At 39.4% G+C, this 57,671-nt stretch carries 52 protein-coding genes, 1 pseudogene and 1 riboswitch (1 of these 54 running past the window's edge); of the genes and pseudogenes, 22 read left to right on the forward strand and 31 right to left on the reverse strand.

Annotated features, from left to right (window positions below; genetic code table 11):
- The 8 genes and pseudogenes from ACNAV8_RS07015 to tssB all read right to left on the reverse strand — a co-directional run.
- Positions 1-203, reverse strand: a pseudogene (locus ACNAV8_RS07015) (IS1595 family transposase); the annotation flags it as partial.
- Positions 204-224: 21 nt separating this feature from the next.
- The gene (gene vgrG, locus ACNAV8_RS07020) at positions 225-533 is read right to left on the reverse strand and encodes a type VI secretion system tip protein VgrG (protein WP_415777478.1); all 309 of its coding nucleotides are present in this window, start codon (positions 531-533) and stop codon (positions 225-227) included.
- A 701-nt stretch (positions 534-1,234) separates the two neighbouring features.
- Positions 1,235-1,468 (reverse strand): hypothetical protein, encoded by a 234-nt coding sequence (locus ACNAV8_RS07025; protein ID WP_415777444.1) that lies wholly within the window; start codon positions 1,466-1,468, stop codon positions 1,235-1,237.
- 313 nt (positions 1,469-1,781) lie between these two features.
- Positions 1,782-1,928, reverse strand: coding sequence for a hypothetical protein (locus ACNAV8_RS07030; RefSeq protein ID WP_415777445.1), 147 nt, complete (start codon positions 1,926-1,928; stop codon positions 1,782-1,784).
- A complete protein-coding gene (tssF, locus tag ACNAV8_RS07035; RefSeq protein WP_415777446.1) occupies positions 1,925-3,409 on the reverse strand; it encodes a type VI secretion system baseplate subunit TssF in 1,485 nt (494 codons plus the stop codon). The genes ACNAV8_RS07030 and tssF overlap by 4 nt, the downstream gene beginning before the upstream one ends.
- A gap of 9 nt (positions 3,410-3,418) precedes the next feature.
- The gene (tssE, locus tag ACNAV8_RS07040; RefSeq protein WP_250350007.1) at positions 3,419-3,868 is read right to left on the reverse strand and encodes a type VI secretion system baseplate subunit TssE; all 450 of its coding nucleotides are present in this window, start codon (positions 3,866-3,868) and stop codon (positions 3,419-3,421) included.
- Between the two features lie 4 nt (positions 3,869-3,872).
- Entirely contained in the window at positions 3,873-5,354 is a 1,482-nt protein-coding gene (tssC, locus tag ACNAV8_RS07045) for a type VI secretion system contractile sheath large subunit (protein ID WP_250350008.1), read from the reverse strand.
- A gap of 25 nt (positions 5,355-5,379) precedes the next feature.
- The gene (gene tssB / locus ACNAV8_RS07050; RefSeq protein ID WP_245872592.1) at positions 5,380-5,802 is read right to left on the reverse strand and encodes a type VI secretion system contractile sheath small subunit; all 423 of its coding nucleotides are present in this window, start codon (positions 5,800-5,802) and stop codon (positions 5,380-5,382) included.
- Between the two features lie 25 nt (positions 5,803-5,827).
- On the opposite strand from tssB, the gene ACNAV8_RS07055 reads away from it, so the two are divergent.
- The 4 genes from ACNAV8_RS07055 to ACNAV8_RS07070 all read left to right on the forward strand — a co-directional run bounded on the left by ACNAV8_RS07055 (position 5,828) and on the right by ACNAV8_RS07070 (position 9,624).
- Positions 5,828-6,268 carry an Hcp family type VI secretion system effector gene (locus ACNAV8_RS07055; protein WP_425427464.1) on the forward strand — a complete coding sequence of 147 codons (441 nt, stop codon included), beginning with the start codon at positions 5,828-5,830 and terminating at the stop codon, positions 6,266-6,268.
- A 644-nt stretch (positions 6,269-6,912) separates the two neighbouring features.
- On the forward strand, positions 6,913-7,224 hold the full coding sequence (locus tag ACNAV8_RS07060) for a helix-turn-helix domain-containing protein (protein ID WP_103855533.1): 312 nt from the start codon (positions 6,913-6,915) through the stop codon (positions 7,222-7,224).
- A 66-nt stretch (positions 7,225-7,290) separates the two neighbouring features.
- A complete protein-coding gene (locus tag ACNAV8_RS07065) occupies positions 7,291-8,190 on the forward strand; it encodes a tyrosine-type recombinase/integrase (RefSeq protein WP_103855534.1) in 900 nt (299 codons plus the stop codon).
- A gap of 270 nt (positions 8,191-8,460) precedes the next feature.
- Positions 8,461-9,624, forward strand: coding sequence for a 3-phenylpropionate MFS transporter (locus ACNAV8_RS07070; protein ID WP_415777447.1), 1,164 nt, complete (start codon positions 8,461-8,463; stop codon positions 9,622-9,624).
- A 54-nt stretch (positions 9,625-9,678) separates the two neighbouring features.
- Here ACNAV8_RS07070 and ACNAV8_RS07075 read toward each other — a convergent pair whose 3' ends face one another.
- The 14 genes from ACNAV8_RS07075 to ACNAV8_RS07140 all read right to left on the reverse strand — a co-directional run bounded on the left by ACNAV8_RS07075 (position 9,679) and on the right by ACNAV8_RS07140 (position 29,165).
- The gene (locus tag ACNAV8_RS07075) at positions 9,679-10,431 is read right to left on the reverse strand and encodes an SDR family oxidoreductase (RefSeq protein WP_103855535.1); all 753 of its coding nucleotides are present in this window, start codon (positions 10,429-10,431) and stop codon (positions 9,679-9,681) included.
- 17 nt (positions 10,432-10,448) lie between these two features.
- A complete protein-coding gene (mtgA, locus tag ACNAV8_RS07080) occupies positions 10,449-11,168 on the reverse strand; it encodes a monofunctional biosynthetic peptidoglycan transglycosylase (RefSeq protein ID WP_103855536.1) in 720 nt (239 codons plus the stop codon).
- On the reverse strand, positions 11,152-11,454 hold the full coding sequence (gene trpR / locus ACNAV8_RS07085) for a trp operon repressor (RefSeq protein WP_103852641.1): 303 nt from the start codon (positions 11,452-11,454) through the stop codon (positions 11,152-11,154). The genes mtgA and trpR overlap by 17 nt, the downstream gene beginning before the upstream one ends.
- 49 nt (positions 11,455-11,503) lie before the next feature.
- Complete coding sequence (locus ACNAV8_RS07090; RefSeq protein ID WP_415777448.1) at positions 11,504-13,705, reverse strand: transglycosylase SLT domain-containing protein; 2,202 nt, start codon at positions 13,703-13,705, stop codon at positions 11,504-11,506.
- Between the two features lie 189 nt (positions 13,706-13,894).
- Complete coding sequence (gene secF / locus ACNAV8_RS07095) at positions 13,895-14,863, reverse strand: protein translocase subunit SecF (RefSeq protein WP_103852639.1); 969 nt, start codon at positions 14,861-14,863, stop codon at positions 13,895-13,897.
- A 10-nt stretch (positions 14,864-14,873) separates the two neighbouring features.
- Positions 14,874-16,724 carry a protein translocase subunit SecD gene (secD, locus tag ACNAV8_RS07100; RefSeq protein ID WP_103855539.1) on the reverse strand — a complete coding sequence of 617 codons (1,851 nt, stop codon included), beginning with the start codon at positions 16,722-16,724 and terminating at the stop codon, positions 14,874-14,876.
- Between the two features lie 34 nt (positions 16,725-16,758).
- Positions 16,759-17,058 (reverse strand): preprotein translocase subunit YajC, encoded by a 300-nt coding sequence (yajC, locus tag ACNAV8_RS07105; RefSeq protein ID WP_103852637.1) that lies wholly within the window; start codon positions 17,056-17,058, stop codon positions 16,759-16,761.
- A gap of 201 nt (positions 17,059-17,259) precedes the next feature.
- On the reverse strand, positions 17,260-17,772 hold the full coding sequence (locus ACNAV8_RS07110; protein WP_415777449.1) for a hemerythrin domain-containing protein: 513 nt from the start codon (positions 17,770-17,772) through the stop codon (positions 17,260-17,262).
- Positions 17,765-18,967, reverse strand: coding sequence for a tRNA guanosine(34) transglycosylase Tgt (tgt, locus tag ACNAV8_RS07115; RefSeq protein ID WP_103855553.1), 1,203 nt, complete (start codon positions 18,965-18,967; stop codon positions 17,765-17,767). The genes ACNAV8_RS07110 and tgt overlap by 8 nt, the downstream gene beginning before the upstream one ends.
- Positions 18,968-19,026: 59 nt before the next feature.
- Complete coding sequence (queA, locus tag ACNAV8_RS07120) at positions 19,027-20,118, reverse strand: tRNA preQ1(34) S-adenosylmethionine ribosyltransferase-isomerase QueA (RefSeq protein WP_103855540.1); 1,092 nt, start codon at positions 20,116-20,118, stop codon at positions 19,027-19,029.
- Between the two features lie 143 nt (positions 20,119-20,261).
- Entirely contained in the window at positions 20,262-21,761 is a 1,500-nt protein-coding gene (gene putP / locus ACNAV8_RS07125; protein WP_415777450.1) for a sodium/proline symporter PutP, read from the reverse strand.
- Positions 21,762-21,778: 17 nt separating this feature from the next.
- Positions 21,779-25,219 (reverse strand): bifunctional proline dehydrogenase/L-glutamate gamma-semialdehyde dehydrogenase PutA, encoded by a 3,441-nt coding sequence (putA, locus tag ACNAV8_RS07130; protein ID WP_415777451.1) that lies wholly within the window; start codon positions 25,217-25,219, stop codon positions 21,779-21,781.
- A 383-nt stretch (positions 25,220-25,602) separates the two neighbouring features.
- Entirely contained in the window at positions 25,603-26,979 is a 1,377-nt protein-coding gene (trhP, locus tag ACNAV8_RS07135) for a prephenate-dependent tRNA uridine(34) hydroxylase TrhP (RefSeq protein WP_415777452.1), read from the reverse strand.
- A 155-nt stretch (positions 26,980-27,134) separates the two neighbouring features.
- Positions 27,135-29,165, reverse strand: coding sequence for a hypothetical protein (locus tag ACNAV8_RS07140; protein ID WP_415777453.1), 2,031 nt, complete (start codon positions 29,163-29,165; stop codon positions 27,135-27,137).
- Between the two features lie 188 nt (positions 29,166-29,353).
- Here ACNAV8_RS07140 and metF point away from each other — a divergent pair, with 188 nt between their 5' ends.
- From metF to ACNAV8_RS07170, 6 genes are all read left to right on the forward strand, one after another.
- Positions 29,354-30,235 (forward strand): methylenetetrahydrofolate reductase, encoded by an 882-nt coding sequence (metF, locus tag ACNAV8_RS07145; RefSeq protein WP_103855547.1) that lies wholly within the window; start codon positions 29,354-29,356, stop codon positions 30,233-30,235.
- 149 nt (positions 30,236-30,384) lie between these two features.
- Positions 30,385-31,761: a YdgA family protein gene (locus ACNAV8_RS07150; protein ID WP_181022036.1), complete on the forward strand. Its 1,377-nt coding sequence runs from the start codon at positions 30,385-30,387 to the stop codon at positions 31,759-31,761.
- A 179-nt stretch (positions 31,762-31,940) separates the two neighbouring features.
- The gene (gene pxpB, locus ACNAV8_RS07155; RefSeq protein WP_103855549.1) at positions 31,941-32,591 is read left to right on the forward strand and encodes a 5-oxoprolinase subunit PxpB; all 651 of its coding nucleotides are present in this window, start codon (positions 31,941-31,943) and stop codon (positions 32,589-32,591) included.
- Positions 32,588-33,520 carry a 5-oxoprolinase subunit C family protein gene (locus ACNAV8_RS07160; RefSeq protein ID WP_103855550.1) on the forward strand — a complete coding sequence of 311 codons (933 nt, stop codon included), beginning with the start codon at positions 32,588-32,590 and terminating at the stop codon, positions 33,518-33,520. Before pxpB ends, ACNAV8_RS07160 begins: the two co-directional genes overlap by 4 nt.
- Entirely contained in the window at positions 33,507-34,247 is a 741-nt protein-coding gene (gene pxpA / locus ACNAV8_RS07165; RefSeq protein ID WP_103855551.1) for a 5-oxoprolinase subunit PxpA, read from the forward strand. The genes ACNAV8_RS07160 and pxpA overlap by 14 nt, the downstream gene beginning before the upstream one ends.
- A gap of 42 nt (positions 34,248-34,289) precedes the next feature.
- Positions 34,290-35,474: an NRAMP family divalent metal transporter gene (locus ACNAV8_RS07170; protein ID WP_415777454.1), complete on the forward strand. Its 1,185-nt coding sequence runs from the start codon at positions 34,290-34,292 to the stop codon at positions 35,472-35,474.
- Positions 35,475-35,575: 101 nt separating this feature from the next.
- On the opposite strand, the gene ACNAV8_RS07175 is transcribed toward ACNAV8_RS07170, so the two are convergent.
- Entirely contained in the window at positions 35,576-36,322 is a 747-nt protein-coding gene (locus tag ACNAV8_RS07175) for a YdcF family protein (protein WP_415777479.1), read from the reverse strand.
- A 150-nt stretch (positions 36,323-36,472) separates the two neighbouring features.
- On the opposite strand from ACNAV8_RS07175, the gene ACNAV8_RS07180 reads away from it, so the two are divergent.
- From ACNAV8_RS07180 to ACNAV8_RS07210, 7 genes are read left to right on the forward strand one after another with little or no spacing between them, the layout of a single operon-like run.
- Entirely contained in the window at positions 36,473-37,465 is a 993-nt protein-coding gene (locus ACNAV8_RS07180) for a polysaccharide pyruvyl transferase family protein (RefSeq protein WP_415777455.1), read from the forward strand.
- Entirely contained in the window at positions 37,455-38,636 is a 1,182-nt protein-coding gene (locus tag ACNAV8_RS07185; protein WP_415777456.1) for a lipopolysaccharide biosynthesis protein, read from the forward strand. The genes ACNAV8_RS07180 and ACNAV8_RS07185 overlap by 11 nt, the downstream gene beginning before the upstream one ends.
- A 15-nt stretch (positions 38,637-38,651) precedes the next feature.
- A complete protein-coding gene (locus ACNAV8_RS07190; protein ID WP_415777457.1) occupies positions 38,652-39,425 on the forward strand; it encodes a glycosyltransferase family 25 protein in 774 nt (257 codons plus the stop codon).
- Entirely contained in the window at positions 39,425-40,612 is a 1,188-nt protein-coding gene (locus tag ACNAV8_RS07195) for a hypothetical protein (RefSeq protein ID WP_415777458.1), read from the forward strand. Before ACNAV8_RS07190 ends, ACNAV8_RS07195 begins: the two co-directional genes overlap by 1 nt.
- Positions 40,605-41,489 (forward strand): glycosyltransferase family 2 protein, encoded by an 885-nt coding sequence (locus tag ACNAV8_RS07200; RefSeq protein ID WP_103855489.1) that lies wholly within the window; start codon positions 40,605-40,607, stop codon positions 41,487-41,489. The genes ACNAV8_RS07195 and ACNAV8_RS07200 overlap by 8 nt, the downstream gene beginning before the upstream one ends.
- Positions 41,489-42,292 carry a glycosyltransferase family 2 protein gene (locus ACNAV8_RS07205; RefSeq protein ID WP_415777459.1) on the forward strand — a complete coding sequence of 268 codons (804 nt, stop codon included), beginning with the start codon at positions 41,489-41,491 and terminating at the stop codon, positions 42,290-42,292. Before ACNAV8_RS07200 ends, ACNAV8_RS07205 begins: the two co-directional genes overlap by 1 nt.
- 26 nt (positions 42,293-42,318) lie before the next feature.
- A complete protein-coding gene (locus ACNAV8_RS07210) occupies positions 42,319-43,410 on the forward strand; it encodes a lytic murein transglycosylase (protein WP_415777460.1) in 1,092 nt (363 codons plus the stop codon).
- 44 nt (positions 43,411-43,454) lie between these two features.
- Here ACNAV8_RS07210 and ACNAV8_RS07215 read toward each other — a convergent pair whose 3' ends face one another.
- From ACNAV8_RS07215 to xthA, 3 genes are all read right to left on the reverse strand, one after another.
- Positions 43,455-44,333: a ferritin-like domain-containing protein gene (locus ACNAV8_RS07215; RefSeq protein ID WP_415777462.1), complete on the reverse strand. Its 879-nt coding sequence runs from the start codon at positions 44,331-44,333 to the stop codon at positions 43,455-43,457.
- A gap of 8 nt (positions 44,334-44,341) precedes the next feature.
- On the reverse strand, positions 44,342-45,205 hold the full coding sequence (tesB, locus tag ACNAV8_RS07220) for an acyl-CoA thioesterase II (RefSeq protein ID WP_415777463.1): 864 nt from the start codon (positions 45,203-45,205) through the stop codon (positions 44,342-44,344).
- Between the two features lie 173 nt (positions 45,206-45,378).
- Entirely contained in the window at positions 45,379-46,182 is an 804-nt protein-coding gene (gene xthA, locus ACNAV8_RS07225) for an exodeoxyribonuclease III (RefSeq protein ID WP_103855830.1), read from the reverse strand.
- 273 nt (positions 46,183-46,455) lie between these two features.
- Here xthA and ACNAV8_RS07230 point away from each other — a divergent pair, with 273 nt between their 5' ends.
- Positions 46,456-47,580 (forward strand): NapC/NirT family cytochrome c, encoded by a 1,125-nt coding sequence (locus tag ACNAV8_RS07230; protein WP_103855829.1) that lies wholly within the window; start codon positions 46,456-46,458, stop codon positions 47,578-47,580.
- 34 nt (positions 47,581-47,614) lie between these two features.
- Positions 47,615-47,747, forward strand: a riboswitch (molybdenum cofactor riboswitch).
- 81 nt (positions 47,748-47,828) lie between these two features.
- Complete coding sequence (gene torA, locus ACNAV8_RS07235) at positions 47,829-50,300, forward strand: trimethylamine-N-oxide reductase TorA (protein WP_103855828.1); 2,472 nt, start codon at positions 47,829-47,831, stop codon at positions 50,298-50,300.
- A gap of 171 nt (positions 50,301-50,471) precedes the next feature.
- On the opposite strand, the gene ACNAV8_RS07240 is transcribed toward torA, so the two are convergent.
- Together ACNAV8_RS07240 and ACNAV8_RS07245 are read right to left on the reverse strand one after the other, a co-directional pair.
- Entirely contained in the window at positions 50,472-50,747 is a 276-nt protein-coding gene (locus ACNAV8_RS07240; protein WP_415777464.1) for a YcgL domain-containing protein, read from the reverse strand.
- 8 nt (positions 50,748-50,755) lie between these two features.
- The gene (locus ACNAV8_RS07245; RefSeq protein ID WP_103852597.1) at positions 50,756-51,364 is read right to left on the reverse strand and encodes a DedA family protein; all 609 of its coding nucleotides are present in this window, start codon (positions 51,362-51,364) and stop codon (positions 50,756-50,758) included.
- 232 nt (positions 51,365-51,596) lie between these two features.
- Here ACNAV8_RS07245 and rplY point away from each other — a divergent pair, with 232 nt between their 5' ends.
- Positions 51,597-51,884, forward strand: a complete 288-nt coding sequence (rplY, locus tag ACNAV8_RS07250; RefSeq protein WP_103852596.1) for a 50S ribosomal protein L25 — start codon at positions 51,597-51,599, stop codon at positions 51,882-51,884.
- Positions 51,885-51,938: 54 nt separating this feature from the next.
- Here rplY and ACNAV8_RS07255 read toward each other — a convergent pair whose 3' ends face one another.
- From ACNAV8_RS07255 to ACNAV8_RS07265, 3 genes are all read right to left on the reverse strand, one after another.
- Positions 51,939-54,116: a TonB-dependent receptor gene (locus ACNAV8_RS07255; protein WP_415777465.1), complete on the reverse strand. Its 2,178-nt coding sequence runs from the start codon at positions 54,114-54,116 to the stop codon at positions 51,939-51,941.
- A gap of 127 nt (positions 54,117-54,243) precedes the next feature.
- Positions 54,244-55,290 (reverse strand): Gfo/Idh/MocA family oxidoreductase, encoded by a 1,047-nt coding sequence (locus ACNAV8_RS07260; protein WP_103855647.1) that lies wholly within the window; start codon positions 55,288-55,290, stop codon positions 54,244-54,246.
- A gap of 9 nt (positions 55,291-55,299) precedes the next feature.
- The gene (locus ACNAV8_RS07265; RefSeq protein ID WP_415777466.1) at positions 55,300-56,694 is read right to left on the reverse strand and encodes an MATE family efflux transporter; all 1,395 of its coding nucleotides are present in this window, start codon (positions 56,692-56,694) and stop codon (positions 55,300-55,302) included.
- Between the two features lie 80 nt (positions 56,695-56,774).
- Between ACNAV8_RS07265 and ACNAV8_RS07270 the strand changes: the two genes are divergently transcribed.
- Positions 56,775-57,389 carry a riboflavin synthase subunit alpha gene (locus ACNAV8_RS07270; RefSeq protein WP_103855648.1) on the forward strand — a complete coding sequence of 205 codons (615 nt, stop codon included), beginning with the start codon at positions 56,775-56,777 and terminating at the stop codon, positions 57,387-57,389.
- A gap of 129 nt (positions 57,390-57,518) precedes the next feature.
- Positions 57,519-57,671 carry the 5' end (the start) of an AEC family transporter gene (locus ACNAV8_RS07275; RefSeq protein WP_103855650.1) on the forward strand. Its footprint extends 807 nt past the window's final position, so the window shows 153 of its 960 coding nt (coding positions 1-153); its start codon is at positions 57,519-57,521; its stop codon lies off the right edge, out of view.

A 57,671-nucleotide genomic window follows, 5' to 3' on the forward strand; every position in this document is an offset into this window, starting at 1 on the left:
TCAATTTCCCCCTCAAAAATCTCGTTAACTTCAAGGGATAAATGATAGCCAATCACAAGCCTGATTTTATGGTAGAACAAAGCGGCTGTATTCGGTTGAATATCTAGCAAATTTGCTGCCGTTCTTGCAGTAACTTCTGCGATAAAAAACTCCAGCAGTTTTTTCTGTATAGATTTCTTTAATTTACAATATGTTATCTTCATTTTTGTAGTATAGCATTGTTGCTAATCTACTACAGCCCCTAACTCATTATTTGTCGCATCATCAAACATCAAGCTGTTATACCCTTCGCCTTTATAGGTCTTGGATTTGATATGCATTTGTGTACGGCTAACCGGTAAATTGCCCAGTGGAACTTGCAGTTCGTTATACACTCGCCCAATAATCAGCGGTTGGTCTGGGTCGCCTTCAAGAAAACTCACCACTACTTCTTGTCCAACACGCGGAATCGCAAGCATTCCCCAATCTTGCCCTGCCCAAGGTTGGGCAACCCTCACCCAGCACGAGCTTCTTTTGATAAAAAAACTTCCCAGCTATCTTTTTTACCTTAGAAATATAAGAGAATACCATTATTAAACTAATTGCGAATATGATATAATTTACTATGAATCTCCAAGGAAATAATAAACAAATAAGAAAATAAATATTTTTAATAATAATTAAGAATAAATTTCCAAGAATACTTGCTAATATTAATATACTAGGGTTTTTAACCTCAGATGCCATACCATCAATTGAATATCTAAATATTACTGATAAGCCTATTCAACATACTAAGGAAATTATAAAAATCAATGTCAAACAAGTTTTTCTCATTAACTAAACCCACTCACTGATCTATACCATTCTTTAACTGGGTAATACCTATATCCTCTTATATTAAGGATACAAGCTTCTATAGTTTTAGTATATTATTTTACAATTTTATTCTTATTTAAAATCAGTTAATCAAGATATTCCTCTATTTGGCTAAACTCAAAAAATTTAGTTTCTGATTTCTTTAATGTATCACATACTATAGTATTGCAATTTAAAGATAACAATTTATATTCGCCTATTATTCTTCTGTTTATAGATAAAATTTTCTCAGTTCCTCGGGTAGGCATTTCATCACTTGAATGCAAAATAGAATCAAATCCCTAAATAACCTCCATAAATAAAATACGATAATATGTATAAAATAAAGTTTACGATTTATTTCATAAACTATTTATCAACTTTCTTATATCTAGCTTTATTCCTTTGGAAGCCCATCCACAAACCTATGTAAATCTAGATTTCCGCTATTAATATAGTCTAGCATATTTTCTCTTATGGTCTCTTCATCTGTATATTCAGGAGAATTGATATCTTCATCTATATAGTTAATATCTTTAGATATAAAGTCTAAGTATTGTTTTTTTATGTTAGGTGATGAATATAATTTTAAACATGCGTTAATGTCATTGTGGAAATATTTATCCAGCATAACTCCTTTTTTCGGGAAGGCGGATTTTTTTCAATGATGATATATTGATCCAATAATTTATTGCTTTTAATTAACCTAGGAAAAGGATAAAGATTATTATAAAGATGTATATATTCATTAGTGAATAATGAGTTATTTTTCATTTTTATTCTTACATCAAGACAATGTAGTGTCCCTAGATATTTGAATTGTTCCAGAGCCAACTTATCATTAGAAAGTTTTTCTTTTACTTGAGTGAGTAGGTTAGCCGCATTACTATTATTTATAATAAAAAATAAAAGTGTTAATAAAAGTTTTTTCCTTGTTTGGTACATTATTTTAACTCCCAAAAATAAATTTCTTTAGCAAGAGGCTGTCCAGCCTGATTTAATATATAATGATGGTTTCCAATAGCATTACCATTATGCCATAGAGTAACATGTCCTGAAGCTTGCCAAGCAATAGGATCAATTGGAATCATCGCATAAATTCCTCTTTTAATGCCTCAATTTCGAGTAACGATAAGTAGTTTAGTGAAGAATTGGAAATTAATTTCCAAGCGAGTGTTCCATCTAGTAATGGATGCAGTGGCATAGATGGACGAGTGATATTTTTAAATTCAACAATTGCTGGGTTTGTTTCTGTGCCAATGCAAATATCACCAACTTTTAAGTTGGTTGGTATTTCACGGTTAGTGCAAGTCACATTGATCGAGATGGATTCGGTTTTTCCTAAACTTATTACCTCATCGCCTCTTACAAAAGAAATATAATGATCAAATCCTTTTTCAAATAAGGCATCTTTAGCCCTTACTTTATAATAAAGTTCGGTTCGTCCTTTAGCATATTCAATTTGATGCTCAAAGCTTTCAAAAGGTAAGTAATGACGTGTGGAAGAATGACTAGGCCCTCTAGCTTTATTGTTCGTATTTTCAACATAGCTTGATACTTGATCTACTGAGAATATTTCATACCATTCAGGATGAGAATGACTTCCTTTTAGCAAATATTCATCTTTATCTCCATCGAATCTGAGCGGTTCACAACTATGCTTAAATAAATTTATTGCAGGTGTGCAATGTAGTCTAAAAGTTGATTTTCTAATTTGAACATCTGAAGACAATGGTTCAGAGAAATAGAGGTTTAATATAAATTGATTTGATTCATCAAGAGTATTTGGTAGTGGAGCGATACCATTTACGTCAAAGAACATGAAGCTTTCGGGAAAGCAGAAATATTCTTGTAAGATCCGATAACCACTGTAAGCATTTTTAGGGTAAGGTAAGAGAGCGTCTTCTTTATTAAATCCTGCAGGTGAAAAATTAAACTCAGGTAATGTTATTTTCTGGTCGTTGACAACAATCTCTGCACCTGTCAAGTAATAGCTAAACCATAGATATAGTTGCTGATTAGTGTAATCATCTGCCCCTAGATAAAAACGCAACTTATTTAAATCTAGTTCAGAGAATTTTAGTGGCGATTCACTAGAAAATACTAAGCTAATAATAGCTTGCTCGTTACTATTTAATACACTTGCATCTGAAAGAGAGAAGGGATTGAGCCAAACATCACGGCAAGTCTGAAATTGACATTGTAGTTTTTTGTCGGAGTTACCAGATGTTATAGGACGGCTTAATAACGTGGTACCTTTATTTACGACATCAAAACCTTTTGCGACTTTAGGGTTGGGAAAAAATTCAACGATAGTCATACTTGGTGTTGGGCGCAGATAATTTGGCCAGAGCATATTAATTAAACTATGAGTGAACTCTGGAAATTGATCTTCAATTTTAGCTCTTAAACTACCAGATAAAAAGGCAAAGCCTTCTAGTAATCGTTCAACATCGGGATCGGCACTTTTTTCAGATAAAAAATTAGCCAAATGAGGCTTTTCATTAGCAATTTTTTTACCTAATTCACGCAGATAATCTAATTCTTGTCTAAAATATTTTTCAAGAGACATAATCACATCTTAAGTAATGTTGCTCATATCTAGATAATAACGATGATCGTTATCTAGGTGTAAATTAAAGGCAATGTCTTTGGTGTAGTCTTCAAAGGATACTGTTGCCGTGACGTAAAAAAATAGGGTTAGAGGTTGCTCTTCATTAGGAAATGGTGTCACATTTACCGCGATGATTCGAGGCTCAAAATTCAAAATGCATTCTTGAATGATTTGGGATATTTTTTGATAGATATCTCCTGTATTACTCGTGGCATCATTTAAGTCCATAATACCTAATTGGACCGCACTTTGTGATGTGCCTGGATGGGTATTAAGGATATTGTTAAGATTATGTTTTATTGACTCGATAAAAGTTTTGAGACCAGAATGGGAGAGAGGAGAAGGATTTACCTCCTTCCCCTGTATACGCTCAAATAAGCTAGCTGTACTATCTCGTTGCCAACTTAATAATGCCATTTTTCTATTCCTTGTCTAGACGACCAACAAGCGATAGTTCAAAGTTAGATCCCATATATTTAAAGTGTGGTCTTAATTTGATGGAAGACAAGAACCAACCTGGATCTCCCTCTACATCTGATACAGAAATAGATGCCGCTCTGAATGGACGACGACTACGAACATCTGCAGGTGGGTTTTCTTGATCAGCGACATATTGCTTGAGCCATTTATTTAACTCGGTTTGTAAATCAGTTGCTTCTTTCCAGCTACCAATTTGCTCACGTTGTAACACTTTTAAGAAATGAGCTACTCGAGTGATCATAAATGTATATGGTAATTGAGTACCTAATTTGTAGTTGGTTTCTGCTATTTTACCCTCTTTTGTATTTGGGAAAATTTTTGGTTTTTGAACAGAATTAGCAGAAAAGAATGCAGCATTATCACTACCTTTACGCATAGTTAATGCGATAAATCCTTCTTCCGCTAATTCAAATTCTCTTCTATCTGTAATAAGCACTTCTGTTGGGATCTTTGACTGAATTTGTCCCATCGCTTCATAAATATGAACTGGTAAATCATAGACCGCACCGCCACTTTGTGGGCCAATAATATTTGCACACCAACGATATTTAGCAAAACTATCCGTCAAGCAAGAAGCTAGTAAAAATGCGCTATTACCCCATAGATAGTGTTCGTGGTCTTTACTTACATCCTCTTCATAGCCAAAAGTTTTTACCGGATTGTCTGACACAGAGTAAGGTAAACGAACTAAGAAACGAGAGGCAGTTAATCCTAAACTACGAGAGTCTTCAGATTCTCGTAATGAACGCCACTTAGCATACATTGGTCCTTCAAACACTGATTTTAGATCTTTAATTGCAGGTAATTCAGTATAACTTTGAATACCAAAGAAAGCGGGGGATACGGAAGATATAAATGGGGCGTGAGCCATAGAACCTACAGCGCTCACATATTGCAAGAGTTTCATATCTGGGGATTTAGGGGTAAATTCATAGTTCCCAATCACGGCACCAATAGGTTCTCCACCAAATTGACCATAGCCAGAAGAATAAACGTGTTTATAAAAACCAGATTGAACAATTTCAGGTGCAAATTCGAAGTCATCGAGTAATTCTTCTTTTGTTGCATGAAAAACGTTAATCTTAATATTTTCTCTAAAGTCTGTTTTATCAACTAATAATTTTAATGAGCGCCAAGATGATTCTAAATTACGAAATTCATTGTGATGTAGAATCTCATCTACTTGGGCGCTTAATTTCCGATCAATCTCATTGATCATTTTATCTATTAATAACTTGTTTACTGGCTCTTCTTTAGAGCCTGTTTCTAAAATGTTACTAATAAAAGCAGCGACACCTTGTTTAGCAATATCATAGCCTTCACTATCTTCAGAAAGCCTTGTTTGAGCCATGATTTCATCAAGTAATGAGCCCGAGGTAGTGGTATTTTGTTCGATTTGTTCTGTTTGGATTTTATCAGCCATATCTAAAGTCCTCTGGTATGATCAACTATTTTTTATCCACTAAATTTAATTCTGCAAGTAATTGAGCTCGGGATTGCTCATCTTCGAGTAGTTCTGCGATTCTAGCTCGAAAAGCCGGAACATTCCCAAGTGGTCCTTTGACGGCAGTTAATGCTTCTCTTAATTCAAGCAATTTACGTAATTCTGGAACGGATTTAACAATGTTATCTGGAGAGAAGTCATTAAGAGATTTGATGTCTAATTGCACATTAATTTCATCATCTGGTGATGCGTTATCGGATAATTTGTTTGCAACATTAATATTCAAACCAATTTCCATTTCTTCCATAACTGAAGAAAAATTGTTTTTATCAATAGAAATCATTGATCGCTCTTCTATAGATGAGTCTTCTGCTTTTCCCTTCATATCACCAACAACTAAGAGATTTAATGGTAATTCAACTATCACAGCTGGTGCGTTTACGGCTGATTCTGTGGGAAATATTTTTGTTGAAGGTCATGAAGATCAAATGTTGGTTCAGCAGGTTAAACACCAAGTGACCGTACCAACGGATCCACAATCAGGTCAACCATCAGGTCAACGTGCACATAAACCATTAATTTTAACGGTAGCCCTAAATAAAGCAGTTCCATTACTTTATAATGCGTTAGCTTCAGGAGAAATGCTACCGAAAGTAGAATTAAAATGGTATCGCACATCAGTTGAAGGCAAACAAGAGCATTACTTCACAACTACATTAGAAGATGCAACTATTGTTAATATGGATCTTTTAATGCCACATGCACAGGATCCTTCTCAAAAAGAGTTTACTCAATTACTTGATGTCTTTTTAGCTTACCGAAAAATCACTTGGGAGCATACTGTAGCAGGTACATCAGGTTCAGATGACTGGCGTACACCAATTGAAGCTTAATTAACTAGATTAGCTACGAGTATGGTGTGTCAAGCACACCATACTTTATTATAGCTACTATATTAAAGGTCCATCACCTAACTTAATTTAAATACTCAATGTTTGGGATTGAGTATAAGGATGGCTTTTATCGACCTTTGCATGATTTTATGCCACACGATAATCTAAAGTTTTCTGTTCAGCTTCTTTTATTAAGGCCTCATTCAATTATTTAATTCGAGTGGGAAGTCTCTTTCTTTTATAATTCTATTTGATCTTAAAGTTCCTGCGTCAATATTGATTTTTTCTTTGTCATTGATTATTCTTACTTTTAAGCTGTAAAAGATAAGAAAATGTAGCAGAGATGAATAGATTAAATCTTTTTCAAATGCTATATAATATTACGAATATCTATTTACTATTTTTTTTCTTGTTTGCTTTGTCTTTTATAATACATGGTTCCTGAAATATCAAATAATGTATATAGGTGTTATTTATAACTAATTGGAATCCTACCTATAGCCATGTAATGAGTTACTCCCTTAAAGATCGAGTATGCTCTCGCATTTATTATCTGAAAAAATGAAATAAAAATTGATTGCTTAGTATATTTTGGATAGATATATTACGAGCTAGTCAACGTTTTATCTAGAATAGGGATGTATATGTATATTGGTCATCGTTTAAAAGAAGAAAGACAGAGAATGGGGTTAACTCAAAGAGCATTTGCAAAATTAGGAGGTGTTAGATCACAAGCTCAGTTCAAATATGAGCATAATCGAATTATGCCTAGAGCCGACTATTTAATGAAGCTAGGATTAGAGGGTGTTGATATTAATTATATACTTTTTGGTGAGAGGGGGGTTATAGCAATAAATAAAGAAGAGAAGTGTTTGCTGGATTTATTACGAAACTCAAAGGATATAAGAGATTTTATCCTGCATGGAGTAAATTATTTTAAATCGATAGAAATTTAGTATATTAGAAATTTTTTAATTAGAATATTAAAGGAACCTTAATTATGGCGGTAGGTAATATTACATTTGAAGAGTTATTACAAAATTTTTTTATATAAGTATCTCCGAGGAGATACAATTAAGAGTTATCAGAAAGCTATTAGACTCTTACAGAGAAATTGCAATGTTATGTATCCAAATGAAATCTCTAGTTTATTGCTTTTAGATTGGAGAAGAACCGCGGTTGGGAGTAATATTAAACCAATCACATGGAATAGCTATTTGCGCCACATCAAAGCAATCTATAAATTTGGAATTGAACAAAATTTATTAGATTATCAAGATAATCCTTGTAATAAATTATTTTTAAGAGAGGGAAAAGCTAAGCGGAAAATTTTGTCTAGTACAGAACTAGCAAAGTTAGATTTTTTTCTGCAAGGTGCACATAATTTGCCAGGTATCTTGAATCCTGTATGGTTTGTTGAAACGTTAATAAAGACATTCAGATATACAGCAATTCGCCGAGCTCAATTAATAAAATTAAAGGTTGGTGATATAGATTTAGTGAGTAGAATTATTCATATATCTCCCGAAATAAATAAAAATCATCATTCACACACAATTCCTATTTCAGATAAGTTGTTTCCTTATCTTCAGAACCTTATCCTTGAATTAAAGCGAGCAAATCAAACTAATGATTGTCAGTTATTTAACTTTAATCTCTTTTGCCCTTTGTCCAGGAATAGAGCTAAAAATACCAGTGAACATCAAATAAGCCATATATTTAAAGTTATATCTCGTTCTGTTGGGTTCAATGTATCTCCACATAGATTTAGGCACACAGTTGCAACAAATTTAATGAAGAATCCTAATAATCTTTACGTAGCCAAGCAGTTATTGGGGCACAGGGATATTAAGGTAACACTAACTTACATAGAAGACGATGTGGAAATGATTAGAGACACTGTAAATTCAGCATTATTATAAAAAGTTAATGTCCAGCCTTTACAAGCCTTGGAATTTGTGTAAGATCAAGTTATCTATTTAGCAATAGATCTTGTGGTAGTATTGGCTGGATCTTCCACTTGAAGAGCTATTAGAGTTAATGGGCTATACAAGGGATTTTACATCTCTTGACTTTCGAGTCATGGCGGCTCAAGTCTGTTCTCGGCACCATCTAAAAATAGAAATAAATCAATAAGATAGTCGCTAAGAGCGGCTTTTTTATATCTGAAAATCAAAGTTGGGACTTTCCCTATGTTGAAACTCACCCCTTTTCAATGGTCATCATTTAATTTTTTCGGTTTTTACTGTGCTTATGGTGTCATTGTGCCGTTTTTACCGATTTGGTTAGCACAGTATGGCTATGATGTGGAATTAATTGGCACATTGATTTCCCTTAGTTATTTATGTCGTTTTGCCGGTGCTATTTTTTTCACTAAAAATATTAGGCATCTTAATCAGTTGATTCCATTAAGTCGCATTCTAACTTGGTTAAGTGTGTTGGTGCTGATAGCGGTGAATTGGGCAGTGCAATCATTGTGGTGGCTTATTCCTATTTTAGTGCTGTTTCATATGTTGAATGGCGGAATTATGCCTGTTTGCGATACCATTGCTACGAGTTGGCATCAGCAGTTAGGAATGGATTATGGCAAAAGCCGTTTATTTGGTTCATTAGCTTTTATTGTTGGCTCAATTACTGCAGGCTATTTGCTTGGTTGGTTAGGAAAAAGTGCAATTATCGGCATTATTATTGGTTATTTAGTTTTTTGGGGGCTGGGGATTAGTTTAAATCCTACACAAAGATTTAATCAGCAGGAAAAACAAGAGGCTGCGGTAACAGCAAGTTATCGTGAATTATTGCGAAATCCAACGACAATCAGAATGATTATTGCCACCGCCCTTATTCAGGGTTCACACGCGGCTTGTTATGCGTATGGCACGATTTATTGGTCTGCAAACGGTCTTAGCACTTCACAAATTAGTTGGCTGTGGAGTTTGGGTGTGGTTGCTGAAGTGGTATTTTTCTTCTTTTCTAAACATTTCTTTAGAACTTGGCAAATACATTATTTGACCTTGTTTTCAGCATTAGCTGCGATCATTCGCTGGACAACTATTGCTTACACAACAGATTTTACGCTGCTAATCTTCGTCCAAATGTTACACGCATTCACTTATGCAATGGGGCATTTTGCGATGATTCGTTATATCACTTCTCAGCCAAGCGAAACGATTCCAAAATTACAAGGGCTATATTTTGCAAGCTCTAGCTGTATTATGATGGCGCTTTTCACCTTTATTTCGGGATTGGTTTACCCAACTTCCGCACAAATGAGTTTTGTGCTGATGGCGATTTTTGTTCTACCTGCAATCTTCCTTGTACCGAAGAAATTTTCAAACCACCTAGAGGTGATTGAATAAAAAATAAGGCGATTTTCCATCGCCTTTAAAAATTCCTAAAATTTTCACCGCACTTTAGTTTTTATCTCTCACCACATTCAACGCCGAGAAACTTTGTGCTACGGGCATTATTTCAATGCTGTTGATATTAACGTGGGCGGGTTGTTGGTAGATCCATAGCACGGTGTTGGCGATGTCTATTGGCTCAATAGGGTGTACGTTGGCATAGACGCTGGCCGCTTTTCTGTCATCGCCTTTAAAACGTACATTAGAAAATTCAGTGCCGCCGCATAACCCTGGTTCTACATTGGTTACACGCACCTTAGTCCCAGCTAGATCAGCGCGTAAATTCAAGCTAAATTGTTCCACAAACGCCTTGGTTGCGCCGTAAACGTTGCCACCTGGGTAAGGATATGTGCCTGCGATTGAGCCTAAATTGATAATATGCCCTTGTTGGCGTTCCACCATTTGCGGTAGCACTTTGCGGGTGATATAGGTTAAGCCCACAATGTTGGTGTTGATCATTGTTAGCCAATCGTCAAAATTGGCTTGATGTGCAGGCTCTAAACCTAGCGCTAAACCTGCGTTATTCACGAGCAAATCAATTTGTTGGAATGCTTCAGGAAGTTTGGAAAGTGCGCGATCAATTTCGCTTAAATTATTCATATCCATTTGTAATGGAAAGAAATTTTCGCCTAACTCTGCTTGCAACTTTTCCAGTTTTTCTAAACGGCGAGCCGCGCCAATCACTTTGTATCCTGCTTTAATAAACACTTCGCACATTGCTTTACCAAAGCCTGCCGATGCGCCTGTAATTAAAATCGCCATAATTCCCCCTATCTAGTTTAGTTTAGTTGAGTTAAATATCCCTTACCTAAGGCATTCATTTGTCGCATAATCCAACGTTGTTTTTTCTGCACAAACGCGCTGGGTTTATTTGCTTTAAATATGATTGGATTAGGCAGCACCGCAGCTAATAACGCCGCTTCTTGCTGATTAAGCTGTTTCGCCGATTTTTTAAAATAGGCTTGGCTAGCGGCTTCAACGCCAAAAATGCCATTACCAAATTCAGCAATGTTTAAATAGACTTCTAAAATCCGTTTTTTTGACCAAAGCAGTTCTACCATTAAGGTGGTCGGTAATTCAATGCCCTTGCGTAGCCAGCTTTGTCCGTGCCATAGGTATAAATTTTTTATGGTTTGCTGTGAGATAGTCGAGCCGCCCCGCACTTTTGTCGATTTTTTATTGTATTTCAATGCCTTATCGATAGCGTCCCAATCAATCCCGTGATGCTGAGCAAATTTTTGATCTTCGGCGGCGATAACGGCTAATTGCATTTGCCACGAAATTTTATCCAAGCTCACCCATTGATATTTAATGGGGTAACTTTCACCGTTTAAAAGATGACTCACTTTCTGCTGTGCCATATAGGAAGAAAATGGCACAGGCACAACACGAAATAGCAAAGTTATGCCTAAAAAAGCCGCGAACGCATAGAAAGAATAACGCAAGATTCTTTGTTTAATGCGCTGCAACCATTTTGGCTTTTTATTCTTTCTGCCCATCAAGCTGTTCTTTTACCCATTGCATAAACTCAGGTGGCATTGTTTTGATCATATTTGATCCCCTTGTAATGGTTGCCGCGCTGGTGTTCAGATTTTGTTGAATTTCGCGTTGTGAGCAACGCTTATCTAATAACTGTGCTACAATTTGTAAACGCAAGCCCACCGCATCTCGTTCATCTGCGGTGAGTAGCAGCGTGAGTAATTCTTGTTCTTTATTTTGTGCAAACGCAGTGCGTAAAATCTCGATAAATGCCTGCCATTGATCCATATTTTTGCTCACATACATAGCTTTCTCCTAGGATTAAAACGTTTCACTGTGCTATTAAACTACTTCACTAGTATAATCTATTCTGTTCGGCTTGGGTAAATTTTTCTGCCTTTTCTCCTTGCAACAGTTGGTAATAATAATCGTACGCTAGCACATTTTGCACATATCCACGGGTTTCATAAAAGGGAATGGTGGCGATAAATTCTGCCATTGTGAGCTTGCCATTGGATTTTGCCAGCCAGCTATCAACACGCCGTGCGCCTGCGTTGTAAGCCGCAGCAATTAAAATGCGATTATTGCCATATTTTTCTGCAAGCTGATTAAGATGGGTTGTGCCAAGCATAATATTATCAATAGGATCAAACAGTTGGCTCTCTTTTTTATAAGGGAGTTGATCTTGCTCTGCGGTGAGTTTCGCCGTGCTTGGCAACAGTTGCATCAATCCACGTGCATTAGCAGAAGAAGTTACATTTGCGCGCCACGCACTTTCTTGTCGAGCGATTGCCATAGCAAAAGTGCGGTGAATTTTTGCGTTATTTTTGTTATTGATGAACAAATCAAACCACGTTTGGTAAGCGTTAGGTAAACGTAAGGCGATATAATCCCACGCTTTCGCCTGAATCGTGGCTTCCACTTGTAAATCAGCCCACTGATTTTGCTCGGCATATTGGGCTAAGGCAAGTTTGCCCGCAAAATCCGAGCTATCTAACAATGCTCGCCATTCACGCTGAATATTGGCACGATCATTGAGCGTCTGTAACTCATTAATGCGTGCAAATTGCTGAGCATAGCGCTGTAAAGGTTGTTCATTTGACGAGAAAGTTTTCATCGTTGGCTGATAATCCCCCCCCAAACGCTGTGCTGCAAGCATAGGGTAAAATCCCCGTGCATTTTGCTGCATTTGCTGCCAAATCTGTGTGGCTTGCGCAGTTTTGCCTTGCTGAAATAACACTTCACCTTGCCAATATCGCCATTCATCTTTCTGTTTACCTTGTTCCGAAAGCAAATTTAACCAAGGTTGAATATCCGCTTTTTCACGCAATGCCACACGAATGCGGCGTTCAGTTTGTTTATCTTCTTTTAAGGTTTTCAGGGTTACATCACGCCATTGCTGAATAGACGGATTTTCGCTATCAAAAAGCTGGCTCAGCAAGGCAGATTGCCAGCCTTGGGTTTGCGCGGGCGATAAGTTAAAGCGAGCCGCCCATTGTTGTAATTGGGAAAAAGGCACACTGACATTGAGTTGATTTTCCGTAATGGTTTTAATAAAGCGAGGCATTACGGCAAGCAAAATCTGTTTATTTTCATCATTGGCAGGCAAATTTTCTATATAAAAAGTGTTGCTTGGAGAAAGCAATAAACGTGGTGATTTCAATAAGTTAGCCAGATTGGTAAGCCAAGTTTTTAATTCGGCATCTCGCGTAAGCGCTGCCAATTCGCTAATTAAGGCACGATTATTTTTTTCTACGGCAAGCAAGGCACGCTGTTTAATTAAATCTTCCGTAATCACGCTGTGATCGTAGGCTTGCTGGAAAATAGCTTGGCATTGCGTGGGTGAGCTGTTTCCTGTGAGCCATAACTCTTTGGTTTTTATCGAAAGTGCGGTGTTTTTTTCTATAATTTTGTCCGCTGTCGCTTCAGGTTCTGTTTGCGATGAAGGTTGTTTTTCTTGCTGTTGTGCTGTCATCACAATGCAAGAGGCGGTGTTATCTTTGGGTAAATCGTTCACATTGGCTAAAATCCCCTGCCAATTTTGTGTATCGTATTGTTGTTGCAACCAATAATTAGGCAAATTCTTGAGCGGAAAATCAGGATATTTCTTTACAAAATCAATAACTTCATCAAAAGATAAGGCGGCTTTTTTCGCGGTTAGAAATTGATGTTCCGCATAAGGTAAGAGCGGATAATCTTGCAGCTGAACCAATAATGCTTTGGCGATACCTAATGTGGTTTCACTTTGGGAAAGAGCTAAATATTGTTGCAGCTTGCGATAAATTTCGCGTTCGCGCGCCAGTTTTTGTTGGCTTACTAACAATGCTTTTGCAGCATCATTATTTTCAGGGCTAGCATTAGCTTTATTTACATTTTGCCCCTCTGTGATATTTTGCTTTTCCGTTACATTTTGCGCTTGCTTTACATTTTCTGCCGCTTTTATTTCTGTATTTTGTGCGGTTGAATTCACTGCACGAGCTGGCGGCGCCGAATTTCCCCATACGAAAAGGGAAAGCGAAGATAAACTTAAGGCAAGCAAGGTTTGGGTAAATTTCATAATATTCCTTTTTACGGCACTTTTTAGATAGGATAAAAATTGGGTAAAAACCACCGCACTTTTGTGCTGTTGTAATGGATATTTCATAACTACATTTATAAACAAAAGCCCGAATAAATCGGGCTTAAAATCTAACTGGTTATTAGACCGCACTTGGTTAAAAAAGTGCGGTGAAATTTTTCAACCTTTTTATGGCAGTTCGTCAATATCGTCTTTATTCACTTTTTGAATCACCATATGTTCACGTCTTAAGCCGAGATCATAGGCGATACTAATAGCAATATAAATGGTTGAGTAAGTACCAAAGCCGATACCGATTAAAAGCGCCAATGAGAAACTATGGATCGTAGGCCCACCAAACACAAACAGCGCGATCACCACAAAAAGCGTTGTGATCGATGTCATCAAGGTTCTTGATAGGGTTTGGGTGAGAGAAATATCAATAATATCCACAGTGTCAATACGGCGAATTTTGCGGAAGTTTTCACGCACACGGTCAAATACCACGATACTATCGTTCAGTGAGTATCCCACCACCGATAAAATGGCTGCCACAAAGGTGAGATCCATTTCGATTTGGAAATAAGAAAAGATCCCAAGAGTTACAATCACATCGTGCGCAAGGGCAACGATCCCCCCTGCCGCCAAACGCCATTCAAAGCGGAATGCAATGTAGGCAAGCAACATTAATAAGGTGATTAATGTCGCATAAATCGCGCCTTGGGTAAGTTCTTCACCCACATTTGGGCCAACAAATTCTACGCTGCGAATTTGGATATCATTATCCAATTTACTTAGCATTCCTTTGATTTGCGTGCCAATATCCGCGCCTCCTGCCGAAGCTGAAAGACGGATCATTACATCACGCACGCCACCTGTGGTTTGCACTAATGGGCTTTCGATACCATTTTCTTTTAAGGTGGCACGGATTTTTTCTAAATCAGCGGGTTGGGAAAAATGCGTATCCACCACTGTACCGCCAGTGAAATCCAAGCCCCAGTTAAAGCCTTTGGTTACAATGCTTGTAATACAAAGTGCGGTAACAATTAATGAGAAAATATAACCCACAAGGCGGTAGCGCATAAATGGGATAAGCTTGAATGGCAAGATTACCCCTTTATATTCATTCACTTTTTTATCTTTTGTAAATAAGCTCATCGTAACCACCTTAAATAGATAATTTCTCAACGCGTTTGCCGCCGTAAAGTAAATTTACCAGCATTCGAGTTCCTGTAATCGCAGTAAACATTGAGATCGCAACCCCTAATGAAAGGGTGATCGCAAAGCCTTTAATTGGCCCTGTTCCCACCGCATAAAGCACGATAGAAGTTAAAATTGTGGTTAAGTTAGCATCAAAAATACTGCTAAATGCCCCGCTATAGCCTTCGTTAATGGCTTGTTGAATGCTTCGTCCGTTACGAATTTCTTCTTTAATCCGCTCAAAAATCAACACGTTCGCGTCCACAGACATTCCCACCGAAAGAATAATCCCTGCAATCCCCGGCATTGTGAGCGTTGCTCCCGGAATTAACGACATCAAACCAACAAGTAAAACCATATTGGCAAGCAGTGCCATACTTGCAAATAAGCCGAACACTTTATAATAAATCAGCATAAAGACCACAGTAATGGCTAAGCCCCAAAGCCCTGCTTGCAAGCCTTGTTCCACATTTTGCGCACCGAGTGATGGCCCGACTGTACGTTCTTCCACAATTTGGATTGGTGCTGTTAATGCGCCAGAACGTAATAACACAGAAAGATTAAGCGCTTCATTTGGGCTATCAATCCCAGTAATTTGGAATTGGCTACCAAAACGTCCTTGAATGGTTGCAATATTGATCACTTCTTCGTGTTTAGCGAGAACTGTTTTGCCATTTTCATCTTTTTTGCCGCTGTCTTTATATTCAACATATAAAGTTGCCATCGGCTTTTTCAGATTCATTTTGGTGGTTTGCGACATCATATCGCCACCTTCGCTATCCAAGGTTACACTTACTTGTGGCGTACCTGAATTTTGATCAACCCCTGATGACGCATTGACAATATGTTCCCCCCCTAATACCGCACGTTTGTACAACACCACAGGGCGACCATTACGATCAAATTTCACTTCAGAATCTGAAGGCACCATTCCACGCATTGCCGCATCAACATTGGCGTTTTGATTCACTAAACGAAACTCAAGAGTGGCTGTTGCACCTAAAATTTCTTTTGCACGCGCAGTATCTTGAACGCCCGGCAATTCCACCACAATACGCTCTGCGCCTTGGCGTTGAATCACTGGTTCAGAAACACCTAATTCTTCCACACGGCGGCGTAAAATACTCAAGTTTTGCTCAATGGCGTGATCGCGCGCTTCATTTAACGCAGCATCAGATAAGGTTAAAGAAAGCGTGTTATTAGAAATTTCACGAATATCTAAATTGGGGTGCGCTTGACGCAATAAGCGCTGAACAGCTGAAAGCTGATCTGGATTTTTTAGGGTAACCACAGTGCTATGATTTTCCCCTGCGCGAATATTGGTATATTGATATTTCGCTTTACGCAATTCGCCTAATAAACTGTCTTGCAACTGCTCTTGACGTTTCGCCAGCGCAGTATTCATATCCACTTCCATTAAAAAGCGTACACCACCACGCAAGTCCAAGCCCCATTTCATTGGCGAACCACCAATATCAGAAAGCCATTTTGGCGTAGCAGGCGCAAGGTTAAGCGCGACCGAATAGCCATTGCCTAATTTTTCGCTGATTTTATCTTTGGCAAGCAGCTGATCATCAGTGTTATTAAAACGAGCAAGAATTGAACCGTTTTCTAATTTAATGGATTTTGTAGTGAGATGATTTTCGTTAAGAAGCGTTTGCACATTGCTAAGAGTCGTTGTGTTGGCTTCTTGTCCACGAGTTCCTGAAATTTGAACGGCAGGATCTTCACCGTAAAGATTTGGGAGAGAATATAAAACACCAATGGCGACCACAAGGGTCACCATTATATTCTTCCATAAAGGGTAACGATTTAACATAACTTTCCAGTTCCCTTGCGGAAATAGTTAATAATTAAAGGCTTTTTAATGAACCTTTTGGTAACACAGAAACAATGAAATCACGTTTAATGGTAATTTCTGTGCTGTCATTTAAGGCAAGAACAACGTAATCGCTTTCTGCCCCAATTTTGGTGATTTTACCGATAATACCACCTGAAGTAAGAACTTCCGTGCCTTTCGCTAACTCAGCCATTAATTGCTTATGCGCTTTATTGCGTTTTGCTTGTGGACGATAAATCATAAAATAGAAAATCAATCCGAACAGAACGAAAATAAATAACATTGACATTGGGCTACCTTGTTGAGCTTCCATCTTTAATCCTTTTTGTTAGTTAATGAAAATGTAGGACGTTAAAATAGCACAAAAACCCTTTATTGACAAAGCGCTTTTGCAAAAGTGCGGTGATTTATGTCAAGGTTTTCACAACAAAAATTTGAGCAAAAAGCACCTCACTTTCTCTTTCTTAGAAAAGATAAAACCTGCCAAAATGCAGGTTTTATTTTATGCGTTAATTTAGTTTTTTCGGCGCGCTGCCATCACTTTTCCCATCGCACTTAATTCTTCTTGTGGGATATGGATTTTGCCAAGTTCAAATAAAGGTTCTTCAATGGCAATATGGCTGTCGTAACCAGCAATAAATTGTGCAATAAGCGGTGTGGGAATTTGTGTAATTTCGCCTTTTAGCAAGGCTTCCAACTGCACAGACAAAGCTGCCCAATTTTGATGCAAAGTTTCGTGTTGGCTTTCTAAGCGTTCCACATCGGCTTTGGCTTGTGGGCAGTATTTTAGCAATGCTGGGAAAAAATCCTTTTCTTCATCATCGTGGTGCAATGGCGCGGCAATATTGAAATAATTCAAAATTTGCTGCACATCTTTTTGCACCGCTTGAATGTTGCCATTTTTCTCCAAATAGCTAGGCAAAATATTCAGCTGACGGCAGAACATTTTCACTTTGCCGTGGCAGGCGTAAAGCATTTCAATCGGCTCATTCCAGCTGGCAAATTGTTGCGGTTGAAGATTAAGCATTTTGTTCACCTTGTGGATTAGAAGATTGTGCATTAGCAGCTTGTGCGTTTTGTTGCACTTCACTTTGCAATGGCGGAACAGGCTTGCCAATGCGTGCATAGAAATCTTGCACAAATTGTTCAAAGCTATCGTTCTCAATGGCTTCACGAATTTGAGCCATTAAGCGTTGATAATAACGTAAATTGTGAATGGTGTTTAACCTTGCGCCTAAAATTTCACCGCACTTATCTAAATGATAAAGGTAGGCTTTGGTGTAATTTTTACAGGTGTAACAATCACATTCTGGATCAAGCGGGCTGGTATCATCACGGTATTTCGCATTACGAATTTTCACAATGCCGTCTGTAACAAATAAATGCCCGTTGCGTGCGTTACGCGTTGGCATTACGCAATCGAACATATCAATTCCACGGCGCACGCCTTCCACCAAATCTTCAGGCTTGCCTACGCCCATTAAATAACGCGGTTTATCCGCTGGCAGTTGTGGGCAAACATATTCTAAAATACGGTGCATATCTTCTTTTGGCTCACCCACGGCTAGCCCTCCTACGGCATAGCCGTCAAAGCCGATATTCACCAAGCCCTCAAGGGAAACTTTACGCAACTCTTCATAAACGCCCCCTTGCACAATGCCAAACAAGGCATTTTTATTGCCCAGTTCATCAAAACGATCACGGCTGCGCTTGGCCCAACGGAGCGACATTTCCATTGATTTTTTCGCATAATCAAAGGTGGCTGGATAAGGCGTACATTCATCAAAGATCATCACGATGTCAGAACCCAGATCATATTGAATTTCCATTGATTTTTCAGGGGAAAGGAAAATACGTTCGCCATTAATAGGATTTTGGAATTTCACCCCTTCTTCAGTAATTTTGCGTAATTTACCTAGGCTGAACACTTGGAAGCCGCCACTATCCGTTAAAATTGGGCGATGCCAGTTCATAAAATCGTGTAAATCGCCGTGTTTACGCATAATTTCTTGCCCAGGGCGTAACCAAAGGTGAAAGGTGTTGCCAAGCAAAATTTCTGCCCCAGTGGCACGCACTTCTTCTGGTGTCATTCCTTTTACCGTGCCGTAAGTGCCGACAGGCATAAAGGCCGGGGTTTGCACTTCAAATTCCCCTTGTGGGCGTTGGAAAGTCATTGTGCCACGGCGTGCCGTGCCATCAGTTTTATGAAGTTTAAATTTCATTGTCATTATGTTTCCTTTTCGAATAAACAGTTCGAGGGTTAATTAATAGGCATTAGCGATTAATCTAAGCCCGTTACATTAGGATTTTTCGTAATAAACATCGCATCGCCATAACTGAAAAAACGGTAGCCATTTTGCACCGCACTTTCATAGGCTTGCATCGTGTGCTTGTATCCTGCAAAGGCAGAAACTAGCATAATCAGCGTACTTTCTGGTAAATGGAAATTGGTGATTAAGGCGTCCACCACAAGGAATTTTTTACCTGGGTAAAGAAAGATGGACGTATCAGAAAAATACGGCGCAAGTAGTTGCCCACTCTGGTTTTCTTGGCTAAATAACGCCGCACTTTCAATGGAGCGCACGGAGGTTGTTCCCACGGCAATCACACGCTTGCCGTTGGCTTTGGTGCGCAAAATGGCGTCCACCGTTTCCTGCGGCACTTCCACATATTCCGCGTGCATTTTGTGATCTTCAATATTTTCTACCCGCACAGGCTGGAATGTACCCGCGCCAACGTGCAAAGTAACAAAGGCAAAATTCACGCCTTTTGCTTTCAGCTTTTCCAATAATTCATTATCAAAATGCAAGCCCGCAGTGGGTGCCGCCACCGCGCCCGGTACTTTGTTATAGACCGTTTGATAGCGTTCTTTGTCAGCATCTTCATCGGGGCGATCAATATAAGGTGGCAGTGGCATATGGCCGATTTGTTGCAGCACGTCTAAAAGTGCAGTGCTTTTTTCTGCCATTTCTAGCTCAAATAAAGTATCGTGGCGAGCTTTCATAATCATTTTTATGCCCTTGCCTTCGCCTAATTTATCTTCGCCGAGAAACAGCTCCGCCCCTTCTTTCGGCGCTTTGGAAGAACGAATATGCGCAAGAAAACGATCTTCCGACAAAATTCGTTCCACCAACACCTCAACCTTACCGCCGCTAGCTTTGCGTCCGTACATTCTTGCTGGGATCACTCGGGTGTTATTAAAAATCAATAGATCCCCCTCGTTGATCAAATCCACCACATCGGCAAAAGTGCGGTGAAAAAGTTCACCATTTTCACCGTTAAGCTGTAATAAACGGCTGGCGCTGCGATCCGCTTTGGGATAGCGTGCGATCAACGCATCGGGTAAATCAAAATAAAAATCTGAAACACGCATAATTCTTTTTATTAAAATAAGGGTAAACTGGGATTAGTTGGCGTAGTCTATTGAGATTTTGTGGATTGTACAAGGAAAATGTGAGAGTAGGGCATTTTTAGAAAACCAAAGGGCTGATTATTCAGCCCTTGGATTTAAATTTATTATCGTTGTTGATTGTAGCTTTTCTCTGCCTCATCAAATTTTTCAGCTACATCTTTGGCAACTGGTGAGAAAATTGATGAGGTTAGGGTAACGAAAGAACAAGCTAAGAAGCCTGGGATAATTTCGTATAAGTTGGCGATGTCTTTCCAGTTTAGTGCGGTCATTAGCGGTTTCCACGCCACAACTGTTACGGCACCGGCTAACATTCCCCATAACGCGGCGTTGGAGGTGATGTTTCGGTTAAATAGGGAAAGGATCACCAATGGCCCAAATGATGCGCCAAAGCCAGCCCAAGCGTAGGATACCAAGCCCATTACTTTAGAATTCGGATCTTGTGCGATAGCAATGGCAACAATGGCGATAAGTAATACCATCACGCGGCCAACCCAAACTAATTCCGTGCTTGAGGCATTTTTGCGTAAGAAACCGTGGTAGAAATCTTCGGTAATGGCAGCAGAACACATTAAGAATTGTGCCGATAGGGTACTCATAATCGCCGCTAAAATGGCAGATAGCACAATACCCACGATCCAAGGATTAAAAATCGCTTTGGAAATTTCAATGAACACCGATTCGGCGGAATCCAAAGCAATGCCTTTTACTTCAAAATAAGCCAAACCGAAATAGCCCACGGCACAAGCACCGCCTAAGCAGAGGATCATCCAAGTGATCCCGATTGTGCGGGCTTTATCTAAGGCTTGTACTGAACTGGCTGCCATAAAACGGGCTAAAATATGCGGTTGTCCGAAGTAGCCTAATCCCCAAGAAAGGGCCGAAATCACGCCAATACCTGATACGTTGTAAAGCCAGTTAGAATAAGGAATTCCCGTTTGTTGTGATTTAGCTTCTAGGGCAAGGGTAATTTCTTCCCAGCTAATGTTAAGCAGCACAATAACAGGGGCGAGCAATAAAGCAAAAATCATCAATGAGGCTTGAATAGTATCGCTCCAAGAAATCGCTAAATAGCCACCAATAAAGGTGTAAGCAATGGTTGCCACCGCACCAAAAATCAAGGCGGTAGTGTAATCAATGCCTAATAAGCTTTGGAATAATTTTGCCCCAGCTACCACACCAGATGCACAATAAATAGTGAAGAAAAACAAGATCACTGAAGAAGAAAGAATTTTCAGCGATTTTGCTCGTTTTGGAAATCGCATAGCAAAATATTCAGGCAAGGTGAGTGCATTGCCATAATGTTCCGTGAAAACCCGTAAACGCCCTGCCACAATGCGGTAATTTAGATATGCCCCGACAGTTAAGCCCACGGCAATCCAGGCTTCTGACAAGCCGGTAAGGAAAATCGCACCGGGCAAGCCAAGTAGCAACCAACCAGACATATCTGATGCGCCCGCCGACATTGCGGTAACAAAGCTCCCCATTTTTCGGCCGCCTAAAATGTAATCGTTAAAATTTTTGGTGGAAATATAGGCGTAAATCCCAATCCCTAAAATGATAACAAGATACAGTCCAAAAGCTGTGTAGATTTGATAATTCTGCATACTTTCTCCCTATAAAATTATTGTTCTTCAATGGCCATTAGGGTGGCGTTGCCCCCTGCGGCAGAAATATTCTCACTGCGTGAAAATTCGTTATATAGCAAGGTCAAATCCTGATTGACTGTCCAATCGTATAAACAGAAAATCGCAGGATTATTCTGCGCAAAGCGCTGACGTGTTTGGGTATCGATCGGCGATACAAACACCGCTTTTTGCAAATGCTGTCCTTCTTTTAGGATTTGTAGATGTGGTAATTGATAGCTCAGCAGCGGATTATCTTTTTCTACAACAACATTAAATCCTGCTTGTTGTAACCGCTGATAAGCCGCAGTTAAACGAGCGTGATCTTGACCGAGTAATAAAACAGAAGTGGTTTTATAATCAATGCTATTTAATTCCCCTGTAATACTAGGCAATACTTTGTTTTTTGCAAGTATAGATGAATAATATTGTGATGTTTTGGTTAAACGTTGAACATAAAGCTCGCCGCCTGCTTTCGGCCCTGTGCCAGATAAACCGTGTCCACCGAACGGTTGCACGCCAACTACCGCGCCCACAATATTACGGTTAATGTAGAAATTGCCACATTCTAAATGCTGTTGCACAAAGGCAACATTTTTGCTGATGCGGCTATGACAGCCCCCTGTTAAGGCATAGCCTTTGGCATTGATTTTTTGCAGATAATCCCCCAATTCCGCTTTTTTATAGCGAACAAAGTGCAGAATCGGCCCGAATACTTCACGATTAATTTGATCTAAAGAATCCACTTCATAAATGGCTGGCGCGACAAAATGCCCTGAAGTTGGCGAATCCAATTCAAAATATCGGCGAGAAAACGACCGCACTTGTGTTTGGTAATTGATTAAATTAGCTTTTGCTTCTTCATCGATCACGGGCCCAATATCCGTATTGAGCAGCTCTGGATTGCCAATCACTAATTCTTTCATTGCTTCGGTGATCATTTGGTATAAACGATCCGCAATGTCTTCTTGCACTAATAAAATACGCAAGGCAGAACAGCGTTGGCCTGCGGAATCAAAGGCGGAACTTAGTACATCGGTAATCACTTGTTCTAATAAAGCGGAAGAATCTACCACCATTGTGTTTAAACCGCCGGTTTCAGCAATCAGCACTGGCTGATCTTCTCGTTGTACAAGCTGTTTATTGATTAAATGTGCCACTTCCGTTGAGCCTGTGAACATTACTGCATTAAAGGGTTGAGCCACTAACGCTGCACCTAAATCCCCAGCCCCTAAGGTGAGTTGCAAGGCTTCTTGCGGCACGCCTGCTTGATGTAATAATTTCACCGCATAATAAGCAATGAGCGAGGTTTGCTCAGCAGGTTTTGCAATCACATTATTGCCCGCTGCCAAGGCTGCGGCAATTTGCCCAGTGAAAATTGCCAGTGGGAAATTCCAAGGAGAAATACACAGCACGTTGCCTAGTGGTGGTGCGAGGGCTTTTTTGCTGTCTAATAAGCGGATTTGTTCCGCGTAATAACGCAAGAAATCCACCGCTTCACGCAGTTCCCCAATGGCATTGGGTAAGGTTTTTCCTGCTTCTTCAATGGCAAGACGTAGCAACAAGCCAGTATTTTCTTGATAAAAATCTGCCGCTCTTTCTAAAATTGCTGCACGCTCTTCCACAGATTTTTCTTGCCAAGCACTTGATTGGGTTGCATTAAATACCACAGGCACATCATCTGGCGACATAAAAGTGGAAGTTGGCAGAGGTTGTGCCGTATCTGCTGGTTTGCGACCTTGATAACGTTGTGCTGCTTGCACAGGCACAGCACAAAGGGATTGCACGTCCGCATATTCTGCTTGATTTAATTGCTGTTGCAATTCCGCCAGTTGGATTTCATCACTTAAATTAAAGCCTTGGGAATTACGGCGATGGGGGAAAAGATCCGCCGGTAATTTAATGGCTTTATTTGGCGCACCGTTAAAACGAGCAAATTTTTTCCACGGTGCTTCAATCAGTTCATTAACAGAAATATTGTTATCCACTAATTGATGCACGAAAGAGGAGTTTGCGCCGTTTTCTAGCAATCGGCGTACAAGGTAGGCGAGTAGGGTTTCATAGGTTCCCACCGGCGCATATACCCGCACACGGCGATTAAATTGATGTTCACCAACCACGTTATCGTAAAGGGTTTCGCCCATTCCGTGCAGACATTGAAACTCAAATTCTTTGCCTTTACCCAGTTCCGCAATGGTGGCTAGGGTTTGCACATTATGCGTTGCAAATTGCGGATAAATGGCATCTTGCGCATCTAATAATTTTTTCGCACAGCTAATATAAGAAATATCCGTATGCACTTTGCGTGTATAAACAGGGAAGCCTTGCACGCCTTCGGTTTGCGCCCATTTAATTTCGCTATCCCAATACGCGCCTTTCACCAAACGTACCATCATTTTGCGCTGATAACGGCGATTTAACGCAATAATATAATCCAATACATAAGGACAGCGTTTTGAATAGGCCTGCACCACAAAGCCGATACCATTAAAGCCAGCAAGATCAGGATCTTGTAATAATTTTTCGAGCAGATCTAAAGAAATTTCAAGGCGTGCCATTTCTTCTGCATCAATGTTCAAACTAATGTTATATTGTTTTGCCAAAACAAAAAGCTGTTTTAAACGCGGATAGATTTCGCTCATTAAACGATCTTGTTGTGAACGAGAATAACGCGGGTGGATAGCCGATAATTTCACTGATACGCCATTTGCATCATATAAGGCTCGCCCTGCGGATTGTTTACCCACGGCGTGAATGGCGTCCACATAATCCTGTAAATATCTGTCGGCATCTTCCATTGTCATTGCGGCTTCGCCGAGCATATCAAAGGAAAAACAATAGCCCATTTTTTCTCTTGCCGTAATATTTTTTAGGGCTTTTTCCATTGTTTCGCCAGTAACAAATTGCTCGCCTAAAATCCCCATTGCTTTTTCAATGGCTTTTTTCATCACTGGTGCGGAAAGGCGAGAGAAACTTTTCATCAACGCAGAAGAAAGCGCTTCTTCATCTAAACTGGCGCTGATTTTATTGCCGAGCATTAAGCCTAGGCTTGCGGCGTTGGTAAATAGCGAGCCTGATTTTTTCAAATGGGATTGCCAGTTACCCTGTTGAAGCTTATCGTTGATTAAATCATAACGGGTTTGCGCATCGGGAATACGCAACAAGGCTTCCGCCAAGCACATCAAGGCAATGCCTTCATCACAGCCTAAAGAAAACTCGTGCATCAAGGCATCAACGCTATAATGTTTCTGTTTTTTACTACGGATTTTGCCGATTAATTCTCGGGCGACTTGTTCAATGGAAGATTCTTGCTGTGGTGTGAAATCTAAGGTTTGGACTAATTGACTTACTGCGGCTTGTTCAGGGCAATCATAATGCTCGCTGATAATTTTACGAAGTTCGGGTTCTACACTGGGGAGAGGAGAGTATTGATAGTTCATAAGATGCTCCATATAAAATTTTGCTTTATTTGTTAATGGAATGTTAAGGATTGTAATGAAATTTTGAAAAGAGAAAATATGAAATGTTGAGAAATGTGATGAAGTTCAAAAAATAGCCTTTAACATAGCAATATTATTTGCCCAGAAACACCATAAAACAAAAGTGCGGTGCTTTTTTGGCGAGTTTTTATGGAAATTAGGTGAAAAAAAAAGCCCTTCAAGGAAGGGCTGAAAATATTTGGAGTCATACTTTTTAGGGTATGGCGGTATTATACAAGGAAAAATGTAATTTGCAACATTTTATTAACAAATATGTAATAATTCATTAAAGTTTAAATCAAGCCAAGAAAAAGGCGAGCTAACTCGCTCGCCAACTGAAGTGATTATTTGCTTTCTGCGTGCGGATTGCGCGTGTTGGCGTTCACCAAGTTTCGCATTAGCAAGGCATAATCTAAATCCAAATCTTCTGGTACATCTAAGAAAACAAAATGCCCGTCCCCTAGCGCCGCTTCTACTTCTTCCCCTTTGCGATTTAGCATACGCTCAATTTTGAACACGATATTGCCTTTTGGTGTCATTAATTCCACTTCGTCACCAAGTAAGAATTTATTTTTTACCGCCACTTCGGCCAAGCCATCTTTACGCACACCAGTAAATTCACCGACAAATTGCTGACGCTCAGAAATGCTATAACCATAGTCATAGTTTTGGTATTCATCGTGCGTATGGCGGCGTAAAAAGCCCTCGGTATAGCCACGGTGCGCAAGGCTTTCAAGGGTATCCATTAAGCTTTCATCAAATGGTTTACCTGCGGCGGCATCATCAATGGCCTTGCGGTAAACCTGTGCGGTTCTTGCACAATAGTAGAAAGATTTGGTGCGCCCTTCAATTTTTAGTGAATGAACCCCAATTTGTGTAAGTTTTTCAACGTGTTGCACGGCGCGTAGATCTTTTGAGTTCATAATATAAGTGCCGTGTTCGTCTTCAAAGGCAGACATTTTTTCTTCTGGACGCTGGCTTTCTGCAAGTAAGAAGACTTTGTCCGTAGTTTGCCCCTCGCCCAAGGTTGGCGCTGGCGCGACATTCTTCACAGGAATTTCATTGCCAACAATGTTGCCCACGTCGTCTTCCTTGCCTTCTTCCACTGAATATTCCCAACGGCACGCATTGGTGCAAGTGCCTTGGTTTGGATCGCGCTTGTTGATGTAACCTGAAAGCAAGCAACGCCCCGAATAGGCCATACATAATGCACCGTGGACGAAAATTTCAATTTCCATATCTGGCACTTGTTGGCGAATTTCAGCAATTTCATCAATAGAAAGTTCGCGGGATAAAATCACGCGGGTTAGCCCCATTTGTTTCCAAAACTTCACCGTTGCCCAGTTCACGGCATTGGCTTGCACAGAAAGGTGAATATCAATATCAGGGAAATGTTCACGCACAAGCATAATCAACCCTGGGTCAGACATAATTAAGGCATCGGGCTTCATTTCCACCACAGGCTGAAGATCTTTAATAAAGGTTTTTAATTTGGAATTGTGCGGTGCAATATTCACCACCACATAGAATTTTTTGCCTAGCGCGTGCGCTTCATCAATCCCAATTTTCAAATTAGCGTGGTTAAATTCATTGTTGCGCACACGCAAGCTATAACGTGGCTGCCCTGCATAAACAGCATCAGCGCCATAAGCAAAGGCATAGCGCATATTTTTTAACGAACCTGCGGGTGAAAGCAGTTCGGGTTTGAATGTGGTTGTCATAAATTTCTCTTTGTGTCTGATTACAAGTCAGGCATTCACTCAAGGTAAATGCGTAAAGGCGGTTATTGTAGGGGGATTTTGCGATTTGTAAAGTAAAGAGAGAAAAAGTGCGGTGGAAATTTTGTTAATTTTTTCACCGCACTTAATAAGAGCAATTATTGTTGTTCTGGGGCTAAATTTTCCCCATTGGTTGGAGGGAATATTTCGCCATTAATCCAAGTTTGCTCCCCTTCTTTTTTTATTTCAATGGTGTAATTATCGCCATTTTCTTTTAAATAAGGATTAAGTTGCCCTTCAGGATTGACCCAATCATTAATTAATAACCACGAAGTTGAGTTTTTACCTTTCAATAAATTCTCTTTAAATAATTTATTGGCAAAGGCGAAAGAAAGCTCAATGTTTGTATTTTTCCATTTTTCTAATAATAAAGCGAAAGATCTTTTATCTTTTTGATCTTCTAATATCCCTGATTTTAAGCTGAGTTTTCCTTCAAATGGGGTTGGCGATGTAGAAGGGTAGGTATCTATTTCACCATTTATTGTTGCCTGTTCAATATTAATAGCGATATTTTTAATCGGCTGATAAATGATTAAGTCAGTATAATCATTGACACTAAGATATTTAGTGCAAGCTGCTTGATAGATAAGGTTATTACAAATATTTAAAGGAATAATTGAACCTACATTTGTTGCTGTAAATGGAAGGCTGATTTTCCCATTTTTTAATTGGAACTGATCTTTTTTATTCACATAGCTTGCTAGGGTAAGCTCAATGTTCTCATTATCTTGCTTATCTTCAGAAATAGCGCCACTTGCTCCAATTTCTATTCCTTTAAGTTCGGTATTATCACCTAAAGTCAATTCATCTATTTTAAATAGCATCTCTTGGGATTGATTATAATCCTGTGAAAGCGTTTTTAAGTGGGTAATAAAGGTATTTTTCTCTTTTTCTAATGAGGCATTTTCTTGCTCTTTTTCTGATGGTTTGATTTTCGAAAAAATCTGAATATTTGATTTTAACAATTCAAGTTGCGTGGCAAGATTCACATTTTTATTATTACCTTCAAATTGTATCCCTTTGATTTGAAAAGGTGTGTCTTCTCCTTTGCTTTGACTAGATTTTAATGCGAAAGCATAGCTACTTTGTACTTGTGATAAGTCAGAAAAATTTCCTTTGAAGGAAGAAGAGAAGTTATCAAAAGAAACCTCTTTATCTCTTTCTTTATGTGCTAAGGTTAATTTTTCAAAATTAAAGCTAACTTCACTTTCTTTATTTTTAAATAGTAAGTCCAAAGACTGATTGATAATTTCCGCCGTGTTTAGCTCATTTTTATTGTTGAGCAGGTGAAATAATTTTGCATAGCTAAGTTGATTTGGAATGTCTTTTTGAGCAATTTGGAATGCTACATTTTTTAACTGAATTGCAGCGTGTTTAGGATTTTTATCTTTAATAGTTATCCCATCAGTGTTTATTTTTGTGCTTAAGTTGTAATTGCTGCCAGATAAAGATTTATCTAAATTATAATCTAATTTTTGTAGTTTGATATTTGTATTATCCCCATTTAAGAAATAAATATCACCGTCTTTAAGTTGAACGGATACATTTTCAATATCATATTGATTATCATCAATAGGGATAAGTATGGCATTTGCCGTTAAATCGTTAATTTTTGAGTTTGCATCATAATTAAAGCCAGATAAATGGCTTTGAATTTCCATTAGATGACTTTTAGGTTCAAAATTTAGCTCTATTACTAAAGATTGTGATTTGTTAGCGAGATCGCGAAATTGGGTATCAATATTTGATTGGAAATAATCCCCAATAACAGAAAATTTACTGGTGATATTATTTTTATCAATAGTAACTTTAAAATTTTTATTTAATTCTTTTACAAAACTTGGGATAAGGGCAGAATCTGCAAGCACCGCAAAAGGAAGTGCAGTGAGTTTTGTTTGAATAATTTCGCTAGATGTATTGGATTCATCATTAGAAAGTTTGAGAATGAGCTCGCGACTGAAGAAATTTTTCTTTTGCTCAACCACGTCCAACTGAAATTTATTTTGCAGGGAATAAGGGAATTTTTGCAGAATTTGATCAATTTTATGATTGGTGTAAATTTGTGCGCCTAAAGCTAATGTGGCAGCAATCAAGGATAGTGAACCAACAATTTTTACTTTTTTATTCATAGACTTTCCTAACTTTAGGGATTGATTTTTCAGAAGTATAGCGGATTTATAAGCGAGCGATAAGAGCTTTGCTATGAATTTGTTTCATAAAATAATGAAATTTTTTGAAATTGACACAGCTCCCTTTTATCTTTAATGTTATAGCCGTACAGCAGTCTAAACGGATAAAAATACAGAGGAAGAAGCCTATGAGCTATGCAAAAGAAATTGATACATTAAACAACCACTTATCAGGCATTAACGGCAACATCAACGTGTCTTTTGAGTTTTTCCCACCAAAAAATGAAAATATGGAAAAAATTCTGTGGGATTCCATTCATCGTTTAAAAGTGCTAAAACCGAAATTCGTTTCCGTCACCTATGGGGCAAATTCAGGGGAGCGTGATCGCACCCACAGCGTGGTGAAACATATTAAGCAAGAAACAGGCTTGGAAGCAGCTCCACACTTAACAGGAATTGACGCCACGCCAGAAGAACTGAAAAAAATTGCCCAAGATTATTGGGATAGCGGTATTCGCCGCATTGTGGCATTGCGCGGTGATGAGCCTGCTGGATATGACAAAAAACCTTTCTATGCGTCAGATTTAGTGGAATTATTACGTTCTGTGGCTGATTTTGATATTTCCGTGGCGGCATACCCTGAAGTACACCCCGAAGCAAAATCTGCTCAAGCGGATTTAATCAATTTAAAACGTAAAATTGATGCCGGTGCAAATCATGTTATTACTCAATTTTTCTTTGATATTGACAGCTATTTACGCTTCCGAGATCGTTGCGCTTCTATCGGTATTGATGCCGAGATTGTGCCGGGGATCTTGCCTGTTACTAATTTCAAACAGTTGCAAAAAATGGCTGAGATTACCAATGTGAAAATTCCAGCGTGGATGGCAAAAATGTATGAAGGATTGGAGAATGACCAAACCACTAGAAACCTTGTTGCGGCGAGCATCGCAATGGATATGGTGCGCGTGCTTTCTCGTGAAGGGGTGAAGGATTTCCATTTCTATACGCTCAACCGCAGCGAACTCACTTACGCCATTTGCCACACACTTGGCGTGCGTCCAGAATAATTCATTAAACAAAAATGGGGGAGAGCCCCATTTTTTGCTTTCGATATAAAATTTTCTAAAAAAGCACCGCACTTTATTTTCCTACTATCTTTTGCGATTTACGGCTAATTATGCTATTTTTCTGCAAATTTTATTTAAAAGGAAACGTAATGAAAAAATCAGCTTTATCAATCGGATTAATTGCCATTCTGGGCGGCGCTTGGTGCGGTGGTGCGTGGTACACAGGAAAAATCGCCGAACAAAAATATATCGACTACATTCAATTAAGCAATCAGCATTTACAACAATCTTTCGCTGATACTGGCTATTCCGTACAAATTAAAGATGCGATTTTAGATCGTGGTTTTTTTAGTTCTGATGTACGTTATCAGCTTGAAATAAAAGGCGAAGAATTAAACGGAACGATTCCTTTTGTGGGGAAAATTCACCACGGACCTATCACTTTAAATGACTTTTCTTTTGCGCTATTTTCTGCGGATACAGAAGTAGAAAAAACGCAAGATACCCAAGCCTATTTCGCTGCCAATGGCAAAAATCCATTAAGAACCGTAACAACAATGAGCTATGGGCAAGAGATTAAAGGGAAAGTTTATTCCGATGTAGCTCATAAAACAGATGATCAAATTGAAATGGCTTGGAATTTAGACGGAAAATTTGACGTTGATCAGCAGGGCTATGGAAAATCTGAAATTGATGTAAGTAAGTTTTCTTTAATTATTAATGATAAGGATCGTTTACTTATAGAAAATTTAAAAGGTAAAGGATACATTTTACCAACGCAATGGAAAAATATTTATCAAGGTGATACAGATGTTTCAATTGAAAAAATATCCTTGCACAAAGCTGAAAATAATCTCGATCTTGTGTTAGATAACATTGATATTGAAAATAAAATCAATGAGAAAAATGGCTTTATTGATACGAACTTTGATTATACTGTCAAAAATATCTTAGTTGATAATAAAGTGCTTACGGGATTAAAATTCAAAGGTGCAGTAAATCATATTTTAGGCGATGCGGTAAATCGCTTAAATGAACTTGATGAAAGTGATTTCAATAATGATAAGGTTCTTAGCCAAATACAAAAAGAAATTTTAGCCAACCAACCTGTGCTAGATATTGATAAACTTGAGCTTTTCAATGATAAAGGCAAAGCTTTTGATGCTGAAGTAAAAATTGCTTTAAGCCAAGCGTTTCAGAGTGCATTAGAAAATGAAAAAGTTTTCGATGCCTTCGATAGCTTTAAAATCAGTGCGGAATCAGAGAAAAAAGCGTTAGTTCAATTCGTTAAAAATATATTTGCAATAAACCCAAGAACGCAACAGGTATCAGAGCAAGAAGTTGAAAATATAGTTGAGCAATATCTCACAGAAATGGGAAGCAATAATTTCCTTATGTTAAAAGATGATAAAGCTAACTTTAAAATCTTGTTGGATAAAGATAAGCAAAAATTAATTTTTAACAATCAAGAAATGTCAGAAAATGATATGAAAATGGCAATTATGCTATTGATGATGGCTTACTAATATCATTTTAATTAACTTTCAAGCCACTTAACGAATAATTAAGTGGCTTTATTTTCGGCAAAAATAACTTATCAAATTTGAATAAATTCTATTTTAAGAAAAATTCTTAATTTTTCCCTTGACAGTATGTTGAAATAACGTTAGAAAAATAACATCTCATTAACAAACGAGGGTTATGTATGCTAACTTTTTCCTTAACCAGTGAACGCTCTCTTCTTTGTTCTTTACCGCCGCCTGCAGAGCTACCAAAGCAACAACGTATTTGGCTTGTTGCAGAGCAAATGCGTCAGCAGCCCAATGTGCAAGAAGTGGTGGTGGGAATGAATAATTTCACCCTGTTTTATCATTTTGACACAAATCCCACCGCACTTGAGCAACAAGTCTTACATTATTGGCAACAAAGCGAACAGCAAACAGAAACACGCCAAAGCCGATTAATTGAAATCCCTGTGCATTATGGCGGTGAATTTGGCGAAGATTTATTTGATGTAGCGAAATTTCATCACACCACGCCCGAAGAAATTATCCGCCGCCACACCGCCCCCACTTACACCGTTTTTATGATGGGCTTTCAACCGGGTTTTCCTTATTTAGGCGGTTTACCTGAAAATTTACACACACCAAGACGAGAACAGCCCAGAACCAAAGTTCCCGCAGGTTCAGTGGGCATTGGTGGCAGCCAAACTGGCGTTTATCCATTCACCTCCCCAGGGGGCTGGCAATTACTTGGCAGAACGGAAATGCCATTATTTGATATTCGCCAAGAGCCGCCGGTGTTGTTAATGGCTGGCGATAACGTAAAATTTGTGGCGGAGAGTATAACCCTATGATTTATATTGAAAATATGTATGGCTTCGCCCATATCCAAGATTTAGGACGTTTTGGCTTTCGCAATTTTGGCATTGGACACGCAGGGGCAATGGACGCCTTAGCATTACAGGCGGGTAACCTTTTATTGGCAAACGAGCCTGATACCCCAGCCATTGAAGCGACGCTAGGCGGTTTTAGCCTAACTTTCGATTGTGATACGCCTTTTTGTTTCACCGGTGGATTATGTGAAGCCTACCTTGATGACCAACCAATTTATGCTTATTGGCGATACACGGCAAAAGCACGCCAACGTTTAACGGTTAAACGGATCACAATGGGAAATTACCTTTATCTTTGTGTAGCAGGCGGTTTTAATGTACCGAAAGTGCTAGGTTCTTGCAGCACCGATCTCAAAGCAGGATTTGGTGGTTATCAAGGGCGATTATTGCGTGCTGGAGATAACATAGCCACAGGCAAACGCGACACATTCCTTTCTACGATCAGCATTGAACCTATTGATTTTACCAATAAAATTCATCTCGTGCCGTCCTCCGAATTTGACCATTTCACCGCACAAAGTCAGCAAGTTTTCCAAAACCAGCCTTGGCGATTAGAAAAAAATAGCAGTCGAATGGGCTATCGTTTTAGCGGAGAACAAAAACTTAATCTCACTCAACCATTGGAAATGCTTTCTTACGCCGCACCAATGGGAACGGTGCAAGTGCCACCAGACGGAATGCCGATTATTTTAATGGCGGACACGCAAACTACGGGCGGTTATCCAAAAATAGCTTGTGTGATCGAAGCGGATCTCGGACGTTTAGCACAAAATGCGTTAGAAAGTGCGGTACATTTTTCTGTGATTTCTCATCATGAAGCACGTGAACGTTATCAACAAAACCAAGATTATTTAGCTCGCATAAGGAGAAAAGTAAATGAAACACGTTGATTTAAATGTGGATTTAGCAGAGGGCTGCGGTAATGATCAACGCTTATTGCAACTTGTCACTTCAGCAAATGTCGCTTGCGGTTTACACGCAGGGGCTTTCAACGAAATGCGAAAAGCCATTCGTTGGGCAAAAGAGAACCAAGTACAAGTGGGCGCACACCCAAGTTTTCCTGATCGCGAAAATTTTGGTCGCACCAATATGCAACTGCCTGATGAAGAATTGAAAGCCTGCCTGCTCTATCAACTCGGTGCAATCAAAGCCCTTTGCGAAGCGGAAGCTGTGCCACTGGCTTATGTGAAACCACACGGTGCGTTATATAACCAAGCGGCAAAAGATGAAGCACTTGCCACACTGATCGCACAAACCCTAAAAGCCTTTGATCCTAAACTGAAATTAATGGGCTTATCGGGCAGTTTAATGTTGCAAGTGGCGGAACAACAGGGCTTAGGGGTGATTTCAGAAGTCTTCGCTGATCGCCATTATCTTGCAGACGGCTCATTAGTGCCGCGTACCCGCCCTGATGCAATGGTAGAAAATGATGATGAAGCCATCAGCCAAGTACTGCAAATGGTGCTACAAGGCACTGTGCCAAGCGTTGATGGCGTAGAAGTGCCAATTAAAGCGGATAGCATTTGTTTACACGGTGATGGTGAACACGCGATTTCTTTTGCTGAAAAAATTCGTCAGGCTTTGATGGAACATAATATTCAACTGAAATCAAATTAAACATAACATCAATTAATAACAAAAAATATACAGGAGTATTTTATGATTAAAAACCGCAGTGCATTACTGGGGGCGGCGTTCTTAATGGCAACGTCAGCCATTGGCCCGGGCTTTTTAACGCAAACCGCTACGTTCACTCAAACTTTATTCGCCAGCTTTGGCTTTGTGATTTTACTTTCCATTTTGTTGGATATTGGTGCACAGCTAAATATTTGGCGAATTGTCGCCGTATCGGAAAAAAAGGCACAAGACATTGCAAATGCGGTTTTACCCGGAGCGGGCTATTTTCTTGCCGTATTGATCGTTATGGGCGGGCTTGCTTTTAATATTGGTAATGTTGGCGGTGCGGGGTTAGGGCTAAATATCCTAACCGGCTTGCCAGCAGAAACGGGGGCGATTATCAGTGGTGCGATTGCTGTTGGTATTTTCTTGTTTAAAGAAGCAGGAAAAATAATGGATCGCTTTGCACAAGTGATGGGCTTTGTGATGATCGCACTGACCATTTATGTGGCAGTGAATGCGAATCCGCCCGTTGCTGATGCGGTGGTACATACTTTTGTGCCAGAAAAATTAGATGTGATTGCGATTGTGACCCTTGTTGGTGGAACCGTTGGGGGGTACATCACCTTTGCTGGGGCGCATCGTCTATTAGATGCCGGAATTACAGGAAAAGATTCGTTGAAAGAGGTGAGTAAAAGCTCTATTTCAGCCATTCTTATCGCCTCAATTATGCGTGTCGTGCTGTTCCTTGCCGTGCTTGGTGTGGTTTCTCAAGGGGTAAAACTTGATCCTGCCAACCCAGCAGCAACGCCATTTTCTCACGTTGCAGGAAATATCGGGTTGATTATTTTTGGAATTGTGATTTGGGCGGCATCAATTACTTCTGTGATCGGCGCGGCTTACACCTCTGTGTCTTTCTTAACTACCTTCTCCCCATTTATTGCTAAGCATAGAAATTGCTGGATTATTGTATTTATTGTGATTTCCACTGCCGTGCTTGCAACCATTGGAAAACCTGCACAAGTGCTTGTTTTTGTAGGAACATTAAATGGATTAATTCTTCCAATTTCACTGGGATTAATTTTACTTGCGGCACATCGTAGTAAAATTGTTGGGGACTACAAACACCCTGCTTGGATGACTGCGGCGGGGGCATTGGTGGTCATTTTAATGGCGGTGTTAAGCATTATGACTTTATCAAAATATATTGGTAATTTAATGGCTTAATCATTTTTATTCATAGAAAAAGTGCGGTGATTTTTCACCGCACTTTTTTTGTTGCTGTATTTTTGTTTTCACTGTTTTCGCTTTTTCATTATTTTTCGTTTTTAGAATTTCTCTTTCCAATAACCAATCCATTCTTTCAGCGCTTGCATATTAGCGGGCATTGCACTGGCTTGTGGGATAAAGTGCATTGGCGTTAAGCCATAACTTTCAGGCGTAACGCCATTGCCTACGCTTGCAGGAAGAACGCTAAATCCTTGTTTTTCAAATAAGAATTTTGCGCGTTGCATATGCCATTGGTTGGTGACCAAAATAATACGCTGGATATGCTCTTTTTCTAATAACGCCTTAGTAAATTGGGCATTTTCAATGGTGGTTTTCGCTTTTTCTTCTAGCCATTGAGTTGGCGTATGGAAAAACTCTTGCAGCTCTTTTGCCATTATTTTGGCTTCAGAATTGCCATTAGGCGTTCCACCAGTAATCAAAATCGGCAGCTGAGTTTCTCTATGTAAATAAGCCGCATAACGCAAACGTTCAAGGGGGATTGCAGGCACAGCAAGGCTACCAAATAATTCGTTACTATCACGCAAACCGCCACCTAGCACCACAATTGCCTGCGCCGTTTTATAATCGGCAAGGCTGAGCGGTGTTTGTTTTGCTAGGCTATCTTGCAATTTTTGTGCAGTGTAAGGAATGCTGAACACATACAAAATGACAACGCCTAAAAGACCGCAAGCAAAACTCAGTTTTTTATATTGTTTCTTCGCAAAAAATAAAGAAAAAATCCATAAAATCAAGACATTAAATGGCGGAAGAATGATCGCTGCAATAAGTTTGGTGAGTAAATACATAAATAATTTTGAGCTAGACAACGTGCCGCTTAGCATAAAGGGCTTGTAATCTTTTGTAAAGATACTCAATCCTTTTGGAACTATGGGGCATTCTGTTTTAAAATAGCCCTTTTACGCTGATGAGCAGCTTTATAGGAAAGATGATTAACTATGAACGAAATTTTAGTTTCCCTTAAACAAGATTTAAAGCAAATCCTTGATGTGATCGTGGATAAAAATGATGTGCTGTATTTTGATTATCCGCTCCATTTAAACGTGGGGGATTTACTCATTTATGCGGGAACAGAAGCGTTTTTTCAGGATTATCAAATTAATATTCGATTAAGACGTTGCTTGCAAAGTTTCGATCTTGATGAAGTAAAAAAATATGTAAAACCAAACACCACCTTAATCTGCCACGGCGGCGGCAATTTCGGTGATCTCTACCCTGCCATTCAAGGAATGCGCGAAGCCTTGGTGCAAGCCTTTCCGAATAATCGCATCATTGTAATGCCACAAACTGCTTATTTTTCTAATCTCGAAGCGAAAGAAAAATCGGCAGCCATTTTTTCCGCCCATAAAGACTGCTATTTATTTGCGCGCGATCAGGCAACTTATCAATTAATGAAAGATCAGTTTTCCGATAAGGTTTTTCTATCGCCTGATATGGCCCACCAACTTTATGGTTCAGCATTATTAAAAAACCAAAGATCCAAAAAACAAAGTGCGGTGCAAAAATCGGCAGAAAAAACCTTATATTTTTTACGCAAGGACATTGAAGCAAGCCATTTGGAAAAAAATATCCAAGCCACATTACCAGAGAATGCCGAAATAAAAGATTGGGAAGATATTCTCACCACACAAGATAAATATTATGAACGTATTTGTAGTGGATTAGCGAAAGTCGCGAATAAATTTCATCAGCCTTGGTTAAAAAATGTGGTCAATCATTTATGGTATCGCCACAGTTTGGCTGTGATTGAACGCTGTAAAGGCATTTTCCAACACTATGATTTAGTGATAACAAGCCGATTGCACGGACATATTTTTTCTTGTCTGTTAGAAATCCCAAATGACGTGTGTGATAATTCCTATGGTAAAAACCTAGGCTATTATCGCCAATGGACGCAAGGTCTTGATTTTGTGAAAGTTTATGAAGAATAAATCCTTTGCAAAACTGTTGATTACCACTTTCTTAACCACGGGACTCACAATGGTGAGTTCCTTTTTGCTTGCTCGTTTGCTTGCAGTTGAAGAACGTGGTGCGTTGCAGCTTTTTATTACGTCCGTAACCTATGTGGTAACCATTGCTACTGGCGGCGTTGGGTTTTCTCTCGCTCTTTGTATGCGAAATAACCAATATCATTATTGGCGTTACTATTTTTCTGCTTTTTTATTATTTTCGGTATTGGTATCCAGCCTTTCGCTTTTATTATTTAATATTACTTCATTTCATTATTTATTTATTTTAAATGTTGTTTTAACGGCTATTTTTACGATTACTTTAGAAAAAAGTAAAATTGATGCTAATTTATCTGTTTATCGCCTGCTTTCTTTACAGCAACCCATTTTAGCTGTGGGGTTATATGGCGGCTATTATTTCCTTTTTGGTGAACAACATTTAGAAAAAGTAGTTCAGCTCTTAACCATTTTAACTTGCATACAAGCTTTATTTGCACTTTATGCCCTTAGCAAAATAGAAAAACAGTTTAAGCAGAAAGCAGAAATAAAAAGCATAGTACCAAATTATTTCTTCAAAAATTGGCTAAAACAAAACTTGCTACAAACCTTTGGCGCAACAACGGTAAATCTAGACCGTTTTTTAATTGTCGCGTTAATGGGCAACTATACTTTAGGCTTATATACGGTTTGCATTGCCTTTGATGCCTTGCTCACTCGTATAATCAATATGCTGGTGGATTATTATTATTCTGGTTTACTCAATAATCTAAATCGTATTTGTGCAGTGCTAGGGCTTATTCTTTTAATGGGAATAAGTGCGGTGATAATTGTGCCATTTTTAGCTGAACCTGTTATTCATTTATTTTTTGGTAATGCTTATATTGAAGTTGCCCCAGTATTATTGTGGTTTATTATTAATTCATTATTAGCAGGGCTTTCTTGGTTATTATCACAAAATATGCTGATTTTAGGTAAGCAAGTATTATTATTTACACGCCAGATTATTTCTATTCTTGTTTTGGTCGGATTGTTTTTTGCTTTCAAAAATCACGGATTGTATGGAGTGGCCTATGCGTTAATAGGGGCAAGTTTAGTGAGATTAATGATTTCACTCATTTACTATTATAAATTCCCTATAAAGACGAATAACTAATTTAAGTTGGATAAAATGAAAAAATTTCTTATTTCTTTAGATAAAGATCATCAACGCCGAGAACTCTTTTTTGCTCAGCCAAATACCCAAGATTTCACGTTGTTTAGTGCAATTAATACGATGCAAGAAACGCCAGAAAATCTCACCGCTCTTTATGATCAAGAAAAGTTTTCGCAGCGTTATGGGCGAAAGGTTACCAAAGGTGAAATTGGCTGTACATTAAGCCATTTAGCTGTATATCGTTTAATTGCCAATGATGAAAATATTCAAGACGATGAATATTGTTTAATTTGTGAAGATGATGCGTTGTTTAATCAAGATTTTCAACATCATTTAGATTGTTTACTCAAAGAAAATATTCAGGCAGATATTATTCTTATTGGCCAGTCTAAAATTGATGATTTTAATCATTCTGAATTAGAAATTAACTATCCAACAACCTTTTCATTTTTACGCAATAAGATTACGGGATCGTCATTTTGCTATGCCTATCCTTATCGTAACTATTTTGCTGGCACGGTAGCCTATTTAATTAAAAAATCTGCGGTAAAAGCCTTTTTAGCCGAAGAAAAACCTTATTGGCTGGCAGATGATTATATTTTATTTGGAAATAAATTTGCTTTAGATACGCAAGTGGTTCGCCCTTTATTGGCAATTGAAAATCCAAAATTAATGAGCAATTTAGAAAATGTGCGTGGCAGCATAACACATCATTTTTGGCAAAAATTAATTAAATACCCATTAAAAAAATTACTTGCCATAAAGCGTAACCTAAAAGGTGGAAAATAATGTCTGCATTGGTCAATTTATTGTATCTTTACGATCCTTGGCTATTCCATTTTTTCCGAATGGCATTTTTTGTTGGGGCTATTTCGCTCATTTGCTTAGCTTATCAAGTAGTAAAAAAACAACGCCCACAAGGTATTTTTATCCCGTTAGATAGCCTAATCGCAATTATCGCCTTGATTGTGTTAAGTGCAATTCCAATGTTGGCACACCACACGCAAGATTATTCTGTATTATTGCAATATAGTAAAACCTTAATTTTGTTTATTTTTGCCATTGGAATTTATAATATTTTTTATTTGAATAACAATGGAAAAGCACTGCTTATTCGAGATTTAAAAATTGGTATTATTGTTCAATGGATTGTTGGCATAACCGCATTAATGGGCGTTGGCTTTATGGCAGAACTTGCCCTTTCAACCAATATTGTATTGCCACGTTTTTATGGTTCAGACCAAGAGTATCGTTTATATAATATTACGTCATCAGCATTCTTTCAATTAAGTGCTTTTTACATTCTTTTATTACACTTTTTATTAGCTTACAACAAAGCACATAATCAATTAAGTGCGGTGTATTTATTCTTAATTTTATGTATTGGATTAATTTCAGGCAGAACGTTTTTATTACTTTCAATCGTTAGTATCGCCATTTATTTTAAATGGAAATACTTACCTGCTTTAGGCTTGTTTGGGTTGCTATGTTTAGGTTTGGCCATTTATTATCCTAAAAATCCTTATGTCGCCCACGCATTAGAACCATTGATTAATTTGATTAATCATCAAGGATTAAGTAGTTCATCAACAGACACATTAATGAAGCGTCATTTATTTATCCCAGAATTAAAACAAATATTATGGGGTGATGGGCGATATATTATGCCAAATGGAAAATATTATGGCTTAACCGACAGCGGTTTTTTACGCCAATTACTTTATGGTGGTATTGGTTATTTATCAGTTTGTTTTTTATTTACTGCTTATTTTGTGCGTAAAATAGCATTAAATTGGTTTAATGGAAGTTGGTTATTTATTTTATCCACATTATTTATACTTTCTGTATTAAATATTAAAGCAGATACTTATGCGTTCCCTGGAATAATGCTAGTATTGCTAATGTTATTATCCTTATTTGGCCAACAAGGGAAAAATCTCTTCTTATTTAGAAAAGAAGGAAAACAAAATGTTTAGTATTATTGTGCCATCTTATAATCGGCAAGCCGAAATCCCTGCGTTATTAGCGAGTTTAACGCAACAAAGTGCGCATAATTTTGAAGTCATTATTGTTGATGATTGCTCGAAAGAAAAAGTGGTGGTAGAAAAAGATTATCCTTTTCGTGTAACCGTTATTCGTAATGAGCAAAACCAAGGTGCGGCGGAAAGCCGTAATATTGGAGCAAGAAATGCAACGCAAGATTGGCTGTTATTTTTAGATGATGATGATCGTTTTGAAAAGTCGAAATGTGAAATTTTAGCGCAGCAAATTACGCAAAATCCTGAAGTAAATTTTATTTACCACCCAGCAAAATGTGTAATGGTAAATGAAAATTTTAGCTATTTTACTCACCCTTTTACACAACAAAAAGATCTCACATTAGATAATATTTTATTAGCCAATAAAATTGGTGGAATGCCGATGATTGGGATTAAGAAATCTTTCTTTTTAGCTTTAGGTGGGCTTTCAACGCAATTAAAATCTTTAGAAGATTATGAATTTGTATTAAAAGTAATTTCATCATCTGAATTAAAATCGCTCTATGTCGATCAGCCTTTAACAGAATGTACTTTTCATACTCAACGCTCCAGTGTTTCAACCAATTTAACGAATACTGAACAAGCCATCAGTTTTATTGAGAAGAATTATGTGAAAACACCAATCCAACATAAAAACTTTGCCCTAAATTCACTTTATATGCTCGCCTATCCGTATATTATGAATTTATCACGCAAAGCGGGAATTTATTATTGGAAAATGTTTAAATTAAGCAAAAATATTAAACTGCTGATTATTGCGATCATCATTTTTATTTCACCAAAATTAGCTATTCATTTGAAAAGGTTTATTTAATGAAGTTTTCAGTTTTAATGTCCTTATATATTAAGGAAAATCCACAATTCTTGCGTGAATGTTTAGAAAGTTTGCGCGCGCAAACCTTGCCCGCAGATGAAATTGTCTTAGTGTTTGACGGTGCCGTTACGCCCGAATTAGAAAGTGCGGTGCAAAATTTTGCAGAATTTTTACCGCTAAAATTAGTGAAGCTGCCAGTAAATCAAGGATTGGGCAAAGCGTTAAATGAAGGATTGTTGCATTGTGCCAACGAATGGGTTTTCCGTATGGATACCGATGATATTTGCGATCCGCAACGTTTTGAAAAACAAGTAAATTTCATCAAGCAAAATCCTGAAACCATCATCTTTGGCGGACAAATTGCTGAATTTGGCGAGAATATGCAAGAGATTGTGAGTTATCGCAATGTACCAACTCAACCTAAAGAAATTGTCGAGTTCACAAAAACGCGCAGTCCTTTCAATCATATGACCGTGGCTTATCAAAAATCTGCTGTACTCGCTGCTGGGGGTTATCAAGATATTCAGGAAGATTATTATTTATGGATAAACTTGGTGGCGAAATATCCGCAAAATGTGGCGAATCTGCCTGATATTTTAGTTTATGCTCGCGTAGGCAATGGAATGGTTTCTCGCCGCCGCGGCTTAGCGCAAGCAAAATGTGAGTGGAATTTATTTAAACTCAAACGCAACGTTAAATTACAATCCACGATTTCAGGATTTATCGTATTTTTATTGCGTGTTTTACCACGTTTATTACCTGTTTCATTATTAAAAATCATCTATAAGTTTTTACGCAAATAATATTTTATTTATTTTAAGGAAAGCCAATGTTTAACAAAAAATTAATTTTTACTTCATTATTTTCTGCGGTTTTATTATCTGCTTGTTCAAGTAGTCATTCTATTAAGGCAATAAGTGAAAATACTCAATATAATAAACCTCGTACATTAAATAATTTTGATGATTATGTACAATTTTTAAAAGCCAAAGCCGCTGGACAAGGGGTTTCAAGTGCGGTGCTAAATGCACAACAAAATATTCAATATATTCCTAAAGCAGTGGCATTGGATAAACAACAAGCGGGGAAAATAAAAAAACGTAACCCGAATGAACCAAGAGTATTCAATCCTAATGGGGTAACGAATTATCTTAATCGCGTACTGACCACAAATAAGGTAAATGTTGCCGAACAACGTTATTGGGAACAATTACCGCAATTAGAAAAGGCGAGTAAAAAATTTGGCGTACAAAAAGAATATTTAATGGCGTTATGGGGAATGGAAAGCAGTTTTGGTTATTATCAAGGTTATTATGATGTGCTTTCTGTATTAGCCACCCTTGCCTTTGATGGCCGCCGTGAGCCGTTATTTAGTAAAGAATTTATTGCTGCAATGAAAATGTTAGAACGTGACCATATCCAGCGCCATAAAATGAAAGGTTCTTGGGCTGGCGCAATGGGGCAAACGCAATTTATGCCAAGTTCTTATTTGAGCTATGCGGCGGACGGTAATGGTGACGGCGAAAAAGATATTTGGAAAAACAACTATGATGTTTTCGCGTCTATCGCGCGTTATTTACATACTGTCGGTTGGGACGATAAACTGCCGTGGGGCGTGGAAGTGCGTTTAAATCAGTATATTAGCCCAAGTTTAGCGGGCATTGAAAAGCACAAAGCGCGTTCACTGCAAGATTGGCAAGCACAGGGGGTTGAACTTAAATCGTTCAACTCAGAAAGTACACAAAATCTCACCGCACTTTCTCACACAACATTGTGGCTTGTGCAACCAGATGGTGAAAATGGTCGCGCTTTCTTAGTGTCAAATAATTTCCGCACCTTGCTTGATTGGAATCGCTCCAATTATTTTGCGGTCAGTATTGGAATGTTTGCAGATCGTATTAGGGCGAGAGTGGGGGAGTAAGATAAGTATTTTTCCCTTCTTTCCTATGAGAAGAAGGGAAAATTTTATCCCTTCACTGCCTTAATATGAGATTTTAGCGTCTGTTCAATTTCATAGATCCAATCCAGTTCAAATTGGGTGAAGCCAGCTTGGATACGGGCATCGGTGTTGATTGCCCCTTTGAAAATAACAATGCGATATTTACGCAATAAATCGCTAAAACATTGCATTGCGTCCAGCCCTCGTTTGGCGGAAAGAGCGTGATACCAATGATTGCCAATGGAAACGTGGCCGATTTCATCACGCAAAATAATATCGAGAATTTTCACTGCATCAAAATCTTTGCGCTGTGCGATTTTTTCTTGCATTACCGGTGTGGCGTCTAAGCCCCTTGCTTCTAAAACTCGTGGCACTAACGCCATTCGTTCCCAAATATCGTGTGCGGTGGCTTGTGCCATTTCCCATAATCCAGCGTGCGCTTCAAAATCGCCATATTTATAGCCTAAGGTTTTTAAATGATTGTTTACTAAAGTAAAATGGGAGCTTTCTTCATAAGCAACACGCAACCAATCACGAGCAAAGGCTAATCCTTCGCCTAATTCTTTTTCTGCTTCACGAGAAAATCGCCAAGCCGCATCTAAGCCTAAATTGATCGCATTAAATTCAATATGCGCAATGGCGTGCAAAGTAGCGGCATAGCCCTCTTCGGTGGCAAAAGAACGCTTTGGCACGGCGTGCGGTGCGACCAACTTCGGCTTATCAGGAAAAGCAGCGATTTCTTGATCTTTTTTTACTGTTGGGAAGTCCGCTAATTCAGCTTGCTCAATGCGAGGCAAAAGCTCGGTATATAAGGCATTTACTTGCTCACATTTTTTCGCGGGATCGTTTTCTTGCAAGGCGTGCGTAACCTGATCCCAAAGTTGTGTCATTAAAAGTGCGGTCATTTTTTTCCTTATTTTTCGCTAAATCGAATTAAACCTTCTTGCTGTGTGGTGGCGATTAAACGCCCTTGACGATCGAAAATTTGTCCGCGTGATAAGCCCCTTGCGCCAAAGGCGTTAGGGCTTTCAATGGCGTAAAGTAGCCAATCGTTAAGATCCCCAGCTCGATGAAACCAAATAGAATGGTCGATGGTGGCTAATTTCATTCCTGCTTCTAAAAAGCCTTTTTTATGTGGGTGGAGGGCAGTGAGTAGCGGATGAAAATCAGAAAAATATGCCAACAAACATTGCTGAATGGCGCGATTGTGCGGCACTTCACCATTGGCTTTCACCCAAACATATTGCTCAGGTGGCAAGGTTTTTCCTTGAAAAGGGTTATTGATATATTTAGTACGAATATCAAAAGGGCGCTCAGCAGTAAATTTATCGCGAATTGGCTCTGGGATATATTGTGCCAATTTTTGCAATGCCACACTTTCAGCCATAAAGCTGTCTGGCTCACCGACATTTGGCATTGAAGATTGGTGATCAAAGCCTTCTTCTTCCATTTGAAATGAAGCGGTAATGTGGCAAATGGCTTGATTATGCTGAATGGCTTTCACTCGCATTGCAGTGAAATGATGCCCTTCACGCAACACTTCCACATCATAAATAATCGGGTGCTGACTATCCCCAGGGGCAAGAAAATAGGCGTGGCAAGAATGTAATATGCGATCTTGGGGGGCAACTTGAATCGCCGCAGAAAGCGCTTGTGCCACCACTTGCCCACCAAACACTTGGCGCAAACCTAAATCTTGGCTTTGCCCACGAAAGAGAAAATCATCAAGCTGTTCTAGCTTAAGTAAATCAATAAGCTGGTTGAGTACCACAGACATTTTATCTACCTTTTAATAAAAATAAGTGCGGTGTATTTTACGGGAATTTTCAATGGTAAGCTAATTTGAACAGGAGGTTTGGTAAGGTATTTGAGATAATCTATGAATTAACAAAGAGTGATAAATCAAGTGTGGTGTAAAATTTTCCAAAAATTCACACCGCACTTGTCATTTTATTCAAACACCGCCCAAATTGGTGCGTGGTCGGAAGGCTTTTCCATTGCACGAATATCCAGTGCAATGCCTGTATCTGTGCAGCGATCGATTAAATTATTGCTTGCCAAAATATGATCAATGCGTAAGCCGCGGTTATCGTCAAAGCCTTTTGAGCGATAATCAAACCAAGAGAATTTATCGTTAGTCGTTGGGTTTAAATGGCGGAAAGTGTCCGTTAAACCATAGGCATATAAGCGGTTATACCATTCTCTTTCTTCAGGTAAGAACGAGCATTTTCCTGTACGCAACCAGCGTTTACGGTTTTCTTCACCAATGCCAATATCCAAATCACTCGGGCTGATATTCATATCACCCATAATAATAATCGGATTTTCTTTATTATGATCCTGCTCTAAATAGCGTTGCAAATCTGCATAGAATTTTTCTTTAGCAGGGAATTTTGTTTCGTGGTTGCGGCTCTCCCCTTGTGGAAAGTAACCGTTGATTACTGTGAGCAAACCAAATTCTGTTTCCATTTCCGCCATAATAATGCGTTTTTGTGCGTCCGCTTCATCTGTAGGGAAGCCTTTGTGAATGGCTTTGGGCGCTTGTTTGAGCAAAAATGCTACGCCATAATGCCCTTTTTGCCCGTGGTGATAAACGTGATAACCCAAGTGTTCCACCAACGCATAAGGGAAATCTTCATCTGCCACCTTAATTTCCTGCAATCCCAAAATATCGGGCTGATACTGTTCAATAATGGCTTCAAGCTGATGAGGTCTTGCTCGTAATCCATTGATATTAAAAGACATTACTTTCATTCAATAAGTTCCTAATTATTCATTAATAAAAATCAGACGGGCATTATACTAAGGTTTGTAAGATTTCAAAAATGATAAAAAATTTCACCGCTCTTTAAATGAAACTTAATGAATTTCAGATGATGTTTTTTGAACCTTATTTGCGTTAAGTCAAATTCCGTTCATTTATCCCATAAGCAAGTTGATGAATTTATTGAAAATTATAGTGCTGAACTTATAATCTCAACCATTATTTCTACCTATTTTGATGTATCTGTTTGATGTGGGGGAGCTATGGCGAAATTGAATAAGAAATTTGTATTAGGTGGTTTGTTTGGCGTGTTGCTTGGTGTGGGTGTGTTTGCGGGAACGCAATATGCAATGAAAGCTACCAGCAGCACTGAGTTTTGTGTGAGTTGCCATTCGATGAACATTCCGAAAGAAGAGTGGGAAGGAAGCGTGCATTTTTCTAATCGTAAAGGCATTCGTGCGGAATGTGCAGATTGCCATATTCCGCAAGATTCCACATTTCATTATGTGAAAACTAAGGTGATGGCATTAAAAGATGTGTGGAATACCCTTGTGGTCGATAAATTGCCAGATCAAGAAGCCTATGAAACTCATCGTTTAGCTATGGCGAAACAGGTTTGGGCGGAGATGAAAGAAAACGATTCAGCCACTTGTAAAAGTTGTCATAGTGCTGAAGCAATGGTGCTTTCAGAGCAATCAGAAGCCGCACAGAAAATGCATAAAATAGCACAGGAAACCAACCAAACGTGCATTGATTGCCATAAAGGCATTGTGCATTTTATGCCTGAAATGGAAGTTGATAACCAAGAAGCCAGTGGTGAGTTAAGTAAACACGGTGGGGAGTTTAGCCCACAGGATAAAACCTTATATAGCCTAGCGATGAGTAATGTCAATATTGCTGATGGGGGCAGTATTCGCCTAATGCCTTATGCGGAATTAACCGATTGGAAAGCTTCGGGTGATCAAGTTTCAGCGACGATCACAGGCTGGCAGCAAGCCGGAGCGGAAAGCATTCTTTATATGGATTTAGGTAAACGCATTATGGTGGCGTTATTGGAAGATGTGCCACAAGATAAAATGCAGGTGCTACGTTCTGTTTATGATGAAGTTACCGCTTCCGATTGGAAGGAAGTCCGTTTGCAAATTAATGCACCGAAATCTATTTTAACGGCAAATTTGACCGCACTTAATCAATTTGGTCACAATTTGAATGAAACCTATTGTAGCGGTTGCCACGCTGCAATTGGGGCAGATCATTACACCGCGAATCAATGGATTGGTGTGGTGAACTCAATGAAAAATCGTACATCAATGTCAGCAGATGATGTCCGCACACTCACGATTTATTTACAACGTAATAGTAAGGATAAAGTGGGCGCATCACATTAACAGTTTCCATTTGGAATATCGCTAAAATTATTTAGCACTGGTTTGACTCCGAGCTTGTGATCCTAAGTCGAAAGATATGGAAGCAATGCCTGCAACTTGATTGCACAATGGTATGGTTAGAAATGATTATGCCACTCGTTTTAGAAAGGTGTCGTAAGTTAAACTCATAGCATTTTATAAGTGCGGTGCAAATTTTCAGAATTTTCCCCAGATATAAAATGCCGTGGAAAGTCATACTGAGGTGAACAATGAAAAAACAAGACAACATTAATGCAAGTCGCCGTGATTTCATTAAACATTCTTCATTAGGTCTTGCAGGAACATCTTTATCAGGTGGGGTAGTAGGATCGTTGGTATCTTCTAAAGCAGTGGCGGCAGAACAAAGCACGGTGGTTACTGCGGCACACTGGGGACCTTTAGGCGTCGTTGTGGAAGACGGTAAAGTGGTGAAGTCAGGGCCAGCGATTCCCGCACCGCTAACCAATGAATTGCAATCTGTGGTTGCCGATCAGCTTTATAGCGAAACCCGTATTAAATATCCAATGGTGCGTAAGGGCTATTTAGAAGGCAACAAAGATACTACCTTGCGTGGACGTGATGAATGGGTACGCGTATCTTGGGAGCAGGCGTTTGATCTTGTGGCAAAAGAGATAAAACGGGTGAGAGATAGCTACGGTGCAACAGGGATCTATGCTGGATCTTATGGTTGGTACAGCTCAGGCTCACTACACGCAGCTCGCACCTTGTTGCATCGTTACCTTAACGTAACGGGTGGTTTTGTTGGCTCAAAAGGGGATTATTCTACTGGGGCTGCACAAGTGATTATGCCGCACGTTTTAGGCACAATTGAAGTTTATGAGCAACAAACCAGCTGGGAAACCATTTTAGAAAGCTCAGAGATTGTGGTGTTATGGTCGGCAAATCCGCTCACAACTTTACGCATTGCGTGGACATCTACGGATCAAGAGGGCTTAGCCTATTTCAAAAAATTAAAAGAGAGCGGCAAACGCATTATTTGTATTGATCCTGTGCGTAGCGAAAGTTGTGAGTTTTTAGGCGCAGAGTGGATCCCGATTAATACGGCAACTGACGTACCACTAATGCTAGGGATTGCACATACCTTAGTGAGCGAAGACAAGCACGACAAAGCTTTCTTGAAAAAATACACGTCAGGCTATGATAAATTTGAAGAATATTTATTAGGCAAAACAGATGGGCAGCCAAAAGATGCTACTTGGGCGAGTAAATTAACTGGCGTGCCAGTAGAGGTGATTAAACAACTTGCCAATGATTTTGCAACTAAACGCACAATGTTAATGGGCGGTTGGGGAATGCAACGTCAACGCCACGGTGAGCAAAGCCACTGGATGATGGTAACGCTAGCTTCTATGCTCGGGCAAATTGGTTTACTGGGCGGCGGTTTCGGCTTTAGTTATCACTATGCCAATGGTGGCGTGCCAACCGCAACAGGCGGAATTTTAGGTTCGATTACCGCAAATCCTGCTGTACAAGCCGGGGAAAAAACGTGGCTTGATGAAACATCTAAAATGGCATTTCCTGTGGCACGGGTGGCAGATGCTTTACTTAACCCCGGCAAAACGATTCAATATAATGGCACGGAAATTACCTATCCCGATATTAAATTAGTGTATTGGGCGGGTGGTAATCCATTTGTGCATCATCAAGATACCAATACCTTAGTGAAAGCTTTCCATAAGCCAGATACCTTTATTGTGAATGAAGTAAACTGGACGCCAACGGCACGAATGGCTGATATTGTATTGCCTGTAACCACCAGTTATGAGCGTAACGACTTAACAATGTCAGGCGATTATTCAATGATGAATATCTACCCAATGAAACAAGTTGTGCCACCGCAATTTGAGGCGAAAAGCGATTATGACATCTTCACAGAATTAGCGAAGCGTGCTGGTGTGGAAGAACAATTCACCGAAAATAAATCGGAAATGGATTGGTTAAAAGGCTTCTACCAAACGGCATTTGATGCTGCACGCAAAAACCGTGTATTAATGCCTAAATTTGAGAAATTCTGGGAAGAAAATAAACCAATTACTTTCAAAGCCAATGAAAAAGCGAAAAAATGGGTGCGTTACGAAGAGTTCCGTAATGATCCATTGTTGAATCCATTGGGTACACCATCAGGTAAAATTGAAATTTATTCTGATGTGGTAGCCAAAATGAATTATGACGATTGCAAAGGCTATCCAAGCTGGATGGAACCGGCAGAATTTGCTGGCAACACCACTGCAGAAGCACCTTTAGCTTTAGTTACACCTCACCCATATTACCGCTTGCACAGCCAGCTTGCACATACTTCATTACGTCAAAAATATGCCGTGAATGATCGTGAACCAGTGTTGATTCATAAAGATGATGCGGCAACGCGTGGTATTGTTGATGGTGATATTGTGAGAATTTATAACCAACGCGGACAAGTGCTTGCAGGGGCTGTGGTTACTGATGGCATTATTAAAGGCACAGTAGCCTTGCACGAAGGGGCTTGGTACGATCCTGCGGATCTTGGACAATCGGATAAACCATTGTGTAAAAATGGCTGCCCGAATGTGCTTACCCGCGATGAAGGCACGTCAAAACTTGCACAGGGTAACTCGCCAAATACTTGTATCGTACAAGTAGAAAAATTCACTGGCGAAGCGCCAGCCGTAACGGTGTTTAAACAACCGAAACAATCGGCATAACTGCTTAGTAATATAAAAAATCAGCCTTAAGGGCTGATTTTTTTATTGCCGTACTTTAAAAGTGCGGTGGTTTTTTTGTGAATTTTTTAGGCTAAGATTAAATTTTCTAGTGCTGTTTTTGTTATCTTCCAGAAAAACAAAAACTCAGCGATGGGCTGAGTTTTATATTCACTAATGAAGTGCGGTACTTTTTTTATAAATTTCCAACAAATTTTCTTCTTTTTTTGGCATTTGTAGATAAAAGCCTTGTTGCTGGATTTTTTCTAGCACTTCTTGGTTATCTGCGTTGATGAGCGATTTTTCACCTTTAAGATTAAATAGCATTACAAAAATGGGCGTGCCGAAACTGTCACGTAGGGTTTCGGGAATTGGGGAGAAATCATCGCGTTTAGCAATGTATAAATACATTCCTTCTTTTTTCTTACTTTTATAAATAGCGCAGAGCATAAGGCTTCCTATTGTTCAGCTTGTTTATTTTTGCGTGATTTTTTCCATTTCCACAATACAATCAAGGCCACTACGCCGATAATGGCGTAAATAACGAATTGCCCCTTGTGGATTTGTTCATTCAACCAATCTAAATTACTTGCGCCAAAATGCCCTAAATAAACCCAAATTGGCACAGAAATTATGGCGGCAAGAAAATCAATCAGCACAAAGCGGACAAAACTTACACGGCGGGTAATCCCTGAAACCATATAAATTGGCGCTCTTAAACCAGGGAGAAAACGGGCGGTGAAGAGGACGCGATTGCCGTATTTATCAAATTGCGAACGCACCATTTGTAAGCGTTTTAAGGTAAGCATTTTGCGAATTGGACGGAAACGCAAGATTTTTACCCCATAAGCGCGGCCTAACCAATACATTGTGCTGTCGCCAATTAACACCCCCAACATACTCACCACTAACATAATATGCGGATTGGTATAGCCTAAGCCAGAAATAACGCCGCCTGACACAAGGGTAATATCTTCAGGAATTGGCACGCCGAAACCACAGATGATCAAAACAAACAAAACAGCAAAGTAGCCGTAGTCAGTAAAAAAGTTGATTAAAAATTCCATATCAAATCCGCATTTAATTTGCCAGAATGGTTAAGTTCAAAATGCTGATTATTGTAACTTTTTTTGCGAAAATAGCCATTAAAAATATGGCAATAAGCAGATTTCTATTTGCCTTAAGGTCGGGCATTGATTATAATCTGCGGTCTCAAAGATTTCTTTGAGCTTGATTTTGTGAAATCGCTGGGTCGCCTGCGATTTTTTCGATTAACTTTTTACTAAAGAGAATACAACTATGTCATTCAAATTTAACGCTGAAGTGCGTACAGCGCAAGGTAAGGGTGCGAGCCGCCGCCTGCGTCATAACGGTCAAATTCCTGCAATCGTTTATGGTGGGAATGCAGAACCTGTTTCAATCATCTTAAACCACGATGAATTAAACAACGCTCAAGTACACGATTCTTTCTATTCAGACGTGATCACTTTAGTGATTGATGGTAAAGAAGTGGCTGTGAAAGTACAAGCAATGCAACGCCACCCATTCAAACCAAAATTAGTTCACATCGACTTCAAACGCGTTTAATTTTGCGTTGAATAAAAAAGCACCTTTTTAAGGTGCTTTTTTGTTATCTCTATTTTAGAACGAATATTCAATTTTTGCCCAATAAGTGCGAGGCATTCCCACCAAAGCAAAACTGCGGTCATACTTTCCGCGTTGTACTTGCCAATAATATTTATTGAACAGATTTTCTACCCCAACACGCAGAATAAGATCTTGGTTTTGGCGAATTTGGAAACGATATTTCGCGCCAAGATCCACGGTGGTATAAGACGGAAATTCGTAGGTTTTTGCGTAGTTTTGGTAGGATTTTCCGTAATATTGCACCGCACTACTTAATAACAGATTTGGTGCGAAACTGGGTTCCCATTCTACGGCTGCTTTGGCAATAATGCGTGGGCTTGCTACTTGAGTGCCATTGATGATTTCTCCTGCATAGCTTGAAAAATCAATGAGATCGCCTTTATTGTAAGTGATGCCGAAACTTGGACGTAAACGGCTTTCAAGCAAGTTAGCATAAAGGTTAAATTCAATTCCACGATTGCGTTCTTTACCTTGTTCTTCCCCTGAAGTGCGGTGATATTTTGTGGCAGATTTTGCACTGATGATACCGGGGCGTGTGATTTGGTAAAGGCTAAGGGTGGTGGTGAGAGCTTCACCCCAATTTTTTCTTGCGCCCAGCTCAATTTGACGGCTTACACGTGGATCAGCCATTGTGCCATCTTCATCGACATAACCGGGTTCAAGATCTTCCAAATAATTTCCATAAAGGACAAAATTGGAATTTGGCACCCAAGCAAGGGTAAGCATTGGACTAAAGCGGTGCGCTTTGCCGTCTGTTTTAACGGATTTTTCTCCCGCTGTGGCGTTGGTTTGATAATTGGTTTGTTTGATCCATTGTAAGCGACCGCCTAAGGTTAAACGAATTTGCTCGTCAAATAACCCGAGCGTGTCGGCTAAGGCAAGACTGTAAGATTTTAATTTTTGATCCGTATTGCCTTGCACTAAAGGTTTGAAGTTATCCACTTGAGTAAAGTGAGGGGCGTAGAGATTACCACCAGAAAAAGCTTTAAGCACAGGGCTTTGATCGAAATCTCGTTCACGTAGTACCGCATCAAAAGCCACATTCCAATTATGGCTTAATGTGCCAGTAAAATGATGGCCTTGTAATTTTAGATTTCCGCTTGTGGTGCGAGTGATAAAATCCATTGCACGCATTTGGCTAATTTTATAATCACCGTTAGGTTGAATATTAGTAGCAAGAATTTGTCCGAAATTGCCGTAATAATTTGACGTCATATACCCAATGCCGCCAGATAAAGTCATCTCATAAGGTAAGTCATAAGAAGCGGTGAGCATAATGGTTTGATCGCGCGTGGTCTGTCCTGACCAAGCGGGGATTAAATTGATCTCGCCATTTGGGGCAGCAGGTAAGGCATAAGTGAGATTTTGAATATCCTGTACCCTTGCACGTCCGCCGTGTGTGGCACGTTTGGCATAGAGATAATCCAAGGCAACACGCAATTTTTCGCCACGATAATCAGCGGAAATGGCAAATTCTTTATTGCGTTCATCATAATGATCGCGAGCCGTATCTCCATCACGGTAAAGTCCATTAATGCGAATGCCCCATTCTTTATTTGCCCCAAAGCGGCGACCAAAATCAAAAGATTCTTGTAAACGGGAATCACTAAACCAAGCAAAACCAAGGCGATTAATGTTTTTATCGGTAGCTCGTTTGGTTTCAATATTGATTGAAGCACCTGATGACCCTTCGGGATCCATTCCTACCGTGGCAGTGGACGCGCCTTTAATCAGTTGGGCTGAGCTGACAGCCGCGATCGGGGAATTGTAAGTGGAATATAATCCCGCTAAGCCGTTCAAACTAAATTGACGGGCATCTAATTGTAAACCACGCACATAAACGCCTTGCAAGGTGTTAGTTTCACCACCAAAATTCATTACAGAAGCATCGGTTTTGGCGATTGCATCAACAATATTGCGTGGCTGGCTATCTGCTAGTGCCTGTTCATCATAATTCACTACGGTGATCGGTGAAGTAAAGGCAAGCTGTTCGCCTAAAAGACTTAAATTGACCTCTGATTTGAGCTTATTGGTGGCTTTGAATTTTTCTAATTCAGTAACCACATTGATTTCATCTAATGATTGACTCGTTTCAGCCAAAGCAGAAAAAGAAATCCCAAAGAAAAGTGCGGTGTAAATTGCGCTAAATTTTACAGGAATGGAATATTGCATAAATTTCTCATTGATAATTTGTTGAACTTATAAATAAAAGGAAAGATCCTTTCCTTTTATTTGCCTATAAAAACAAGGGCGATTATAGAGTAACTACATCTCTTTAATTAATGAGAATTATTCTTATTTATAAATTGATAGCCATTCGTATTCCCTTATCCGCACTTTCATAGATCAACGCAATCAATTTCAGCACATCAGTGGCTTGTTGGGCAGTAACCTGCAATGGAGCTTGATCGCGGAGAGCAGCATAAATGTTGTCGTAATAGGCTTGGTAGTTGCCGCGTTCTGTTTCAATGGGGCTGCGGATAACAATGCCGTTGATTTCGGTGTGCAGTAGTCCCCAGTCTTTTTCAGGCTCAGCGTTCCAATCGCCTTGTGGTTTTATGCCTTTGAGCAATAGGGCTTCTTGGTTATCCATTGTGGCTTTAATGTAGCTCCCTTTCGTGCCTTGCAACATAATGTAAGGGGCAGGTTCGCGGGCGCATTTGGTGGAAGATAACACCACTTTTTTGTCTGCATAATAGAAAATAATTTCAAAGTTATCTTCTGATTTTGCGCCTGCACGTTGTGCTTTCATATCCGCATAAAGTGCGGTGGGAATCCCGAATAAATCCACGCAATGGTCGATCAAATGCACGCCTAAATCATAAACCAGCCCAGAGCCAAATTCGCCTGTTTCTTTCCACGCTTTGCTATTAGGTTTTTGGCTGAACCGTTCGTAACGCATTTCATAATGCACAATTTCGCCTAACATTTGATGTTCAAGCAGTTTTTTCACCGTTAAAGCACCATTATCCCAACGGCGATTTTGGTAAACGGAAAGCATCACATTATGCTGTTTGGCGAGTTTATCTAGCTCTTCTGCTTGCGCAGGGTAAACAGCAAGGGGCTTTTCTACGATGACATTTTTGCCTGCCAAAATGGCTTGTTTTGCCATTTCGTAATGGGTGAGATTAGGTGTGGTGATAATCACCAAGTCAATTTCTGGGCTGAGCAGTTGTTCAAACTGATGTACCACTTCAATATAAGGATAGGCCTGTTTCGCTTTTTCGCTGCTGCGTTCAAACACTTTACGCACTTGAAAACGCGGATCGAGATCTAAAAAAGGCATATGAAAGGTTTTAGCAGACATTCCAAAGCCTGCAATGGCGACATTAATGATTTTTTCCATTTGATTTTCCTATTGAATTGCTTTTAATTTTTGCAAAATTTCTTGCTCAGGTAGAGCCTGAATTTTGCGAATACGTTGGATAAGCAGCACGGCGGCGACCGTTAAACTCACCACAAACCCCACCCAAAATCCTGCCGCACCAATGCTTGGCATTAGCCAATCGGTGCGCGATAAAATATAGCCCAACGGCATTCCAATGCCCCAATAACAGAACATTGTGATGTATAAAATGGATTTGGTGTCTTTATAGCCACGCAATGCCCCTGCGGTGATCACCTGAATGGTATCGGAAAATTGGTATAAGGCAGAAATTAACAGCAAATGGCTGGCGATTAGGATCACTTGTTTATCGGTAACATAAATTTTCGGGATCTGTTGATTGAATAACACAATGATAGACGCGGTAATACAAGCTAAGGCTAATCCCACCGCAAGGGCAGAGTGAAACACCACTTTGGCTTGCTTTAATTGCCCTTCACCTAAACGTTGCCCCACTAAAATGGTGGTAGCCATTCCTAAGGAAATGGGGAAGGTGAAAATAAATGAACTCGTTGTTAAAGCCACTTGATGGCTTGCTACCACATCTGTACCCAGTGGGGAGAGCAAAAGGGAAGAAAGGGCGAATAATGCCACTTCACAAAATAGCGCAATACCAATAGGGAAGCCTAAGCCTAGCACTTTTTTTAAGGTGGAAAAATCAGGTTTTTCAATGATTTTATCAAAAAGATGAATATCACGCTGGCTGCGCGCTTGACGTGAATAGCTAATCATCATTAAGCACATTGCCCAGTTTACAATTGCTGTGGCAATCCCACAGCCCACCGCACCAAAGGCTGGCACACCAAGTTTGCCGTAAATGAAAATATAATTAAGTGGAATATTAAGAAATAATCCCGCAAAGGTGATCAGCATTGTTGGCGCCGTTTTGGCGATGCCGTCATTTAAACAGCGGAAATTGATCATCAGCAAATAACCGGGTAAGCCCCACAGCATCGCGTGCAGATAATCAATGGTGATTTGCGCCAATCTTGGCTCCATCTTCATATGGCTGATGACATAATCGCTGTAATAAATAAACAAGCCAAGGGGAATGCAGCTTAACACCACCACCCACATACCTTGTCGCACATAATGGGCGATCCGCTGGCGTTGGCCTGAACCATTGAGATAAGAAATAATTGGAGGCAAGGCGAGTAATAAACCGTGTCCTAATAAAATCAACGGTAACCAAATGGACGCGCCCACCGAAATTGCCGCCATATCCGCAGCGCTGACGCGACCAGCCATAATGGTATCCACAAAACCCATTGAATTTTGTGCCATTTGCGCCAGTAAAATAGGGAAGGCGATCGTCACCAATTTGCCCATTTCTTGGCGATGATGTTGAATGAAACTAAATAACATAAAAATATCCGAATTTGTTATATACTATTGCAAGTTTTACCGAATTTACGGTGATGATTTTTAAGATAAGAGAGCTAATTATGTTTACAGGAATCGTGCTGGGCGTAGCCCAAATTCATTCTATTGATGAAAAACCGCATTTTAGAACACAGGTAGTGAAAATGCCACAGGAATTAACCGAAAATCTAGAAATTGGTGCGTCTGTGGCAAATAACGGTGTCTGCTTAACCGTAACCAAAATTGAAGGGGATCTCGTCAGCTTTGATTTAATGACGGAAACCCTACGCATTACCAATTTAGGCGAATTGTGCCAAGGGGATTGGGTGAACATTGAGCGAGCGATGAAAATGGGTGATGAAATCGGTGGACATATTTTGTCTGGCCACGTTTACACCACCGCTAAGGTTTCGCAGCGCATTGCTTCAGAAAATAACCTGCAAATTTGGTTCGAATTGCCTGATCCTGCCTTGATGAAATATATTCTCACTAAGGGATTTATCGCTATTGATGGCATCAGCCTGACTATTGGTGAAGTGAAAGACAACGAGTTTTGCGTAAATCTTATCCCAGAAACCATTCATCGCACCTTGATCGGTAAGCGTGAAGTGGGGGATTTAGTGAATATTGAAATCGATCCACAAACCCAAGCCATTGTGGATACGGTTGAACGCTATTTAGCCAGCCGTGGCGAATAATGGCATAAAATGAAAAACTAAAGTGCGGTCGAAAATCACGAAATTTTTCACCGCACTTTTTTAATCGCATTCTGTGTTACGATGTGGCAATATGCATTGAGTGGCGTACAGCAGCGATATGGGGGCAATATGCAAAATGATTTTTGGAGTTCTGCGCTTTTTTCCATAAGCGTAACTTTACCGACCTTATTGTTGTTAATACTCGGCATCGGACTGCGAAAACGCAAAATCATTGACGATAAATTCAGCCAGCAAGCCACCAGCGTGGTGTTCAAAATCACC

Source organism: Avibacterium endocarditidis (genome assembly GCF_965138825.1).
GTDB lineage: Bacteria > Pseudomonadota > Gammaproteobacteria > Enterobacterales > Pasteurellaceae > Avibacterium > Avibacterium endocarditidis.

Bases quoted from the DNA above. Each gene is read 5' to 3' on its own strand.
- ACNAV8_RS07025 (WP_415777444.1), bottom strand. From the start codon at position 1,468: ATGCTGGATAAATATTTCCACAATGACATTAACGCATGTTTAAAATTA.
- ACNAV8_RS07030 (WP_415777445.1), bottom strand. From the start codon at position 1,928: ATGATTCCAATTGATCCTATTGCTTGGCAAGCTTCAGGACATGTTACT.
- tssF (WP_415777446.1), bottom strand. From the start codon at position 3,409: ATGTCTCTTGAAAAATATTTTAGACAAGAATTAGATTATCTGCGTGAA.
- tssE (WP_250350007.1), bottom strand. From the start codon at position 3,868: ATGGCATTATTAAGTTGGCAACGAGATAGTACAGCTAGCTTATTTGAG.
- tssC (WP_250350008.1), bottom strand. From the start codon at position 5,354: ATGGCTGATAAAATCCAAACAGAACAAATCGAACAAAATACCACTACC.
- ACNAV8_RS07060 (WP_103855533.1), top strand. From the start codon at position 6,913: ATGTATATTGGTCATCGTTTAAAAGAAGAAAGACAGAGAATGGGGTTA.
- ACNAV8_RS07070 (WP_415777447.1), top strand. From the start codon at position 8,461: ATGTTGAAACTCACCCCTTTTCAATGGTCATCATTTAATTTTTTCGGT.
- ACNAV8_RS07075 (WP_103855535.1), bottom strand. From the start codon at position 10,431: ATGGCGATTTTAATTACAGGCGCATCGGCAGGCTTTGGTAAAGCAATG.
- mtgA (WP_103855536.1), bottom strand. From the start codon at position 11,168: ATGGGCAGAAAGAATAAAAAGCCAAAATGGTTGCAGCGCATTAAACAA.
- trpR (WP_103852641.1), bottom strand. From the start codon at position 11,454: ATGTATGTGAGCAAAAATATGGATCAATGGCAGGCATTTATCGAGATT.
- ACNAV8_RS07090 (WP_415777448.1), bottom strand. From the start codon at position 13,705: ATGAAATTTACCCAAACCTTGCTTGCCTTAAGTTTATCTTCGCTTTCC.
- secF (WP_103852639.1), bottom strand. From the start codon at position 14,863: ATGAGCTTATTTACAAAAGATAAAAAAGTGAATGAATATAAAGGGGTA.
- secD (WP_103855539.1), bottom strand. From the start codon at position 16,724: ATGTTAAATCGTTACCCTTTATGGAAGAATATAATGGTGACCCTTGTG.
- yajC (WP_103852637.1), bottom strand. From the start codon at position 17,058: ATGGAAGCTCAACAAGGTAGCCCAATGTCAATGTTATTTATTTTCGTT.
- ACNAV8_RS07110 (WP_415777449.1), bottom strand. From the start codon at position 17,772: ATGCTTAATCTTCAACCGCAACAATTTGCCAGCTGGAATGAGCCGATT.
- tgt (WP_103855553.1), bottom strand. From the start codon at position 18,967: ATGAAATTTAAACTTCATAAAACTGATGGCACGGCACGCCGTGGCACA.
- queA (WP_103855540.1), bottom strand. From the start codon at position 20,118: ATGCGTGTTTCAGATTTTTATTTTGATTTACCCGATGCGTTGATCGCA.
- putP (WP_415777450.1), bottom strand. From the start codon at position 21,761: ATGCAGAATTATCAAATCTACACAGCTTTTGGACTGTATCTTGTTATC.
- putA (WP_415777451.1), bottom strand. From the start codon at position 25,219: ATGAACTATCAATACTCTCCTCTCCCCAGTGTAGAACCCGAACTTCGT.
- trhP (WP_415777452.1), bottom strand. From the start codon at position 26,979: ATGACAACCACATTCAAACCCGAACTGCTTTCACCCGCAGGTTCGTTA.
- ACNAV8_RS07140 (WP_415777453.1), bottom strand. From the start codon at position 29,165: ATGAATAAAAAAGTAAAAATTGTTGGTTCACTATCCTTGATTGCTGCC.
- metF (WP_103855547.1), top strand. From the start codon at position 29,354: ATGAGCTATGCAAAAGAAATTGATACATTAAACAACCACTTATCAGGC.
- ACNAV8_RS07150 (WP_181022036.1), top strand. From the start codon at position 30,385: ATGAAAAAATCAGCTTTATCAATCGGATTAATTGCCATTCTGGGCGGC.
- pxpB (WP_103855549.1), top strand. From the start codon at position 31,941: ATGCTAACTTTTTCCTTAACCAGTGAACGCTCTCTTCTTTGTTCTTTA.
- ACNAV8_RS07160 (WP_103855550.1), top strand. From the start codon at position 32,588: ATGATTTATATTGAAAATATGTATGGCTTCGCCCATATCCAAGATTTA.
- pxpA (WP_103855551.1), top strand. From the start codon at position 33,507: ATGAAACACGTTGATTTAAATGTGGATTTAGCAGAGGGCTGCGGTAAT.
- ACNAV8_RS07170 (WP_415777454.1), top strand. From the start codon at position 34,290: ATGATTAAAAACCGCAGTGCATTACTGGGGGCGGCGTTCTTAATGGCA.
- ACNAV8_RS07175 (WP_415777479.1), bottom strand. From the start codon at position 36,322: ATGTATTTACTCACCAAACTTATTGCAGCGATCATTCTTCCGCCATTT.
- ACNAV8_RS07180 (WP_415777455.1), top strand. From the start codon at position 36,473: ATGAACGAAATTTTAGTTTCCCTTAAACAAGATTTAAAGCAAATCCTT.
- ACNAV8_RS07185 (WP_415777456.1), top strand. From the start codon at position 37,455: ATGAAGAATAAATCCTTTGCAAAACTGTTGATTACCACTTTCTTAACC.
- ACNAV8_RS07190 (WP_415777457.1), top strand. From the start codon at position 38,652: ATGAAAAAATTTCTTATTTCTTTAGATAAAGATCATCAACGCCGAGAA.
- ACNAV8_RS07195 (WP_415777458.1), top strand. From the start codon at position 39,425: ATGTCTGCATTGGTCAATTTATTGTATCTTTACGATCCTTGGCTATTC.
- ACNAV8_RS07200 (WP_103855489.1), top strand. From the start codon at position 40,605: ATGTTTAGTATTATTGTGCCATCTTATAATCGGCAAGCCGAAATCCCT.
- ACNAV8_RS07205 (WP_415777459.1), top strand. From the start codon at position 41,489: ATGAAGTTTTCAGTTTTAATGTCCTTATATATTAAGGAAAATCCACAA.
- ACNAV8_RS07210 (WP_415777460.1), top strand. From the start codon at position 42,319: ATGTTTAACAAAAAATTAATTTTTACTTCATTATTTTCTGCGGTTTTA.
- ACNAV8_RS07215 (WP_415777462.1), bottom strand. From the start codon at position 44,333: ATGACCGCACTTTTAATGACACAACTTTGGGATCAGGTTACGCACGCC.
- tesB (WP_415777463.1), bottom strand. From the start codon at position 45,205: ATGTCTGTGGTACTCAACCAGCTTATTGATTTACTTAAGCTAGAACAG.
- xthA (WP_103855830.1), bottom strand. From the start codon at position 46,182: ATGAAAGTAATGTCTTTTAATATCAATGGATTACGAGCAAGACCTCAT.
- ACNAV8_RS07230 (WP_103855829.1), top strand. From the start codon at position 46,456: ATGGCGAAATTGAATAAGAAATTTGTATTAGGTGGTTTGTTTGGCGTG.
- torA (WP_103855828.1), top strand. From the start codon at position 47,829: ATGAAAAAACAAGACAACATTAATGCAAGTCGCCGTGATTTCATTAAA.
- ACNAV8_RS07240 (WP_415777464.1), bottom strand. From the start codon at position 50,747: ATGCTCTGCGCTATTTATAAAAGTAAGAAAAAAGAAGGAATGTATTTA.
- ACNAV8_RS07245 (WP_103852597.1), bottom strand. From the start codon at position 51,364: ATGGAATTTTTAATCAACTTTTTTACTGACTACGGCTACTTTGCTGTT.
- rplY (WP_103852596.1), top strand. From the start codon at position 51,597: ATGTCATTCAAATTTAACGCTGAAGTGCGTACAGCGCAAGGTAAGGGT.
- ACNAV8_RS07255 (WP_415777465.1), bottom strand. From the start codon at position 54,116: ATGCAATATTCCATTCCTGTAAAATTTAGCGCAATTTACACCGCACTT.
- ACNAV8_RS07260 (WP_103855647.1), bottom strand. From the start codon at position 55,290: ATGGAAAAAATCATTAATGTCGCCATTGCAGGCTTTGGAATGTCTGCT.
- ACNAV8_RS07265 (WP_415777466.1), bottom strand. From the start codon at position 56,694: ATGTTATTTAGTTTCATTCAACATCATCGCCAAGAAATGGGCAAATTG.
- ACNAV8_RS07270 (WP_103855648.1), top strand. From the start codon at position 56,775: ATGTTTACAGGAATCGTGCTGGGCGTAGCCCAAATTCATTCTATTGAT.